Source organism: Gemmatimonadaceae bacterium (genome assembly GCA_035606695.1).
In the GTDB taxonomy this organism is placed as follows: domain Bacteria; phylum Gemmatimonadota; class Gemmatimonadetes; order Gemmatimonadales; family Gemmatimonadaceae; genus JAQBQB01.
This window is the reverse complement of the sequence record DATNEW010000015.1, coordinates 173015-230685: the sequence shown is the minus strand read 5'-3', so window position 1 is coordinate 230685 and position 57671 is coordinate 173015. Positions and strand designations below refer to the sequence as shown.

Below are 57671 nucleotides of genomic sequence, written 5' to 3'. Positions count from 1 at the left end.
TGAGGGCACTGAGCACCCGTGGGAGCGGGACGGACGACCGTATGTAGTGTTACGCCGTGTTCTGCACCGGCGTTGGTGACGCTGTATGCTCGTTGCAAACCCAGCCGCGACCGCCCATTCTCCTGCCATGCTCCTCGAACGCCTCTACGACGACGCGCTGGCCCAGGCGAGCTACCTCATCGGCTGCCAGGCGACCGGGGCGGCGATCGTGGTCGATCCCAATCGCGATATCCCCCGGTACATGGTGGCGGCCTCGCACGCGAAGCTGCGCATCGTCATGGTGACCGAAACGCACATTCACGCGGACTTCGTGTCCGGCGCGCGCGAGCTCGCGTCGCGAACGGGCGCGAAACTGCTGTTGTCGAGCGGTGGCGGCGACGAGTGGCACTATGGCTTCGCGGCAACCGACCATGCTCGGCTGCTGCGTGACGGCGACACGATCGACGTCGGCGAAGTGCGGCTCACCGTGCGCCACACGCCCGGCCACACGCCGGAACACCTCTGCTTCGTCATCACGGACACCGCGATGAGCGACCGGCCCGTCGGCATGCTGACGGGCGATTTCATTTTCGCCGGCGATGTCGGGCGGCCGGATCTGCTCGAGCGCGCGGCACATCAAACCGGAACGATGGACGTGCTCGCGCGGTCGCTCTTTCATTCGATCGCATCAACGCGCGATCTGCCCGACTACCTGCAGCTCTGGCCCGGCCACGGCGCGGGCTCGGCATGCGGTAAATCACTCGGCGCCGTTCCGTCGACGACGATGGGCTACGAGCGCCTGGCGAATTGGGCCTTTCAGACGAGCGATGAGGACGCGTTCGTCCGCGAGGTCTTGTCCGGCCAGCCCGAGGCGCCGGGTTATTTCGCGCGCATGAAGGCGGTGAATCGCGACGGACCACCGCGCGCCGCGGATGTGTCGCAGCGGCTGCCGGCGATGGATCTCGCCGGGTTGCGGCGCGCGATCGGCGAAGGCGCGTCGATCGTCGACGTGCGATCGACCGCCGACTTCGCCGCCGGCCACATTCCGGGCACGCTCAACATTCCGGTCGGGACGTCCTTTCCAACGTGGGCGGGATCACTGCTGTCGTACGATCGGGACATCGTGCTGTTGGCCGACGACGATGACCGCGTGCGGCGCGCGCGCACGATGTTGGCGCAGGTCGGGCACGATCGCGTCGTCGCCGTCGCGGGCCGAGACGTCCGCGACGCCTGGGCGAGCGAGGTCGGCCCATTGCAGCGTGTCGAACAGATCGACGTCGTTGGCCTTGCGGCGGCGCACCACCGGCTCGTCGTCGACGTTCGCGGTACGCCCGAATGGGATGCCGGACACTTGCCGCAGGCCGAGCATCATTATCTCGGCGAGCTGGCGGCGTCGCTGGACCAGGTGCCGCGCGACACGCCGATCGCGCTGCATTGCCAGGGCGGCACGCGCTCGGCGATTGCGGCGAGTGTGCTTCAGGCGAAAGGTTTTACGCAGGTCGCCAACGTGACGGGCGGCTTCCGGGCCTGGCAACGTGCCGGGCTGCCGGTCGTCGATGAGCATTCTGATATACCAACAAACTAATTAAATAATATGTATACTCGTTTCATCATCCCGCTTCTGGCCGTTCCCGCCGTGCTCGCCGCGCAGGGCCGCGGCGGCCGTCCCGCCGCGCCGGTTGGTCCGCCGACGCTGCTCGTGCCCGACCGTGTCTGGGACGCCGTCGCCGATGCGCCGCACGACGGCTGGGCGGTGCTCGTGCGCGGCGACAAGATCGAGGCCGTGGGGCCGCGCGCGCAGATCACCGTGCCGCCGGACGCCACGACGATCGCTCTGCCGGGCACCACGCTCCTGCCCGGTTTGATCGAGGGGCACGGCCATCTGCTCTTGCACCCGTACAACGAGACGTCGTGGAACGATCAGGTGCTGCACGAGCCGCTCGCGTTGCGCGTCGCGCGCGCCGTCAACCATGCGAAAGCGCAGCTCATGGCCGGCTTCACGAGCGAACGCGACCTCGGCACCGAGGGCGCCGGGTACGCCGACGTCGGCCTGCGCGACGCGATCAATCAGGGCATCGTCCCCGGTCCGCGCATGTGGGTCGTGACGCGCGCCATCGTCGTCACCGGCGAGTATGCGCCCAAAGGCTTCACGCCCGAGTACGCGGACGTCATTCCACAGGGCGCCGAGGAAGCGAATGGCGTCGAAGGCTTCACACGCGTCGTGCGCGATCAGATCAAGCACGGCGCCGATTGGATCAAGATCTACGCGGACTATCGCTGGGGGCCGAACGGCGAAGCAATGCCGGGCCCGACGCAGGAAGAGTTCGACGCCGCGGTACGCGTGGCCGAGAGCAGTGGACGACACGTCGCGTCGCACGCGACCACGGCGGAAGGAATGCGTCGCGCCATTCTCGCCGGCGCGAAGACGATCGAGCACGGCGACAACGGTACGCCGGAGGTGTTCAAGCTCATGGCGGAACACGGCGCGTGTTTCGTGCCCACGGTGTCGGTCGGCAATCGCAATACGAGCAAGCAAAAGCTCAAGTACGCCATGGATGCCGGCGTGACGATCTGCAGCGGCGCGGACTCCGGCCCGCTCGCGCACGGCGACAATGCGAAGGAAGTCGAAGGCCTCGTTGAGAACGGCCTGACGCCGCTTCAGGCGTTGCGCGCCGCCACCGTGAACGATGCCAAGATGCTCGGCATGGGCGAGCGGCTCGGCGCCGTGAAGACGGGGTATCTCGCCGATCTGATCGCGGTGCAGGGCGATCCGACGAAGGACATCATGGCGATCAGTACGGTGCCGTTCGTGATGAAGGCGGGGGTGGTGTACAAGAAGCCGTGACCAAACGGACGTCATCCCGAGCGAAGGCGCGGAGCCCCGGAGTCGAGGGACCCCCTTCTCGCCGCGCTTCGCTCGCTCGGGATGACGACGAACGAGCTCAGGATGACGACGGCCGTTGAGCCAGTCGATAGACGATCGGTCCGAGAGCCATCGCGACCGCCGTCCCAATCACCGCCGGCACGCCGTATTCGCCATCTCTAAACGAAATCGCGATCACGCCGAGGAGGACGACCATGGGCAGCGCCGCGAGCAACGCGACACCGCCGCGTCCAATCGGAATGCGAAACGCGCCGCGCAGCTCCGGTTCGGTGCGTCGCAGCCGCACGAGCGCTCCGAACTCGAGAAACAACGCGAACGAATACAGCAGCACGTCCGCCACGACGAGCTTGCCGAACGGCACGAGCACGAAGATCGAGTAGCATACCGCCGACACGAGCACCGCGTTCCGCGGCGTGCCTCGCTCGTCGACGCGCGCGAGCGGCGCGGGCAGCAAACGATCCTGCGCGAGCACGAGCGGAATACGCGAGTAGGACAACAGCAGTGCGTTGAACAACGACAGCGCGCTCACCATGCCGGCGAGTGCGAGCCATCCCGCGATGACGCGGCCAGGCATTCCGGTGACCGCGGCCCGCGCGATGTCCGGCCAGTCCCCGTCGCTCCACGTCGTCCAATCCGTCGCCGACAGCGCCGGCAGAAGCGCGACGAAATAGCCGATCGTCACGAGCGGCAGCGCGAACGCCAGCGCGCGCGGATACGCGCGTGACGCGTCCCGCACTTCGCCCTGCACCGTCGACGCGTTGTCCCAGCCGATGTAGTTCCACAACGCGATCGACAATCCTACAGCGACGCCGCCAAATCCATGCGCTTCGCCGGACGCGAACGGATGCCACGGCACATGCGTCGCGTGCGGCAGCGCGCCGAGCGCCATGGCAAGGAACCCGGCGACGATGAACACACCGGTGACGATCGACGTCCGGCCGACGCGCACGGCGCCGCGCAGATTGATTGCCGTCGCGCCCCAGATCACCGCGAGCGACACGATCCAGCGCGTCGAATCGCTCAAGCCCGGCACGAAGTACCGCAGATACTGATTGAACAGCTCCGGATAGAGCGCCATGTCGACGAGCGAATACATCCACGTGAGCCAGCCGTTCTGAAACGCCCAGAATCGGCCGAACGCGCGATCGACCCAGCGATAGTAGCCCCCCTCCTCCGGCAGCATGCTCGCGAGCTCGCCGACGATGAGCACTTCCGGCACCGACCACACGATCGGCACGAGCAGCAGAATCAAGAGGCCAAGACCCGGCCCCACGGAATGAATCAACGTCTCGGTGGTGTACGGTCCTCCCGATGTGCAGAAGAAGAGGATGAACACCAGCGAGAGCGTTCCGACGCCGCGCTGGAGCGCGGTGCGTGCCTGGAGTGCCATGGGGGGAGAAAGTAATGCGCCCGCCCTCGATCGAGGGCGGGCGCATTCACTCGTCGTGTGGAAGTCCGATCAGCACCCGGGCGCTTTGAGCGACGCGTCGGCGTTCGCGCGCTGCAGACACTCGGCTTGCGGGATCGGCAGGTTGGCGACGACGACGTGCGTCGGCGCGTCGATCGTGAGCTGATTCAACCGACCGAAGCGGCGCATGTCGATCCACCGATGGCCCTCGAACATCAGCGACCAGCGTCGGTTGTACAGCAGCTCGTCCAGGAAGTCGGACTCGCTGGTGAATGCCCCGCGCGCATCGAGGCCGCCGGACTTCGTGCGAATGAGGTTGATGTCGGCGAGCGCGCCCGTCTGATCGCCCGTGTAGTAGCGGGCTTCGGCACGGAGCAGGATCAACTCCTCGTTGCGAATGATCGCGATCGGGTCGGTTCGCTGCGCGGGCTGGGCGAAGTCGAACTTCGTCGCGACACCCGCGACGTTGGTCGGCGGCGCCTTCGCCGCGGTGAGGGTGATGATCTTCGTCGTGAATCGCGTGTCTTTGGCGCCCGCCGCGTTGACGAGCACACCGCTGTCCGACTTGGCGTGCGCGACGATCGCCGTCGTGGCCGCGTTGCTGTTGCTGTTCGCGACGTCGCCCGCCGCCGCCGAGTAGACGTTGTAGAACCCGAGGCTCATCGACGCGGCGGGATCCAGGAACGACGCCGAGAGGTTCGTGAGCACCGTCTGGTAGCACGCTGCGCTGCGCGCCGCGCCGCATCCGGACAGCCCCAACGATGCGCGATACGCGTTCACACGCGCCGCGAGGGCGCGGTTGAACTTGATCACGTCGGCCGGAACCGCCGCTTTGCCGGTGATGCTGAACCCCGAGGGCAGCGTGAACGGGAACGAGCCGCCGCCGTTCGACAACTCCGTCTGCGCCTGGTTCAACGTTCCGACGACGTACGCGAACGCCGAGTCGCGCGACACGAACGGGGCGAGCTTGTTCGGGTCGGCGTACACGTCGACGGGCGTGCCCAGCTTGTCGCGGGTGTTGATCAGGTACAACACGCTCAACGCCATCTCGGTGTGCATCAGCCCGCGCAGCGCGTTCTTCTGCGCGTCGCTGAAGACCGAGCCCGACGCCTCGATCACGCTCAGCGTGTTGAACGCATCGCGCATGGTGAAGTAGGGACCTGACCACAACGAGACGCCGCCGAAGGACGTGCCGTTGCTGACGTCGGACGTCAGCCACCCCGTCGTGTTGCGGCCTTCGGTGGGCGTGTAGTTGTACGCCTCGCGACCGAGGATGCCGACGCCGAGCACGTACCCCGGCATATTGCCGCGGTCGTCGCGCAGCACGCCGGTGGCGAGCAGCGGAATCGCCGCGACGGGATCGGCGGTGATCGATGAAACGGTCGGACTTTGAAAGTTCGGCACCGTCAGACGATCGGCGCAGGCGGCCAGTACCACAGCGCCCGCGGCGACCGCGACCATGCCAGGCTTCACGGAAGCCCTCAACATGCGGCTCATGAATTCAGTCCTCGAAAAGGTCGAAGAGGTCGAAGAAGTCGGAGAGGTTCGTTCGTGTGAGTGATTTCGCATTCTCATTCCCGGTGATCGCACTGGCTCAGTAGCCAATGTCGATGCCGAACAGGAAGCTGCGCGTCGGCGGGAACGGCGCGAGATCGACGAAACGGACGACGTTCTGGTTGCCGAAGTTGTTCACTTCCGGATCGAAGCTCCAATACTTCGTCCACGTGTAGAGATTGCGGCCGCTGAACGACAGCCGCGCGTTCTGCGAACCTGGCAGCAGTCGCTGCGTGAAGCGCGACGGGAATGGATACGACAGCGTGACCTCGCGGAGCTTGAGGTACGAACCGTCCTCGATGTACGCACCGGCGTTGCGCCCGGCGTTCCACGAGTTGTAGCGGAACGCGCCCAGCGTCTTGCCGACCGTGGTGTTGGGCGAGGCCTTGTCGTAATCCCACGAATTGCCGCCTTCGTCGAACAGGTTGTTCGTCATGTCCGACACGTAGCCGCCCTTTCTCCAGTCGAGGAGCGTGTTGATCGTCAGGCCGCGAATGTTGAAGTCGTTGCCGAATCCCATCTGGAAGTAGGGATTGGCGTCGGCGAGCACGGTGTCGATGACGGTGCCGTCCGCGTGCGTGAGGTTGCCCCAGATGAGCGTGGAGCGATACCCGCGCGCGATGCGGCCGCGGCCGTACTGCGCGCCGAAGCCCGAGCTCGGAACGACGAAGTCGGCAACCGACGTCGGCAGGGAGACGATGCGCGACTGGTTGGCGTAGTACTGCGTGCGCGACGTCCAGGTGAAGTTCTTGTTGCGGACGGGCAGCAACGTCATCGCGAGCTCGACGCCCGCCGTCTTCATCGTGCCGCCGTTGATGTAATCGTTGCTGAAGCCGCTCGACGGCGACAGCGGCGCCTGCAACAGCATGTCGCTGATGATCCGCGTGTAGTAGCTGGTCTCGAGACCGATGCGGTTCTCGAAGAACGAACCGTCGATGCCGATCTCCGACTCGCGCATCTTCTCCGGCTCGATGTTGCCGTTGCCGATGATCGACGGCTCGGCGATGGCGTTGCGGCCGTCGTAGATGCCGTTCGACACGAGCACGTTGTCGCGGAGACCGTACAGCGGCTGATTGCCCGAAATGCCGAGCGAGCCGCGGAGCTTGATCTCGTCCGCGTGCGGCAGAATGTTGACGAAGCGATACGCCGCCGACACCGCCGGCCAGTTGAACCACTTCTGGCGATCGCCGTTCACGCTCGACCGCTCGGAGCGCACGTGCGCCGACGCCGACAGGCGATCGTTGAGGCCGAGGAATTCTTCGCTCAGATAAAACGCTTCGTTGCGGATGACCGACTTGTTCTGCGCGAGCGTCGGCGTTCCCTGGTTGATCTCCTGCACGCTCGGCAGCAACCCGCGCGCCGTGACCGAGAAGCTGTTGATCGCGCGATCCTCGTACTGGAAGCCACCCGAGGTCGTGGCCGACGTCAGGCCCGGCAGCCACCGATTGTTCGTGGGCGTGTACGTGTGGACCAGGTTCAACGAACTGTTATACATGCGGACCTGGCCTTCGGCCTCGACCGCCGTACCCGGCAGACCATCGTCCGGCTCGAACTGGAGATAGTTCGGCGAATACGTCTCGCCGTTCGAGTCGTAGCGGTCGAAGCCGCCCATGGCGCTGAACTGCAGCGTCTGCGTCGTGTTCGACCACGCATTGAAGCGCGCCTGCCCGCTGCCGACCTGACGCCACACGTCTTCATCGTCCTTCACCGCGGCAATCGTCTGGAACGGATTCGAGCCCGTGCTCAGCACGTCCCGCAGCAGGATGTTGTCGATCGGTTTGCCGTTCGGACCGAGCTGGCGAAGATCGACGACGGCCGGCGTGTAGCCGAACGCGTAGATCGGGCTCGTGAACGTGTTGTCGTTGTTCGAAATGCCGCGCGCCGTCTGGCTGCGGTAGATCGCAGCCGAGGAGCTCAGCGTCCAACGGCTGCCGAGGGCCTGATCGAGATTCAGACGAACGTCCTGCCGGCGCGCGCCGGTGTTCATCATCGTGCCAGGATCCTTCTTGTCGTTGGCCGACACGAAGTACTTCGTCACGTCGGTACCGCCGCTCAGCGCCAGCGCCGTCTCGTTCGCGAGCGCGCGCTGGCCGTAGAGCTGTCCCTGATAATCGAAGTACGGGCACGGGTTGGACGGGCAGTACTTCGCCGCGTCCGCCGTTCCGACGACCGAGGCGAGGTCCGCCTGCGACTGGAACCGGCGCGAACCGAGCAGACGATCGGCCGAGTTCGTGCCCATGCGCTCGGTGAGGTGGAACTGCGTCGTGCCGCTGTGACCACGCTTGGTCGTGATGAGCACGACGCCGTTCGTCGCCATCGACCCGTAGATCGCCGACGCCGCGGCGCTCTTGAGAATTTGAATGTTCTCGATCTCGTCCGGATTCAGATCGGCCAGACGGTTGACCGCGTTGTCCTGGTTCGACGTGGCGCCCGACCCACTCGCGCGCGTCACGGCGTTGATACCAGCCGAGAACGCGTCGTTCGAGAAGATCACGCCGTCGACCACGAACAACGGCTGCCCGTTGCCAAGGATGGACGTGACGCCGCGAATCTGAATCTGGCCGCCGCCGCCCGGCGCGCCCGAGTTCATGTTGATCGTTGCGCCGACGACTTTGCCCTGCAGCGCATTCTCGAGCGATGCGGACGGCGCTTCGGCGAGCTTGTCGCCCGCGACCGTCGACACGGCCGTCGACACGTTTTGCCGTTCCTGCGTGGTCGCGGTGCCGGTGACGACGACTTCGTTCAGCTGCAGCGCTTCTTTCGTCATCTCGACGTCGAGCGTCGTGCGCGCGCCGTCCACGTCGATCTCCCGCCGCTTGTAGCCAAGTCCGCGGAAGAGAAGCTTCACGGACGACGACGGCAGCGCAATGTGATAGCGCCCGTCGGCGCCCGCCTGGGCGATCGCGGTTCCGTTGACGACGCTGACGAGCGCACCAGGAATGCCCTGTTGCGTTGCGTCATCATAGACGCGACCCGTGAGCGTTCTGCCCTGAGCGCTGGCGGCCGGCGCAATCGCGGCCACGAACAAGAGAGCGAGGGAGGATACGGTTCGACGCACGGTCGACACCTCGGGAGAGTGGTGGGGGAAGCGGTGGCGCGTTCAATCGGTGAATCACGGAGTGCCGGGCGAGTTGAGGCACGCCGCAAGTCCACACCGAGCGCTTACATCGTCGCTTACACTCGTATGCGGCTCCAACCTTGTATACAGCCTTCTCGTCACATGCAAAGGCCGATGTATCCCGCCGACACGATGATTGTCAAGAAGCATGTAAGCGAAAGACAGCGCAAAGATTGGATAAAATCGTGTCATCGTTTGACGCCGCTCCCGTCGCCCCATCACCGCCTCTTCCGTCCCTTGCGAGATTGCAGCGCATCGTGAGCAACCGAAGCGACCCCGTGAGTGCCGTACGCTCGTTCGCGCGTTCGTCGGCGCGCGCCTTCGCTCCCGGCGGCATCGGCAACCTCGGGCCGGGACTAGACATACTCGGTTGCGCCGTCACTGGACCGGGCGACTCCGTGCGCGCGTCGTTCAGCGACCAGCCCGGCGTTCTCGTCGCCGATGCGGGCCATCCCGATCTCTCGACCGACGCCACCACGCATGCGTCGGCAATCGCCGCATCAGAGGTGTTGCGTCGCGCCGGCGCGCGAGACGTCGGTCTCGTGTTACATGTGACCAAAGGGCTCCCTCTCGCCGGCGGACAAGGCGGCAGCGCCGCGTCGGCACTCGCCGGTGCGGCGGCCACCAACGCATTGCTCGACGATCCCCTTTCGCGCGACGAATTGCTGATGGCGGCGCTCGTTGCCGAAGAGCGCGTCGCCGGGCGGCATATCGACAACCTCGCGCCGTCGCTGTTCGGCGGCGTGCTGCTCATTCGTTCGATCGAGCCGCTGTCGTTCGTTTCGTTACCCGTGCCGGATGCACTGCGCGTGGTGCTCGTCCATCCACGGATGCAACTCCGCACGGCTGATGCGCGCGCCGTATTGCCCGCGACCATCGATCGCCAAACCGCGCTCGCGCAGGCGGCCGCGGTTGCGGCGATGGTCGCGGCCTTCTATTCCGGCAACATCGACGCGCTGCGCGGGACGATCGACGATCGCATCGCGGAGCCGGCGCGTGCCAGACTATTGCCCGGATTCATCGACGCGAAGCACGCCGCGCTCGACGCCGGCGCGCTCGGCTGCTCGATCTCGGGCGGCGGTCCGTCGGCGTTCGCGTTCGCCGACGGCGATGCGAGTGCGCGCCGGATCTGCGATGCAATGATCGCGGCGTATGACGCGGCCGGCATGCGCGCGACCGGCCGCGTGGCGGAGATCGATCGCGAGGGAACGAGAATCGTGGAGACGACGTAATGCCGAAGCACGCGGGATCGTTGCAGCGATGCGAACAATGCGGCGCCGAGTTGAGCGAGCACGATGCGGCCGCGTCGTGTCCGGTGTGCGACGGGCTCCTGGAGCTCGTACATCCGCCGCGCCACGACGCGTCGACGCTCAAGTCGGCGTTCGCATCTCGCCGTTCGGCGATGACGGGCGTCGATCGATCCGGCGTGTGGCGCTATCGCGAGCTGGTGCTGCCGTCGGTACGGCCTGCCGACATCGTCAGTCATCCCGAGGGGAACACACCGCTCCTCGCACGCGAGCGCATCGCCCGGTTCACGAGCGTCACCGGACTGCTGATCAAGCACGAGGGGCACAATCCCACCGGATCATTCAAGGATCGCGGAATGGCGGTGGCGATGACGCAGGCGAAGCGCACCAACGCGCGCGCCGTCGCATGCGCGTCGACCGGCAACACGTCGGCGTCGCTCGCGGCTTATGCGGCGCAAGCGGGGATTCCCGCGCTGGTGTTCGTGCCCGCGGGCAAGGTCGCGCTGGGCAAGATCGCGCAGACGATGGCGTACGGCGCGCGTACGCTCATCGTGCACGGCAACTTCGATGACTGCCTCGCGCTTGCGCGCGAATCGAGCCACGTACTCGGCATTCAACTGCTCAATTCGGTGAATCCATTCCGGCTCGAGGGACAGAAGACGATCGTGCTCGAGCTGCTGGAGCAGCTCGATTGGGTCGCGCCCGATTGGATCGCGCTGCCCGCGGGGAACCTCGGCAACACCGCGGCGTTCGGCAAAGCGCTTCGTGAGGCCCACGCGATTGGGTTGATCGATCGCGTCCCGCGCGTGCTCGCCGTGCAGGCGTCGGGCGCGGCGCCGTTCGCGGCGAGCTTTCGCGGCGACTTCCGCAAGCAGCTGCGCGTCGAGCCCGAAACGGTCGCGACCGCGATTCGCATCGGCGCGCCGGCGTCGTGGAATCGCGCGGTGCGCACCATTCGCGAAACCAACGGCGTCGTCACCGACGTGAGCGATGCGCAGATTCTCGAAGCGAAAGCCGTGATCGATGCCGCCGGAATCGGGTGCGAGCCCGCAAGCGCGGCGAGCGTCGCCGGCGTCGTCGCAATGCGGCGCGAAGGCGTGATCGGCGACGGTGCATCCGTCGTCGCGGTGTTGACCGGACACGTGCTCAAGGATCCGGAAGCGGTCGTGCGGTATCACCAACACACCGATCCGATCCCGGCGCTGGCCAATCGGCCGATCGAGATCGAGCCCGACGTGCACGCCGTCGAACGCGTGCTCGCGTCTGTCGCGAGTGGATGAGCGCACGGGTGGTTGCGGCGGCCGCGAATGGCGTGAAGAATTCTCAGGTCTCGCCGCTCCATCCTCGCCGACGTCTTCCCCGGAATTCAAAAATTCAATGCGTTCACGATTCGACATCGTTCGTGCGTCACTCGCCGCGGCGCTCACCGTGACCAGCCTTCCCGCGCTTCTCGCCGCCCAGCGCGGAGGCGGCGGGCCGGACAACCGCCCTGAAGTCACCTTCCCCGTCAACCTTCCCGCCGACGACGCGCATCTCGCGTCCATGAAGAAGGACGCCGAGCGTCTGGTCGACAGCATGGCCACCTTCACGCAGCAGATGGTGGACATGGTGTACAGCTTCGGCGAGCTCGGCATGCAGGAAGAAGAAACCACGAAATATCTCACCGGCATTCTCGAGAAGAACGGCTTCAAGGTGCAGCACGGATTCGCCGGGGTGCCGACGGCATGGGTGGCCACATGGGGCTCCGGCAAGCCGATGATCTCGCTCGGCTCCGACGTCGACGACATTCCGCAGGCGAATCAGAAGCCCGGCGTCGGCTATAAGGATCCACTCATCACCGGCGCACCGGGACACGGCGAAGGCCACAACGCCGGCGTGCCGATGAACATCACCGCCGCGATCGCGGTGAAGAAGATCATGGAGCGCGAGCACATTCCCGGCACGATTCAGCTGTGGCCGGGCATTGCCGAGGAGCAAATGGCGGCGAAAGCGTACTTCGTGCGCGCCGGCATGTTCAAGGACGTCGACGTCGTGTTGTTCGCGCACATCTCGAGCGACATGGGCGTGTCGTACGGCAACTCGGGCCAGAACGCGCTCATCAGCGCGCGCTTCAACTTTCTGGGATCGAGCGCGCACGCCGCCGGCGCCCCGTGGGCCGGCCGCAGCGCGCTCGACGCCGTGGAGCTCATGGACGTCGCGTGGAATTTCCGGCGCGAGCATCTCGCGCTCACCCAGCGCTCGCATTACGTGATCACCGACGGCGGCGATCAGCCGAACGTCGTGCCGCCGACCGCCGCGGTGTGGTATTTCTTCCGCGAAACCGATTCGCCGAAGACGGAAGCACTCTTCGCGCTCGGCGACACGATCGCTCGCGCCGCGGCGATGATGACGAGCACGCGCCTTGCGTCCGTCGACATCCTCGGCTCGGGATGGTCGGGGCACTTCAACAAGGTGATCGCCGAGGACATGCTCCAGAACATCAAGGCCGTGGGCATGCCGCAGTGGGATGACAAGGACCAGACGCTCGCGCGCGGCATTCAGCGCGAGTTGCATCAGCGCACCGTCGGGCTGCCGTCGAACGTGCAGCAATCGCTCAACGCACCGCCGCGCGAGCAGGATCTGCGCGGCGGCGGCAGCGACGACATCGGCGACGTGTCGTGGAACGTGCCGACCGTTACGCTGCGGTTTCCCGGCAACATCCCGGGTCTGCCGGGGCACAACTGGGCGAATGCGATCTCGATGGCGACGCCCATCGCGCACAAGGGCGCGACGGCCGGCGCGAAAGTACAAGCGTTGACGACGCTCGATCTGATGACCAAACCGTCCGTCGTCACGCAGGCGTGGGACTATTTCCGCAACGTGCAGACGAAGGACATCAAGTACTTTCCGCTGATGCGCGCCGAAGACAAACCGGCGATCTGGCTCAACAAATCGATCATGGACAAGTACCGCCCGGAAATGCGCAAATACTATTACGATCCGACGAAGTACAAGACCTATCTCGATCAGCTGGGGATCAAGTATCCCACGGTGCGTGATACGACGAAGGCCGTGCCGTGAGGTGAGGAAGCCAGGACCTTTTCGAGCACTGTCGATCGCAGCGAGTACCATTGTCACGTTGGGGGCGTGCCATACGGCGCCCCCAACGTCGTCTGCGCCGGTGCCGAGCACGGATTCGACACACGCGCCGCCGTCCGCCCCCGCGAGCGACGCGACGAGGACGCGCGAGGTGACGACACGGTTCTACGGCCATCGCGACTACGGTAGTGAGTCGCAGTTCAATCCGCTCTCACTTGTCGTGAACGGCGGGTTCGATCAGCTGCGCACCTCGCCGACACGGCCGATCTTTCGGCTCGCGTATGGGCCAGGATTTCATTCCCTGTGGTACTCGGTGCTGCATTACGATGCGGTCGTCCGTCACTTCGGCGTGCGCAACTGGCTGGTCGACGAGGTCTTTCCGTTGTCCGGCAAGAGCAGCGGCGGCGGGCAGTGGTATCCCAACTACCATCTGCACCTGTTCGGCGGCGGCGCCACCTACGCCGAGATGGTGGAGTGGTACGAGCAGCACGGCGTGGCGCACCCGGAGATCGCGTCCGGATTCACGATGTACGCGTGGCATTTGCTCACCGAGACCGTGGAGCACATCGGCTTCTGCTGCGAGAACGAAGACAGCCTCACGGATCTCACGATCTTCGACCTCGGCTCGATCATCCTGTTCAACCAGGATTGGGCGAAGCGGCAGTTCGGCCGGGCGCTCGAGTTCAAGACGTGGATGGGGCAGCCGACGATGATCGGGCCGAATTTAGAGAATGCTTATATGATGGCGATGGCGCGCACCGAGCTTCCGGGCACGACCAACTGGCGCGCGATCAACACGTTCGGCAACGCGTTTCTCTTCGGTCCGTCGCGCCGCGTGGGCGCTGACTATTGGGTTTCGGCGACGGCGGGCTTCGATCCCTCGGACAACCCCGTGATCGATCCCGCGACGAACAAGAAGACGGTGACGCTTCAACCGAACTTCGGCTTCTTCGTCGACCGTCAAGGGTCGCTGCTGGCGTCGCTCGTCTCGAAGGGCGGCAGCACGAACGGCGTGACGCTGAACGTCTATCCTGGTGTGCTCACGTGGCGTGGGGTGTCGCCGGGATTGTGGGTGCAGCAGGTGCGAACCGGCGGGATGCGCTACGGCATCGTGTCGCCGTGGGGACTCGGACTGGGCGTCCTGCAGCGCTGAGGGGCATCCTGAGCGCAGCGAAGGACCCCGGTCGCAGCGGAGCGCTCCGCTGCGACCGGGGTCCTTCCCTTCGCTACGCTCAAGATCAGGATGACAATTAGCTAATCCCTTCTCGCCTTGGCGCCGGCGCTTCGACATCACTCGGCACGATCTCCGGCTGCCCCGCCGCCTTGAGCGCCGCATTGAGCTTCATCAGGTCGAGCATGATGCGCTTGTAGCGCGCATCCTCGGTCTGGAACTTCGGCGCCAGCACCTTGAACACGTCGTAGGACTGCGGCGGCGGCCGACGCTCGCCTGCCGTGACGAAGCCCAGCAGCGCCGCGAGCTGATTGTTGATGCGGATCGGGAAGTTGAGTGGATCTTCCCCGCTCTGGTTGCGCGTCTGGTAGATCGAGTCCTCGACGTTCGAGAGTTGATCCTCGAACGACTTCGCCATCGCGCCGAAGCTGGGCGTGCCCGACATCTTCTGCGCGCGGTCCTCGAGCTGGCGCTTCACGTTGCGAATGACGCGAATGGCTTCGTTCGCCGCGCTCACGCTGTCACGCACCTGCAGGCCGAACCGCAATTGCTCGGCGAGATCGGCATTCGTCGCCTTGGTCTGCGGATCCTTGCGCACGACCAGCTTCTCGCTGAGCGGGGCGTTGTTTCCCACGATCACGTGCACCGTGTACGTGCCCGGCGCGGCGAACGGGCCCGACGTCGAACCCTGCCACAGAATCATGTTCTGGAACGTGGTCGCGTCGGGATACTGCAGATTCCAGGTATACCGATTGAGCCCGGTGCGCGTCGTGACGCGCTGCTGGCCGCCGAAGCCGCCCCGGCCGCCGCCCCGCCCACCCTGCGCGGCCACGGTATCCGTTGATGAGTATTTTCTAATAAGCTTGCCGGCCGGATCGAACAGCTCGATCGTCACCGGCGCGTTGTCGTGCGCGAGACGATACTGAATCGACGCGCCGGTCGCGCGGTAGGCGGGCGCGGGCGTATACAGGAAATCCTTCCCGGCGCGCTCCGCGGCCTCGGCCTCGGGCGCCTGGCGCAACAATGCCAGGTTCTCCATGACCCAGAAAGCGCGTCCGTGCGTGGCGATCGCCATGTCGTCGTCGCGCAGCGCGATGTCGTGCACGGGCACCGGCGGCAGATTCTTCTTGAGACTCTCCCAATGCGCTCCGGCGTCGCGCGACATCCACATCCCGCGCTCGGTCGCCGCGTACAGGAGGCCCGGCTTCACCAGGTCCTCACGAATCGACCGGGTGTATTCGCCGTTCGGAATGCCGTCATTGATGCGCGTCCACGTCGCGCCGTAATCCGTCGTCTTGTACAGATAGGGCGCGTAGTCGTCGAGCTGATACCGGTTCGCCGCGACCCATGCCGTGCCCGGGTTGTGCGGCGACGGATCGATGATCGAGATGCGCGTCCACGGCGCCAGTCCCTTGGGCGTCACGTTCTTCCATGTCTTGCCGCCGTCGCGCGTGATGTGAATGAGCCCGTCGTCCGAGCCCGCCCAGATCAGCCCCGCGGTGATCGGCGACTCCTGCAGCGCGAAGACCGTGGCGTAGTACTCGATCGACGTCTGGTCCTTGCTGATCGGACCGCCCGAGGGTCCCAGCGTCGCCGGATCGTGCTTCGTCAGATCGGGCGAGATGATCTGCCAGGTCTTGCCCTTGTCAGAGGACTTGAATACCACGTTCGACCCGACGTACAGCACGTTCGGATCGTGCGGCGAGTTCATGATCGGGAACGTCCACTGGAAGCGATACTTCGAGTCCTTCGCGTCGTGGCCCATCGGATTGAGCGGCCACGGATCGAGACGGCCGCGCTCGCCCGTCGCGCGGTTCTGCATGTCGATCACGCCGCTGTAGTTGCCGCCGAACGTGACGTTCGGATCGGTCGGGTCGGACGCCATGTAGCCCGACTCACCGCCCGCCGCGGGATAGAACTCCGAGTAGGGCGACGCCGGAGCGGCCGGCGCACCACCGCGTCCACCACCGCCGCCACCACCGCCGCCGCGCCCGAACCCGGCGGGCTGACGAATTGGGCCGCACTGCGACCCCGCGTCCTGCTTCGCGCCACAGACGTCGAACGGCACCTTGTTGAGCAGATGCACATGATAGAACTGGCCGGTCGGTGTATTGACGCGCGTCATGTTCGCGCCGCCGTCCGTCGTCGTCGATGCACCCTGATCGTACACGATCGCCATACGCTTCGGATCGTTCGGCGCAATCCACAAATCGTGATTGTCGCTGCCGCCGCGCACGGGCGCCTGCACGAACGTCTTGCCGCCGTCCCGCGAGATGAACGTGCCCACGTTCAGGCTGTAGACGACGTTCGTATCCTTGGGGTCCGCGAACACGCGCCCGAAATACCAGGCGCGCTGCCGAATGTCGCGGCTCTGATTCAAGAGCGTCCACGTCGTACCCGCATCATCCGAGCGATACACACCGCCGCCCGGCTCGTTCTCGATCAGCGCCCAGATGCGGTTCGGCTTCGCCGGCGAGATCGCCATTCCCACGTTGCCGATCAACCCGCTCGGCAAACCGGTGTTGTGCGTGATCTCCGTCCAGTGCTCGCCGGCATCGGTCGACTTGAAGATGCCGCCGCCGGTCCCGCCGCTGATCAAGAGCCACGGCTTGCGCCCGGCCTGCCACAGCGCCGCATAGAGCACATCGGGATTCGACGGGTCCATCTGCAGCTCGATCGCGCCAGTCGAATCGTTGCGGAACAGCACCTTCCGCCAGCTCTTGCCGCCGTCCGTCGTCTTGAAGACGCCGCGCTCGGCATTCGGTCCCCAGACGTGGCCGAGCGCCGCGACGTACGCGACGTCGGGATTTCGCGGATCGATCCGAATGCGCGAGATCTGCTGCGTTTCCTTGAGGCCGAGCGAGGCCCAGGTCTTCCCGCCGTCGGTGGTCTTCCAGACACCTTCACCGTACGAGACGTTGCCGCGAATGGGATACTCGCCGCCGCCGACCCAGACGACGTCCGGATTCTTCTGATCGACGGCGATCGCGCCGATCGTGCCGCCGAAATACTTGTCGGTTACCGGCACGGCCGACTTGCCGCCGTCGGTAGTCTTCCAGACGCCGCCGCCCGTGGTGCCGAAATAGTACTCGTTGGGCCGAGCGTCGGAGCCGGCAACGGCAACCATGCGGCCGGAGGCGTCGGGTCCGATGTTGCGCCAGGAAACGTCGCCGGAGTTGGCGGTGTCCGCGCCAGAACCTGCACCGGCACCGCGGCCGCCGCGTCGACCCTGGGCGCTCAGGAACGCGGGAATCAAGAGCGCGACGAGAGCGCCGCGCGTCAACGTTGAGAATGACATGACTCTCGAGAGGTAGGGATAGAAAAGAGGTGCCCGGCTCGTGGGCACCCATGAACGATACGCAATCACCCGCGACTTGTTGAGCGCCTGCTGTAGACTCGACTCCTGTCGCACCCTGTTACGGCCGCGCCCAGGCTCCCCGCCCATAGCCGCGGAGCAGGGTCGTCACGTTGCGCTGCACCGCGGTCGCGGCATCGCCCTCGCGGTGGATCGCCCACGATAAAAGCGCACCGGTGGCAATCGACTCGATCGCACCCGCCAACTCATCCGCCCCAACGCCCGCCAGCTCGCCGTCGTGCAGCGCCTCTTCCACGAGCTTCCGGTAGCCGGCGCGCGCTCGCGTCGCGTGCTCGACTCCGTGACTCCGAAACTCTTCGTCGTCGGGGTCCGCCTGCAAGAATGTCAGTTGACTCGCGAGCTCGCTGGGGGCGCCGACGATGTGCGCGACGGCGCTCGCGGCCGCGATCAGGGCTGCGACGGGCGAATCGAACTCCGCTCGCGCCTGTGCGAACGCGGCCTCGACTCGCTGCGCAGACGCGCCGGTGAGCGCCAACAGCAAACCGCGCTTCGACCCGAATCGCTGAACGATCGTCGCGGGCGACAACCTCGCCTCGGCGCCGACGTCGGCTAGCGTAAGGGCCGCAAACCCCGCTCGTCCGACGATGCGTTCGGCCGCCGCGATGATGTCTTCGTCAGAAACCGTGCGCGGTCTCGGACTCATAACGGATAATATAAATGCTTATTCATTTATATTGTATGTCGCGGTTCTCCAACACTATAAGAATTGAGAAGACACGTGATGTGAGATCTGAACGAACTCGAGAACGGAATGTCAACCGCGATTGATATTCCCGCCGACCGCGGAGCCAAAGTGAAAATGAAGTCATCAGCGTCCGCCCGCGACGTGCCCGCGTTGGTCGGCGTCCCTACCCCGGCCGTCCGTCGGTATCAGCCCGTTTTCCGGGGGTATAAGTCGCGATCGTTTCCGGATCCGCCGTGATCGCGGGCGATTCGTCGCGGCGAACCAACGTGAGAATCGTGTAGATCGCCACCAGTTCGTCGTGCTGGTTCTTCACCTCGAGGTCCCACGCCACCACGCCCTGCGACACCTGATCCGGTTTCTTCTCCTTCGCCGTCTTCTGCTTCACTGTCAAAGTGGCTTGGATCGTATCACCCGGATAGACCGGCTTCACGAAGCGCAGCGTGTCGAGTCCGTAGTTCGCCAGCACCGGTCCCGGCGCGGGATCCACGAACAACCCTGCCGCTGCCGACAGCACGAAGTACCCGTGCGCCACCCGCTGCTCGAAGATCGAGTCGCGCGCCGCGATGTCGTCCATGTGGGCATAGAAGAAGTCGCCGCTGACGCCGGCGAAGTTCACGATGTCCGCCTCCGTGACCGTGCGCCGAGCGGTGGTGAGGGCGTCGCCGACGTGGAGCTCCTCGAAGGTCTTCCGGAATGGATGCACGCGATCGAACCGCCGCGCGGCCCCGGCCGTGAACTCGTTCGTGACGTGCATGAGGGTCGTCGGCGAGCCCTGAACGGCCGTGCGCTGCATGTAGTGCAGCACGCCACGCACTCCGCCCATTTCCTCCCCACCACCTGCCCGGCCGGGGCCACCGTGGACCAAGTGCGGCAGCGGCGACCCGTGCCCGGTCGATTCCTTGGCGCTCTCCCGATTCACGACCAAGAGCCGCCCGTGATAAGCCGCCGTGCCCAGCACGACATCGCGCGCAATGTCGTCGTCGGCCGTGAACAGCGAGCCGACGAGACTCCCCTTCCCCTTCTTCGCGAGCTCGATGGCGTCGTCGACGCGAGTGTACGGCATCACCGTGTTCACGGGTCCGAAGGCTTCGATGTCATGCGGCTCGCTCGTTCCGAACGGATCCTTCGCGTAGAAAAGCAGCGGCGGGAAAAACGCCCCCCGCTGGCGGTCGGCGCCCACGACGTTGTAGTCATCGAGATTGCCGTAGACGAGCTCCGTGGCGCGCGCGATCGCATCGACGCTCTTGCGGACCTCGCCCACCTGGCCGCGTCCGGCCAATGGCCCCATCCGAACGCCGTCGACGCCGGGGTCACCAATCGTCACGCCGTCGAGCCGCTTCTTGAGCGCACGCATCACGTCTTCGACGAGCGGCTCCGGCACGAGCGTGCGGCGAATGGCCGTGCACTTCTGGCCCGCCTTCGTCGTCATCTCCCGGACGACTTCCTTGATGAACAGATCGAACTCGGGCGTGCTGGGCATCGCATCGGGTCCGAGCATCGAGTAGTTGAGCGAGTCCGCTTCCATGTTGAAGCGAACGTTGTTCTCGATGATCGACCGCGACGTCTTGAGCATTTTGCCCGTCGACGCCGAACCCGTGAAGGCGACGGCGCTCTGACAGTCCAGATGGTCGAGCAGGTCGCCGGTGCTGCCGCAGAGCAGCTGGATTGCCCCGGCCGGGAAAATGTTCGCGTCGATCATCGCGCGGAATACGGCTTCGGTGAGGTACGATGTTACCGTCGCCGGCTTCACGATCGCCGGCATCCCGGCGAGCAGCGTCGGCGCGAGCTTCTCGAGCATCCCCCAGACGGGGAAGTTGAACGCGTTGATGTGCACTGCGACGCCCTCGAGCGGCACGCAGATGTGACGTCCGACGAAGCTGCCGCCCTTCGACAGCGCCTCGGTCGGCCCGTCGACATAAAAGCGCTCGTTGGGCATGTCACGCCGGCCGCGCGAGGCATACGCGAAGAACGTCCCGATGCCTCCTTCGATATCCACCCACGAGTCGGACTTCGTCGCGCCTGTCGCCGCCGAGACGAGATAGAACTCATCCTTCCGCGCCATGAGATATTGCGCCATGGCCTTGAGCATGAGCGCGCGCTCGTGAAACGTCAGCGTCCGCAGCGCGGGACCGCCAACGCGCTTCGCGTAGCTCACCATCGCCGCGAAGTCGATGCCGCTCGTGGTCGCCTCGGCGATCTTCTCGCCGGTCACCGCGTGAAACAGATCGGCCGCTTTGCCGTTCCCGGTCACCCACTCGCCTTGCACGAAATTACCAAGCCGGCGCGGTTCGCTGCCGGCGTGGCCGATGGGACGAATCGTCTCGGATGTCGTCGTCATGATTGTTCCGACTCTCTCGTCTGATGCCACGTGCGATAGCTCGATTGTTGAGCCGCTCGATCCTGCGGGACCGATCGCAGCGGCTCGCACGGCCTGAGCGTGTCATAGAGCCGCGCCGGCAGCGCTTGATACAACCGCGTCCCCTCGGTCTTCCACGCGATCATGTCGTCGCTCACGTCCTTCACGACCTTCGCCGGGTTGCCGACGACGACCTTTCGTGCGGGAATCTGCATGTCGGCCGGCACGAAGGTGAGCGCGCCGACGATACACTCGGCGCCGACGACGGCGTTGTCCATGATGACGGCATTCATCCCGATGAGCGCATTCCGGCCGATGCGCGCCCCGTGCACGATGGCGCCGTGACCAACGTGCGCGCTCGCCTCGAGCACGACGGTCACGCCCGGGAACATGTGCACGGTGCAGTTCTCCTGCACGTTGCAGCCATCCTCGATCACGATGCCGCCCCAGTCGCCGCGAATGGCCGCGCCCGGGCCGACATACACATCACGCCCGATGACCACGTTGCCGGTCACCGCCGCTTGCGGGTGAATGAATGCCGATTCGTGAATGACCGGGCGAAAGCCGTCGAATTCGTAGATCATTTACGGGCGCATGGGCGTATGGACGCATGGTCGTGTGGACGTTTGCGCGACATCAGACGCGCTCGATGATCGTCGCCATGCCTTGACCGACGCCGATGCACATCGTGCACAGCGCGTATCGAGCGTTTCTCAACTCGAGCTCGCGCGCCGCCGTGAGCAGCAAGCGCGCGCCCGACATTCCGAGTGGGTGGCCAAGCGCGATCGCGCCGCCGTTCGGGTTGACGCGTGGATCGTCGTCGGCGATGCCGAGCTCGCGCAGACATGCCAGCGACTGCGCGGCGAACGCCTCGTTCAATTCGATGACGTCCATCTGGCTCATCGTCAGCTTCGCGCGATCCAGCGCTTTTCGCGACGAGGGCACCGGGCCCATCCCCATGATGCGCGGTTCCACGCCCGCGACGGCAGTCGACACGATGCGCGCCAGCGGCTTCGCATGGAGTTTCTTCAATCCTTCCTCGGATGCGATGAGCAGCGCCGCCGCGCCGTCGTTCAATCCCGACGAATTTCCCGCCGTCACCGAGCCGCCCTCCGCCTTGAACGCCGGCTTGAGCTTCCCGAGCACCTCGGCCGTCGTATCCGGACGGATGAATTCATCCTGCTCGAATTTTTTCGGCTCGCCTTTCTTCTGCGGAATCTCGATTGGCGTGATCTCGCGCGCGAAGCGTCCGCTCGCGCGCGCCTTCGCGGCCTTCTGCTGCGAGCGCACGGCGAACGCATCCTGGTCCGCTCGCGACACCTTGTAATCGCCCGCCACATTTTCGGCGGTCTGGCCCATCGAGTCAGTACCGTACTTGGCCTTGAGCTTGGGATTGATGAAGCGCCAGCCGAGGCTCGTGTCGAACAGCTCGATGTCGCGGGCGAACGGCTTGCTGCCCTTCGACATCACGTACGGCGCGCGCGTCATGCTTTCGACGCCGCCGGCGATGTAGAAGTCGGCGTCGCCGCAAATGATCGCGCGCGCGGCGATCGCGGCCGCGCTCATGCCCGAGGCGCAGAGCCGATTCACCGTTTCGCCCGGCACGGTCACCGGCAATCCGGCCAGCAGCACGGCCATGCGGGCGACATTGCGGTTGTCCTCGCCGGCCTGGTTGGCGCAGCCGAGGACCACGTCCGCGATCTCCGCGGGATCGAGCTCCGGGTGGCGCCGCATCAACTCCGCGATCACGGTCGCGGCCAGGTCGTCGGGCCGTACCTCGCTCAAGCCGCCGCCGATGTTGCCCACGGGCGAGCGGATTCCGTCCACGATATAGGCGTCACTCATTCTATAATACTCATTTAATATTAATCATTCAACATCTGGAAACAACGGTTTCTCGGTCTTGTAGACCGTTCCGCGGAACAGCGCGACGACTTCGTCGCCGCGCCGCACCGTCACGCGGTAGAAGCCCAGACGATTCGTCGCGCTCTCCTGCACCGCGGCCGCGACCAGCACGTCGCCGCCCACGACCTTTCGCGGATACGTGATCGTGTTCTCGATACTCACCGTGATCGTTCCGTGCGTGTTCGATGCGAACGCCAGCGCACTGTCGGCAAGCGAAAACGGCACGCCGCCGTGACAGACGCCGAACCCATTCAGCATGTCGTCGCGCACGGTCAGCCGCACCGTCGCCGCGTGTGGCAGCACTTCCACCACGTCGATCCCCAACCAGCGGCTGAAGGTGTCCTTCGCCATCATCGCCGACACCACACGCTCGGCCAGCGCTTGCTCCTCGCGCCCGCTCATGCCCGGCTCACGCGAAGAAGCGGCGCTCGTCACGCACCATTCGGCGCAGCAACGGACTCGGACGATATCGATCCTCGCCGTACTCCGCGTACAGTCGCTCGAGCCAGCCCAGCACGCGGGCGAGTCCGAGCTCATTCGCCCACGCGAGCAGGCCCTTCGGGTAATTTACCCCTTTGGTCATCGCGAGATCGATGTCTTCGGGCGACGCGACGCGCATGAGCACGGCGTCCACCGCCTCGTTGATCAGCATTGCCAAAATGCGCTCGAAGACGAGCAAGCCGATCGCAGCGTCCTTGTTCGCCTCGGGCCGCACGACGCCGGCGCGGTGATCGTAGTAGCCGCGGCCGCTCTTGCGTCCGAGAAAGCCCGCCTCGACCATCCGCTTCTGCGTCAATGAAGGCCGGTAGCGCGGATCGTAGAACATGCTCTCGAACACGGACCGCGTCACCGCGTAGTTCACGTCATTGCCGATGAAATCCATGAGCTCGAACGGACCCATGCGGAATTTCCCGAACTCGGTCATCGCCCAGTCGATCGTCGCGACGTCGGCGACGCCTTCCTCGAGGATGCGGATCGCTTCGCCATAGTACGGTCGCGCGATGCGATTCACGATGAAGCCCGGCGTGTCCGAGGCGAGCACGGGCGCCTTGTTCCACGCGCGCATGAGCGCGAACGACGACGACGCGACGATCGGATCGCCGCCCAGCCACGGCACGACCTCGACGAGCGGCATGACCGGCGCGGGATTAAAGAAGTGTAATCCCACGACGCGCTCGGGCGCCTGGCACATCGAGGCCAACGACGCGACCGAGAGCGACGACGTATTCGTGGCGAGAATGGCGTCACGTGCGACCGTCGACTCGAGACGACGGAACACGTCGCGCTTTGCCTCGAGATCCTCGACGATCGCCTCGATGACCAGACCGCAGCGTCCGTACATCGAGGAGTCGGCGCCGAGCGGATCCCAGACGTAGTCGATGCGTCCGATCAAGCGATCGGCTTCGTTGCGGTCGATTTTGCCTTTCTGGACCTGCTTCTCGAGCACGAGCCCGAGATTGCCGCGCGCCTTTTCGGTCGCGCCTTGCATGGCGTCGGCGAGCACGACGCGGTGCCCGGCGGCAGCCGCGACCTGCGCGATTCCCGCGCCCATGGCGCCCGCGCCGACGACGCCGATGGTGGTGTCGGGACTCAATGGCATGGGCTGCAGTCGTTTGATGATGCCACGCGGTGCGCCGAGCCTGTCATTCCGAGCGCAGCGAGGAATGCTGGCTGATCTGCTGCCGTCATTCCGAGCGCAGCGAGGAATCTTGCGTATCGGTTAGAGGGATATCTCATCATGAAGCAGTTCTACGTGTATATCCTGTCGAGCGAGAGTCGCACGACCTACGTCGGGGTTACGAACGATCTCATCCGTCGGTTGTGGCAACACCGGAACGGTCATGGATCGGCGTTCGCCCAACGCTATCGTATCACGCGACTCGTGCATTTCGAGATCTACTCCGATGCCTACAGCGCAATTTCTCGTGAAAAGGAACTCAAGGCGTGGCGCCGATCGAAAAAGATCGATCTCATCGAACAACACAATCCTGACTGGCTCGATCGCTCGGCTGACATTGGTCTTCCGACTGATGCTGGCCCTCTATCGGGACGTTAGATCCCTCACCCTCGCTTCGCTCGGGTTCGGGATGACGATCGTGGCTTCGCTCGGGTTCGGGATGACTAGCGCCCCTTGAACGCTGGCTTCCGCTTCTCGAGAAACGCGTTCACGCCTTCCACGTAGTCCTCGCTGCTTCCCGCTTCGCGCTGTAATACTTCTTCAAAGTCGAGCTGCGCATCGAGATCCACACCCAGCGACTTGTTGAAGCCGCGCTTGATGAGACCGAGCGCACGCGTCGGCTGTGTGGCGAGCTGGCGCGCCGTGCCGGTCGCGGTCTCGAGCAACGCCTCCGGCTCGACGACCATGTACACCAGCCCCCACTCGCGCGCCTGCTCGGCAGACATCTTCTCCGCCAACATCGTCATGACCGTCGCCCGATGCAGGCCCACGATCCGCGGCAAAATGAACGTGCCCCCGCTGTCCGGTATCACGCCGATCTTCGCGAACGATTGGACGAACGTCGCGCCGGCGGCCGCGAACAGGATGTCGCAGGCGAACGCCAGATTCGCCCCCGCGCCCGCGGCGACGCCGTTGACCGCGCAGATCACCGGCTTCTCGAGCGTGCGAATCGCGCGAATGACCGGGTTGTAGCTCTCGCGAACGATGTCGCCCAGGTCAGGCATCGCGCCGTCTCGCGGAATCGCCTCCGACAGGTCCTGTCCGGCGCAAAATCCTCGCCCCGCACCGGTGAGCACGACCGCGCGAAGACGTTCATCGTCTCGTACGCGACCCAGTGCTTCGACGAGCTCGCGCGCCATCGGCCGCCGGAAGCTGTTGAGCACCTCCGGCCGGTTGAGCGTGATCGTTGCCACCCCGTCCGTCGCGTTCGCCTCGAAGCGGATGTCAGTCATGCGCGGAAGATAGCCCGTTCGCCGCATTCGTTGTGAGGGTCGCCGCTGGCTTCGCCGTGCCCCTTCGGACAAATTTCAGGACGTGACCAGCCTTCCCGCATCCGGACCGACGGCGCCCTCGCGCGCGCGGAGCACCAGGACCCGCAAGGGTGCGGCGCCCGACGCCCGCTTCGACTGGCGACGCATCGCATACCACGCACTCGTCTCGCGCGCCCTCGACGACGTCGAGGAGACCACGAACAAGAACAAGGCGACCGTCCCGCGCGAGCACTTGGTGCTCTACCAGTTCTCGGCGCGCGGTCACGACGTCGCGCAGGTGATTCTCGGCTCGCTGATCGATCATCCAAGAGACGCGGCGAGCGCGTACTATCGCTCGCGTCCGCTGCTGCTGGCGCTTGGCCTCAGCATCGAAGACGCGCTGGCGAGTCCACTCGGCCGCGCCGGCGGGTTCAGCGACGGGCGTGACATCGGCGTCGTCTGCAACCTGCCGAACGAGAATGCACCGATCGTGTTGCCGATGTCAGGCGACGTCGGCTCGCAGTACACGCCGTGCGCGGGTTGGGCGCAAGCGGTGCGCTATCACGCCGACGTGCTCGGCGAAAAAGACTGGGACGGCTCGATCGGCGTGGTGCTCGGCGGCGAAGCATCGGTGGCGACGAACGGCTTCTGGTCGGCGCTCACGATGGCGACGACCCTCTCGCTGCCGATGCTGTTCTACATCGAGGACAACGGGCTCGGCATCTCGGTGCGCGGCGACATGCAGACGCCGGGCGGCGACATCGCGAAAAATCTTTCCGCGTTCGACAACCTGTTCATTCGCGAAGGCGACGGCACGAACCCCGGCGACACGGCGGCGCTTCTCGCCGAGTGTATCGATCACGTGCGCGGCGGCAGCGGGCCGGCGCTCGTGCGACTCACGGTGCCGCGCCTGTGCAGTCACTCGGGTCCGGACAATCAGAAGGGCTATCGCACCGACGCCGAGATCGCCGAGGACGCGGCGCGCGACCCGCTGCCGCGGCTCAAGTCGCACCTCGTGCCGGCGTTCATGTCGGATGCCGAGTGGACCGAGCTCGAGGCCGCCGTCGCCCGCGATGTCGACACCGCGCTGACCGCGGCCCGCGCGCGGCCCAATCCCGATCCGTCGACGGTCAAACGGTGGGTCTACGCCGACGACTCCGAAGGCTCGCCCGAAGCCCTCGGCGGACTCTCACGGGCCGAGCGCGCGGCGCTGTCGTCGAATGAGCGGCCATCGCCAAGCGGCGACGTCGTTCGTTTCGCGGAAGCGGTTCGCCGGACGCTGCGTCACGAGCTATCAGTAAACTCTAAAGTGCTCGTCTTCGGTGAAGATGTGGGGCGCAAAGGCGGCGTGCACCTCGTGACCGAAGGGTTGCAGAAGCAATTCGGCAACGAGCGCGTGTTCGACACGAGTCTGTCCGAAGAAGGAATCATCGGCCGATCGGTCGGCATGGCGATCTCGGGGCTCATGCCCGTCGCCGAGATTCAATTCCGGAAATACGCCGATCCCGCGACGGAACAGCTCAACAACTGCGGCACCATGCGTTGGCGCACGGCCAATCGATTTGCGGCGCCGATCGTGGTGCGCATGCCCGGCGGCTTTGGCAAGGACGTGGGCGACCCGTGGCACAGCCTGAGCGACGAAGTGCGGTTCGCGCACGCGTACGGCTGGCAGGTGGCAATTCCGTCGAATGCCGCCGATGCCGTCGGACTGCTTCGTTCAGCAATGCGCAGCGCGAATCCGACGATCTTCTTCGAGCATCGCTCGTTGTTGATGACGAGCGACGGCAGCGCGCGCTATCCGGGCGATGAGTTCGTGATCCCGTTCGGGAAAGCCGCGGTGTTGCAGGACGGCTCGGAACTGACGCTCGTGACGTGGAGCGCGCTCGTGCACCGCTGCGTCGAGGCGGCGAGCGCGTTCGGCGATCGCGTGGAAGTGCTCGATCTTCGCACGATCGCGCCGTGGGATCGCGACGCGGTGCTCGCGTCCGTCGAGAAGACGGGTCGCTGTCTCATCGTGCATGAAGACAATCTCACCGCGGGATTCGGCGCCGAAGTCGCGGCGACCGTCGCGCAGGACGCGTTCTGGCGCCTCGACGCGCCGGTGGAACGCGTGGCGGTGGAGGATGTGCCGATGCCGTATCACCCCGTGCTGCTCGACGCGGTGCTGCCGACGACCGAGCGAATTACGCAAGCGATCGAGCGGCTTCTCGCGACGTAACGCGACTCCCTGAGACGCTTACACAAAACGCCCGCGCATCCCTGCGCGGGCGTTTTGCATGGGGCGTCATTTCTCTCGTCGATCGTCGTAGATCATCGACACCGCGTGGTCGTGCATCGTGACGCGCTCGACGCGCGGCGGCGTCGTGGTGGGGGTGAGTCGAGCTTCGTGCCGCTCGATCAACTCGTGCAGATCGATGCGTGGCACCTGGGGCGAGCCCGATGCCGACGCCGACTGCCGCGGCTTGAATCGATGTGTCCAGGCAAACAGCAGATCGCGCAGCGAATCCAGCAGGCGCTCCGCAGCTGACACAGACTCCTCCGTTCGAGAGACGACCTACGGGTGGGTGATGGAGACGTTCGAGCGAACGCCGCACAGCGCATTCGACGGCGTGGGCCGTGTGCTGCCTTCGTTTCCTGCGTCCCGCATCCAAACGACTTACTAATCTGCTGCGTTTTGACGCAGAGAGTTTACTATCTATTGGAACGATCGTCAATAGCCGTGTTTGCTAAGGTGAAACGTCGTGGATGATTTGGATTACAAGGCGCTGGCCTTGCTGATGGAACGCGGGCGCGCCCCATGGACCGAGATCGGCCAGGTGCTCGAGCTCTCCCCGCCCGCTGCCGCCGAGCGGGTCCGCAAGCTCGAGGAGCATTCGGTGATTCTCGGCTACCGCGCCATCGCGAACCCCGAGGCGCTCGGGCTGCCGCTGCTCGCGTTCGTGCATGTGACGCTCGGCGGCGCCAAGGAGCGGCCGACGTTTCTCAAGGCGATCGCGCGCCACGAGCAGGTGGTGGAGTGCCACCACATCGCCGGCGACGACGATTATCTGTTGAAGGTGCGCTGCAAGAACACCGCGGATCTCGAGCGGTTTCTCACGGCGACGCTCAAGGATCGGCTAGGGGTGGCGCGCGCGCGGACGTCGATCGCGTTGACGACGGTCAAGGAGACGACGGCGCTGCCGACGGGCGTATAGGCGTCGGGGCGTATAGGCGTCGGGGCGTCGGGGCGTCGGGGCGTCGGGGCGGGAAAGACAACAGGCGATAAGGCGAAGGGCGGCGGAAGCATTCCGTCGCCGTTCGTAGTTTCGCCCATACGCCCCGACGCCCATACGCCTCGACGCCCCAAATGACAAACCCCTCAGGAGCAGCACGCCGCTGCCTGAGGGGCTCATCCTCGCTGGCGGGATTCGATCAATCGGTTCGACGTTACGGCGTGCGTAACCCGATCGACTTCCCTTTTCCGAATGGTATCGGTCCCACTCGGTGCTCTGGATATCTTCAAAGCGACAGTCACGTCCAGCGACCTCGTGACCGGTGAGAGCAACGTCGAACCGCCGTCTCACATTGCCCCAGCGCCGTCGCGCCAGAACTTTGTCACCTGCGGGTTAGACCGTGTCCGCAAGCGCGAGACTATTCTGTCAGCGGAGCGAAAACGGCGCAATCGAGAAAGTTTCCCGAAGGGAATAACCGATCGGATTCGCGCCGGGAAATCGTATTTGTGATTTCCGGAACCGCGGGCGTCAGATCGCCTTGAACTCCTCGAACGGCTGCCGGCACTCGCGGCAAAACCAGATCGACTTGCACGCGGTCGAACCAAATTCGCTCTTCCGTTCCGTGTTCGATGACGCGCAGAACGGGCACCGCACCGCGGGCGCGCGGCGATGGAGTTGAATCACATCGTCATGTTGCGCGGGGCCGGGCGGCGCGATGCCGTACGCCTCGAGCTTGGCGCGCGCCGCGGGACCAATCCAATCGGTCGTCCACGCCGGCGCGTAGGTCGTGCGAACATGGACCGGGCCCAATCCCCGCTCCTCGAACGCGCCGCGGATCGCCGCCTCGATCTCGTGCATCGCGGGACAGCCGGAGTAGGTCGGCGTGATCGTGATCGTCACGCCGTCCTGGGTCGCGACGGCGTCGCGCACGATGCCCAGCTCGACGACGCTGAGCACGGGCACCTCGGGATCCTTCACGTCGTCCAGGATCTCGAACAGCTCCTCGCGCGAAGGAAGGGCCGCCCCCTGTCGCGCGTCGCGCATCACCAGGACGCTCCGGGATGCGAACGCGCGACGATCTGCATCTCGCTCAGCATATGCCCCAGGTGTTCGCTGTGGCGGCCGAGCCGGCCGCCGCGCTGCATGTACCCGACGTTCGGAACCGTGAGCGTGGCGCGCGCGAGAATGTCATCAACCTGCGCGCGCCATGCCTCCTCGAGCGCACTGGGATCGACGCCCGACCCGTCCCGCGCCGCGGCGCGATCGACGTCGTCGGCCAGAAACAACTCACCCGTGTAACGCCACAGCTCGTTCACGGCGTGCTGCGCGCGCTCGCGGCTTTCGTCGGTCCCGTTGCCGAGTGTGACGACCCACTGCGCGGCGTGGCGCACGTGATAGGTCGATTCCTTGAGCGCCTTCGTCGCGACACCGGCGAGCTCGGCGTTCGCGCTCTTCCGCAGCGCGTCCATCTGCAGCGATGAGAAAACACTAAACAGGAACTGGCGCACGATGGTGACGCCGAAGTCACCCTTCGGCAGCTCGACCATGAGCACGTTCCGGAAGTCGATCGCGTCGCGGAAATAGGCCAGCGCGTCCTCGGTGCGACCGTTCCCTTCAGCCTCGCCGGCGAGCTTGTAGAACAGCGTCGCTTCGCCGATGAGATCGAGCGCGATGTTCGCCAGCGCGATGTCTTCCTCGAGAATCGGACCGTGGCCGCACCACTCGGAATTCCGGTGGCCGAGCACGAGCCGGTCGTCGGCGAGGCGGAGCAAGTACTCGAACGTGGACGTCGTCATTCCGAGCAACGCGAGGAATCCTGCGTCCTGAGAGAGAGACTAGCCAAGCCGCCGGGAGGGTAGATTCCTCGCTGCGCTCGAAATGACAGACTGAGGGCACGGAACGACATCAAAACACCCGCACGCCACGTGGCACTTTATAGAACTGTGGATGCCGGTACGGCTTGTCGTTGCCGGGATCGAAGAACGGCCCCATGTCTTCCGGTGTCGACGCGACGATCGACGCACTCGGCACCACCCACAGGCTCACGGCTTCGCCGCGGCGCGTGTACACGTCGCGCGCGTTCTGCAACGCCTGCTCGGCCGTGGCCGCGTGGACACTGCCGACGTGTTCGTGCGCCTCGCCCTTCGGGGGCTGCGCGAACACCTCCCACAACGGCCATTGGGAGTCTTCGGTCCCATGCGCTTGCTCGGTCATGCGGCCTCAGTCGCAAGCGCTTGCTTGGCGGCGTAGGCCGTCGCCGCGGCGCGCACCCATGCCCCGTCGTCGTGCGCCGCGTTGCGCGCGGCGAGCCGCTCGCGGTTGCACGGGCCGTCGCCCTTCACGACACGCCAGAATTCGTCCCAGTCGATCGGGCCGAAATCCCAGTTTTGAGTTTCCTCATTGAGCGTGAGCGCGGGGTCGGGCAGCTCGAGGCCGATCGCCTTCGCCTGCGCGACGGTGAGATTCACGAAACGCTGGCGCAGCTCGTCGTTGCTCTTTTTCTTCACACCCCAGCGCATGAGCTCTTCGGAGTTGGCCGAATCCTTGTCGCTGGGTCCGAACATCATCAACGACGGCCACCACCAGCGATTCACCGCGTCCTGCGCCATCGCCTTCTGTTCCGGCGTGCCGTTCGCGAGCGTGGCGACGATCTCGTAGCCCTGCTTCTTGTGAAAATTCTCTTCCTTGCAGATGCGCACCATCGCGCGCGCGTACGGACCGTAGCTCGCGTGCGCGAGCATGGTCTGGTTCACGATCGCCGCGCCGTCCACGAACCAGCCGATGCAGCCGATATCGGCCCACGTCAGCGTCGGATAGTTGAAGATGCTCGAATACTTCGCGGTGCCGTTGAGCAACTGCTGAATCAGCTCATGGCGATCGACGCCGAGCGTCTCGGTGCCGCAGTAGATGTAGAGGCCGTGGCCGGCTTCGTCCTGGACCTTCGCCAGGAGGGCCATCTTCCGCCGCAAGCTCGGCGCGCGCGTGATCCAGTTCCCTTCCGGCAGCATCCCGACGACCTCGGAGTGCGCGTGCTGCGACATCATCCGAACGAGCTGTTTGCGGTAGCGCTCGGGCATCCAGTCCTTGGGCTCGATGCTTTCACCGCGGGCGATGCGCGCCTCGAATTCCGCCTGACGAGCCGGGTCCTCGGGCGGGGTCGGTGTCTTGTGCACGGCGGACGGTTGTTCGGGCATGTGAGACGGCTCCAGACAACTTCCAGTCAATTCGCGTGTTAGAACATTCCTGGCTACCCTGAAATCTAGTGCCCGGCCAAGTGAACCGGGTAGATTGCGCGGGTCGCCCAACCAAGGTCGAACAGCATGCCCCTCCGGTTCTTACGGTCATACACCATCGTCGCCGCGGCGCTCGCCGGATTGCTCGCCGGATTGCTCGCGACGCCATGCATCGCGCACGCGCAATCGCCCGATCAGACGTCCGAAGGGCTCATTCCCGGCGACTACCTGCGCTTGAGCGCTGGAATCGCCGCGCCCGTCAACGCCCAGGGCAGCTTGCGCGATTGGAACAGCGGCGTCGGCGCGAATCTTTTCTGGGAGAATTGGCAGCCAGGTTCGGGTGGCATGAGTCGCGTCGGATTCGGCTTGGGCGTCGGGTATAGTCAGCTGCCGTTGAAAGAATCGCAACTCGTCGCCGACTTCTCACCGCCGACGGGCGGCCCGATCGTGAGCGCGACGGCGGACAAGGCGAGCATTCTCGAGATCACCAGCATGGTGCGCATTCGCATTCCCGCACCCTTCATCATGCCAACGGTGAACATCGCCTTTGGCTATATGAATTGGGCGCCCGGTGAAATCCACTACACGACGGCGACGACCACCGGGAACGCGAAACAGCAGCATCGCTCGGGCGCCGAGTTTTCGATTGGTGGTGGGCTCGACAAGAACATCATCGACCGCTACGCGATCTTCGGCGAAGCAATGTGGTCGTACGGGTTCACGAGCTTCGGCAACGGGTTCGCGACGCCGAACAGCACGTGCAGCTCGAACGGGTGCGACATTCTCAAGAACACGAGCATCGGCTCGGTGCGCGGCGGGCTTCGCGTGAGAGTGGGCCGGTGACATCGGCGGGAACGCTTTCGTCGCACCCATCACATCCACCACTCGCCGCGAGTGGCGACGTTTCGTCGTTCGTGATCGATGGCGTCGCCGACGTCGCGTTTGGCCATCCGAAGAGCAATTCCCTGCCCGCGTCAGTGCTCCGCGCGCTCGCTGATGAGATCACGGCGCTGGGTCAGCGCGCGGACGTGCGGGTGATCGTGTTGCGCAGCTATGGCGCGGGCGCATTCTGCGCCGGCGCGTCATTCGACGAGTTGGTGGCGATCGATTCGCCCGCGGCCGGCAAGGAATTTTTCATGGGGTTCGCGCGCGTCATTCTGGCGATGACGCGCTGCCCGCGTGCGATCGTGACGCGCGTACATGGCAAGGCGGTGGGCGGTGGTGTCGGCGTCGTCGCGGCGTCCGATTACGCGATCGCGACGGAAAAGGCATCGCTGCGTTTGAGCGAGCTGGCGGTCGGAATCGGCCCGTTCGTGGTAGGGCCGGCGATCGAGCACAAGGTCGGCGCGGGCGCGTTCGCGGCGATGGCCATCGATGCGGATTGGCGCGACGCGGCGTGGGGTGAGCGGCACGGTCTGTACGCGCGCGTGGTGCCGGATGTCGAATCGCTGGATCGCGAAGTCGATACGTTCGCAAAAAAACTGGCGGCCTCGAATCCAGAGGCGGTGGCGCGCATCAAGCGCATCACGTGGGAAGAGACGCAGCATTGGCCGCAGCTATTGGAAGAGCGTGCGGCGATGAGCGGCTCTCTGGTGTTGTCAGACTACACACGAAAAGCGATCGCCGCCTTCAAGAGCTGACGACGCCCGGCGCCCACCGCCAACCGCCCAGCGCTACGTCGTGGGCGGATTGAACCCGGCGTGCTGCGCGTCGATCCAACTCTTGTGATAATTCGGGTCTTCGATGGACAGCGCCTGCTTCGCGACCTTGAGCGGCCGGAAGCTGTCCATCATCACGGCGAGCTCATTGGTTGCCTTCGCACCAATCGACGCCTCGGCGCGACCTGGATGCGGCCCGTGTGGAATGCCGTCCGGGTGATGCGTGATGCTCCCGAACTCGATGCCCTTGCGGCTCATGAATTCGGACGAGGCGTAATAGAGCACCTCATCTGAATCGACATTGCTGTGGTTATATGGTGCGGGGACGGCGTTCGGATCGAAGTCGTACGGCCGAGGGCAGAACGAGCAGACGACGAAGCCATCGCCCTCGAACGTCTGATGCACCGGCGGCGGCTGATGGATGCGTCCGACGATGGGCTCGAAGTCGTTGATGTTGAACGCCCAGGGATAGAAGTAGCCATCCCAGCCGACGACGTCGAATGGATGGTGATCGAGAATCAGCTCGTTCAGCCCATCGTATTGTTTGACGATGAGCTTGAAGTCGCCCATCTCGTCGTGGGTATTTAGTATCAAAGGGCGACGAATATCGCGCTCGGAGTATGGCGCACCTTCTTTCAGCTGGCCGAACTCGTTGCGGTAGCGCTTGGGCCAGCGAACGTGGCCGCGGCTTTCCATGATGAGCAGCTTGGCCGGCTGCTCGAATGTGTAGCGGTGGAGAATGCCGCGATGAATCACGAGATAGTCGCCCTCGTGAAACGGCAGGTCGCCGAACACTGACTCGAGCGTGCCTTTCCCTTTCGCCACGTACACCAGCTCGTCGGCCTGTGCGTTGCGATAGAAATGCTCATCCTCGACGTCAGGCTCGACGTACGACATCGCCACGTCCTGATTGAACAGCAGCGGAATGCGATCGAGCGTCGGGCTGCCGCCCTTCTTCGCGTGCGACGTCAGAAAGTGGCGATGCTTGAGCGTCTGATCGGGATCAGCTTCGAACGTGGTCTCCTTCACGCGGCGCACCGACTTCACGGTCGTTGGCGGATGCACGTGATACAACAGCGCCGACGTACCGGTGAAGCCCTCATGTCCCATCAACTCCTCGGCGTAGATGCCGCCGTTGGGTTTGCGGAACGCCGTGTGGCGCTTCTTCGGGATTTCTCCCAGGGTGTGGTAGATGGGCATTTAGTTGTCGTCACCCTCGCGAGCGCAGCGAGTCGAGGGTCTGCTTGTGGGAACGGCGTTGTAAGAAGCAGATCCTCGACTCGCCGCTTCGCGGCTCGCGAGGATGACGGGGGACTCGTCGCTCGCGAGGATGACGGCGCTCACAGGTTCCCCCGCAGTTCCTGCTCCCGCTCGATCGCCTCGAACAACGCCTTGAAGTTGCCCTTGCCGAAGCCGCGCGCACCCTTGCGCTGAATGATCTCGAAGAACACCGTCGGCCGATCCTGCACGTTGCGCGTGAAGATCTGCAGCAGGTAGCCGTCGGGATCGCGATCAACGAGAATGCCGAGCGATTCGAGCTCGTGAATGTCCTCGTCGATCTTGCCGACTCGTTCCTGCAAATCCTGGTAATACGTGGTCGGCGCCTTCATGAACTCGACACCGCGATCGCGCAGCGTCTTGACCGTGTGCACGATGTCGTCCGTCTCGAGCGCGAGATGCTGCACGCCCGGGCCGCCGTAATAGTCCAGGTATTCCTCGATCTGCGACTTCTTCTTCCCGACCGCGGGCTCGTTGATCGGAAACTTGATGCGTTCGTTGCCGTTGGACATCACCTTCGACATCAGCGAGCTGTACTCGGTGTTGATGTCGTTGTCGTCGAACGTGATCAGATTGCGGAAGCCCATCACGCGCGAATAGAACTCGACCCACGAGTTCATCTTTCCGAGCTCGACGTTGCCGACGATGTGGTCGACCCACTTGAGACCCACGGGCTCTGATTGGTGGTGCGTCTCGCGTTTGACGAAGCCGGGCAGGAAGAAGCCGTGATAGTTCCGGCGTTCGACGAGCGAATGGATCGTGTCGCCATACGTCTTGATCGCGGCAATCACGATCTCGCCGTTGTCGTCGCGCAATACCTTGGGCTCGTGCACCGATTCGGCGCCGCGCTCGACGGCTTTCGCGTAGGCGTCGCGCGCGTCGTCCACCCACATGGCGATGTCGCGCACGCCGTCACCATGCTTCGCCACATGCTCGGCGACGACCCCCTGCGGGGCCAACGCCGTCGTGACGACCAGACGGATCTTGTTCTGCACCAGCACGTAGCTCGCGCGATCGCGAGAGCCGGTTTCCGGTCCACGATAGCCGACGAGTTGAAAGCCGAAGGCGCTCTGGTAGAAGTGGGCCGCCTGTTTCGCGTTGCCCACCCAGAACTCCACGTAATCGGTGCCGTTGATCGGAAAGACGTCGTGCGCTTCCGCGTTAACGGGCATGGTCTGCGTGGCCATCGTGCACTCCCGGCTGATAACGCTGATAGGCGGTGATTCCCTCTCGAAATGGTAGGGACGGAGCAAGGTCAGGTGAAGGGGCTCCGCGAAGGCCGTCGGGAGGATAATGTATACTGCGTGAGTTCATCGCTTCCCGCCGAACAGACCGCGGAGTTTCGCCGCTTCGCGACGACGCTCGCCGGCCAATACGAGCTCGAGTGTGAGATCGGGCGCGGCGGCATGGGCATCGTGTATCTCGCGCGCGACTTGCGGCTCGATCGGCGCGTCGCGATCAAAACGCTGCCGATGCATCTCGCCAGCGACTCGGTGGTGCGCGAGCGTTTTCTTCGCGAGGCGCGCACCGCGGCGTCGCTCTCGCATCCGAACATCGTTCCCATCCATCGCGCGGACGAGATCGACGGCCAGGTCTTCTTCGTGATGGGCTACGTCGAAGGTGAATCGCTCGCGCAGCGCGTGCGCGATCGCGGTCCGCTCGATCCACGCGACGCGGTGCGCACATTGCGCGACGTCGCCGATGCGCTGTCGTACGCGCACGAGCACAGCGTGATCCATCGCGACGTGAAGGCCGAGAACATTCTGATCGATCGCGTGAGCGGGCGCGCACTCGTGACGGATTTCGGCATCGCACGGCTGGCCGAGGCGGCGCCGCTCACCGCGACCGGCCAGATCCTCGGCACCGTCTACTACTTGAGCCCCGAGCAAGTCTCGGGCGACGCGATCGACGCGCGAAGCGACATCTATTCGCTCGGCGTCGTCGGCTTCTTCGCGTTGACGGGGCGCTTTCCATTCGAGGCACCGCTGGCGTCGGCCGTCCTGATCGCGCACGTCAACAAATCGGCGCCGCCTGTCCACGTGGTCGCGCCACGAACGCCGCGTGCGCTCGCCGACATCGTCGATCAATGTCTCGCGAAAGATCCAGCGTGGCGCTTTCAGACCTGCGCCGAGCTCAGCGCCGCACTCACGGGCGCGAACGCCGAAGTGCAGCGCGTCATGAGCGAAGTCGACGCGTCGGCGCCGGCGACTGCCACGCCACTGCTGTCGGACACGCAGGCGCACGACATTCTCGCGCGCGCCGCCGATCTTCAGGCAGTGACGGGCATGGTGCCGCGCGAGTCGACGCCCATCCGAATGCGTTCCTCAGAGCTCGATCTGTCGCGCACGTCGGGCCACAAGCCGGCGGACCTTCGCGACGCGGCGGTAGAAGCGGGCATTCCGGCGAAGTACGTCGATCGAGCGTTGCTCGAGCATGGGATTGGCGCCGCCGCTCCTGGCACGGCCGGAAAACTCGTCGACAATTCACCGCCCGCCGGCGCGTTCCTCGGGTCGCCGACGCGTATCGACATCGAGATGGTCGTCGAGGGCGAAGTGCCGATCGACGATTTCGACTTGCTGGTCGAGATCGTGCGCAGTGCCGCGGGCGAAGCTGGTGAATTGACGATCGTCGGGCGGTCGTTGTCGTGGCAAAGCAACCCGCGAAAAGGCACGACGAACGTTTCCGTTGTCCCGCGCAACGGGAAGACACGCATTCGGATTAGCGAAAGTCTCGTCGCTGCAGCGAGCGGCATTTTCGGCGGTGTGGCGGGCGGCGTCGGGGGCGCGTCGATGCCGGTGTGGATTGGAGTCGCCGCGCACAACGGCACACCGCTGTTCGTCTTCGGGTGGGCAGCCACGGCCCTCACCGGCTATGTCGGCAGCCGGCTCATCTTTCGCTCACACAAAGGGAATCGCGAAGAGAAGCTCCGACGGCTTGCCGAGCGACTCGCCGAACAGGTGCGCGAATCGATCGACGTCGCGCGCCCGAAGCAGTTCCCGCGAATCTGATCCGAGTCGTCAGGTTGCCAGCTCGGGAAGATTCCGAAACAATTCCAACGCCTGAGGATTCGCGAGCGCGTCGGCGTTCTTCACCGATCGCCCATGCACGACGTCGCGCACCGCGAGCTCCGTGATCTTCCCGCTGATCGTGCGCGGGATGTCGGCGACCTGGATGATCTTCTTCGGTACGTGATGCGGGCTCGCGTTCGCGCGAATGCGCACACGAATGCGTTCCTTGAGCGCGTCGTCGAGCACGGCGCCATCGACGAGTCGCACGAACAACACGATGCGAACGTCAGTGCCGCTCGCGCCGGCGACATCCTGTCCGATCACGAGACTCTCGACGATCTCGGGCAGTTGCTCGACCTGCCGATAGATCTCGGCGGTCCCGATGCGCACGCCGCCCGGATTGAGCGTCGCGTCGCTGCGACCGTAGATGATCATCCCGCCGCGCGCGGTCACCTCTGCCCAGTCGCCGTGACGCCACGTATTCGGATATTGTTCGAAGTACGCGGCGCGATACTTGGCGCCATCCGGATCGTTCCAGAACGCGATCGGCATACTGGGAAACGGCGCCGTGCAAACGAGCTCGCCTTGCCGGCCAACGACTGAATTTCCACGTTCGTCGAACACTTCGACCTTCATGCCGAGTCCGCGCGTCTGCAATTCGCCGCGATATACCGGCGCGATCGGATTGCCGAGTGCGAAGCACGAGACGATGTCGGTGCCGCCGCTGATGCTGCTCAGCCGCACGTCCGGTTTCACGTGCTCGTACACGTAATCAAAGCTGTGCGCGGCGAGCGGGCTGCCCGTCGACAGGATCGCTTTCAACGCGCTCAAGTCATGCGACTCGACAGGGCGCAAGCCTTCCTTCTCGGCCAGGGCAATCCACTTGGCGCTCGTTCCGAAGACGGTGATGCGTTCCGCTTCCGCCATGTCCCACAGAATGGGCCTGTGCCGAAGCAGCGGAGCGCCGTCGTACAGGATCACCGCCGCGCCGACAGCGAGGCTCGACACGAGCCAGTTCCACATCATCCAACCGCACGTCGTGAAGTAGAAAATGCGATCGTCGCGCGTGAGATCCGTGTGCAGCACGAGCTCTTTGAGATGTTGCAACAGCGTACCGCCGGCGCCGTGGACCATGCACTTCGGAAGCCCCGTCGTGCCGGACGAGTACATGATGTAGATCGGGTGGTTGAACGGGAGGTGTTCGAAGCGCTGGGCGATGGGCGTGTCGCGCTGGGCGATGGGCGTTGGGCGATGGGCGATTGGTGCGAAATCATTCCAGGACTGCGCGGCGCGAATCGGCGAGACCCCGGGCGATGGATTCATGTACGGAACGACGACGACGCGCTCGATCTCGGGGATTCGCTCGGCGATCTCACGCACGCGCGAAAGACAGTCGATCTCACGGCCGCCGTAGAGATATCCGTCGGCGCAGAACAGCACGCGCGGTTGGATCTGACCGAAGCGGTCCAACACGCCGCTGACGCCGAAATCCGGCGAGCATGACGACCAGATGGCGCCGATGCTGGTCGTCGCGAGCATCGCGATGACCGTCTCGGGAAGATTGGGCATGAAGCCCGCAACGCGATCGCCGACGGTGACGCCCATCGCGCGAAGCGCCGCGGCGACACGCTCTACTTCGCCGCGCAACTCGCGATACGTCAGGCGTCGCTGCGCTCCACGCTCGTTCCAGAATACGATCGCTTCGCGGTCGTCATCGAAGCGAAGGAGGTTCTCGGCGAAGTTGAGACGTGATCCCACGAACCAAGTGGGGCCGAGCACCGGGTCCGGCGGCGCGACGCGATCGCGGCCGATGAGCACGCGCTCGCACGCGACGCCCGGGTCAGCTGGTCCTTGCACGACCCCACAGAAGCGGCGCACCTCGGACCAGAACAATTCGAGATCCCTGATCGACCACTCGTAGAGCGCGTCGTAGTCTGCGATGTGCGCCGTGCGCTCGCCGCCGCGCGCGCGAACGTGCGCGATGAAGCGCGTGAGGTTCGCGCGCTCGATCTGCGCGGCGGTCGGTTGCCAGAGCGCGGTCGTTACGGTATCTGCTCCAGCCTCACGTCGAACACGAGCGTGGAGTTGGGCGGGATGCGTGAAACCTGCGTGCTGCCGTATCCAAGGTCCGACGGAATCACGATCAACCGCTCACCGCCCTCTTTCATACCGAGCATGCCCGTTTGAAAGCCCGGGACGGAACCGGCAAGCGGAATCGCGACGCCTTGCGCGCCGTCGAAGAGGGCGCCGTTCGTCAGGTAGCCGGCGTAGGTGATCACGACGGTCACCGGAGAGGACAGCAACGTGCCAGTGCCCACCGCCAAATCCTTGTAGTACACGAACTCACTGCCGACCGCCACCTTCGTCATCTGCGAGATGTTCACGCCCAATGCGGGCGCGAACGACTCCGTCGTCGGATCGCTCGGCGTGCCGTTCACACCGGTGGTGTCGCCGCCGAGGCAGCCGGCGAGGGAAACACACCCGAGCAGAAGCAGGAATTTTCTCATGACCTATGGCAAGGATGGTGAATGGCGCGGTTGAATTTACGACACCCAACCGTCCGCGGCCACCTACTTGGTACGCACGACCGCCAGCCTGACGCCTGCCGCTAACGGCTGGCCGTTGGACGACGTCACCGTGAACAATGCGTCCTGCCCATTGGGCACGGAGAAGCGCAGGTACGTAACGCCGTCGCCGTCCAGGGTCATCGTTCCCGTGACGCCGTCGCTGAGCGTGCGCGTCACGAGCGGATACGCAAGACCACCAGCCGAGATGATGCTTCGTGAATTCCAACTGGGCTGCGTGAAGCGCGGATCGACGCCCGGCGCATTGTCGTCCATCAAGACGGAGATCGCCCAGTCGCGAATCATCGAATTGGGCGCCGTGCCGAGTGCGGCGGCTAGATTCGCCATCCCGGCGGTGCGCGAATTCGCGAGCGCGTTCCACAACGTGTTCTCCGACGCCCCGAACTTCTGATCGGCGAGGTAGCGCAGCAGGCTCCAGATCGCGCCACGCGTCTGCAGGTCGTCGTCGTTCGCGTCGCTACCGAGCGGCGCCTGCGTGGCCGTGTTCGCGAGATACCTCGCGTAGCGCAGCATGTTGTTGTTCGCGTACGTGCCGTACGCGTCGGAGATGTGAGGATCGTTGAACAGGCTCACGTCCGCGTTCGTGCGCGGCTTCATCCCCGAGGCGGCCCAGAAGTTCAGGTCTTCGGCGATGTGCGCCAGCCCTTCATCGAGCCACTTCTCCTCGAAGACGCCGTTCGGGTTCGGACCATACATGCGGCCCGCGGCGTTGATGAGATGCTGATACTCGTGCGCGACCGTGCCGTTCGTCCACACGACGACCTGCTGTTTCGTGCGGCGATTCCCGTTGATCAGGGCGCCGGTATCCGGCACGATGAGATAGAACATCTCAGCCTGGTTGCTGCCGGGGCAGTCGCCATCGGCCGATCCGGTCCTGGGATACAGATCGCGGCGATAGTAGAAACCCAGGAACACACCGCTCGGCGAGCCTTGCGGCGTGAGCTCGTTCACGGCGCGTGTGAAGAACAGAATCACGTGGCCGTTGTTGTCGATGTCGGTCACGTTGCCGAACGCCGCACTATCGATTGGATTGATCTGCGAATCGAACGTGGCGCCGATCGACTTGAACTCATCGACCGTGAAGCCACCGGGCGGATTCGCCGTGTCCGCGACGATGATCGCCTTGTTGGTCACGGCCATCACGCGACCGATCCGGAAGTCGGGATTGGTGCAGAAATCGACCGCGTTCGCGTTGAGCTTCATGATGTCGCCGACCGCGGGCACCGTGGTCGGCGCCGAAGCGCCAACGAGGTTCCGATTCGCGGACATCGCGCGTCGTGCGACGAACGGCCGCTTGGCTGATTCAACACGCTCGCGCTCGCGAAGAGCCGCCTCGAACTGTTCGTCCGGCTGCGGCCAGTCGGATGTCGCGCTTGGCGCGACGGGGCGACGCAGCGCCGCCGCGCTCACGGGCAGCGGCGCAATTCCAAATGGATGCACTTCGACCGTGGTCACGCTGCTCGGCTGCGCGGCATCGAAGAACGGCACCAACGCATACTCGGCGTTCGGACTATCTGCGTGAACGCAGACGCCGCTGGGCGAGACGTCGGTCAGCACCTGGCCAACGGCCATGGAAACGGGCGTGGCGGCCGCGGTACACGCCGACTGTCCCGGCGCGAGCACGGTCACGAGCGTGCTGTCCGATTTGTTGCCCGCCGTCGCGACGATGTAGGTACCCGAGCCGCGCTTGAGCGCGTGCACCAGACCACCCGCATCGATCGACACGAGCGACACGTCGCGCACGGTGAACGTCGGCGCAGGCGACGTGACGTTGCCGAATGCATCGAGCGCTTTCGCGGACAGCCGAAGCGTGTCGACATTCGCGAGCAAGCGAGCGTTCTGAGTCGACAACGAGATCGTGGTCACGGGTCCGGCGGTGCCGGTCGCCGTGAACTTGATTGGCGAGGCAACCCCTGTAACGGACGCAGTCACTTCGTTCGCGCCGACGATTGTGCCGAGTGTCCAGCTGGCAGTCGCCTGGCCGTGTACGTCGGTCGTCGCGATGCGCGGGCTCGTCGAGCCGTTCCCCGCCGTTACGGCGAACGCGACGGCGACGCCCTGCACCGCACGCCCCGATGAATCCGTCACCGTAACGACAATCGCGTTGGGAATCACCGTGCCGACGGCCGCGGTGCGGCTCAGATCGGTAACAGCGTTCAAGCGCGCGGGCGGCGCATTCGACGGCGCAACAGGCTCAGTACCGCCGCACGCGGCAAGCGCGAGCGTGGTGAGCACCAGCGCATACTGGCGAAGGGTCAAGCGAGGAGACATCGGCGGGGTTTGGAGCGGAGGAAGGACCAATGCCTTACCCCGAAAACTAGGTGTGTTCCGTAGTAATTATCGACACCTGAAGGACGTTCCCGCCCCGATCGGGCAACGATAATAATGTCATGGGTTTGATTCCAATTCGCGCGAGGCCGTCCGCGCGCATTCCGCGAGCACCGCGGCCCCCACGCCGATGCTCTCCTCGGCCGCATAGAAGCGCGGCGAATGCGCCGCGATCACGTCGCCGCCGGGCTCGCGTGCGCCGACCCGCAGAAAGCAGCCCGGAATGCGCTCCATGTAATGCGCGAAGTCCTCGGCGGCCATGTTGAGGAATCCAAGCGGGACCACGTTCGCGCTGCCGACGACAGCGGACGCGGCGGCACGGGCCCATCGCGTTGTCTCGGCCGGATTGACGATCGGCGGCGTCCCTTCGTCGATCGTGACGCGCGCCTCGACACCAAACCCGGATGCAACCGACATCGTGAGGCGACGCAGCTCGTCGAGCATCAACGAACGCGACTGCCGATCGACGGCGCGGACGGTTCCGGCCATCACGGCACGATCCGGAATCACGTTGTTCGCCGTGCCGGCGTGGATCGTAGCTACAGTGACCACACCGGGTGTCGCGGGATTCAGCCGCCGTGCGACGATCGACTGCAGCGCGGTGATGACGGCCGCGGCGGCCACGATCGGATCTCGCGCTTCGTGCGGCCGCGCGGCGTGTGCGCCGGCGCCGACAATCTCGATCTCGAACATGTCGGCTGACGCGGCCAGCGGGCCTTCGTCGGCAACGACCTGGCCGACAGGAAATCGCCGATCGACGTGCGCGCCGAAGATGGCTCGCACACCATCGAGCGCGCCACTCTCGATGATCGAGAGCGCACCCTTTCCCGTCTCTTCCGCCGGCTGAAGCACCACGAGCACGTCACCGGCCGCCGGCTGCTCGACCAACAGGGCGGCGGCGCCGACCGCCCACGCGGCGTGCACGTCGTGTCCGCAAGCGTGCATCACACCGGCCACGCGCGAGGCAAACGGCAAGCCGGTGGCTTCCTGAATTGGAAGCGCGTCGATGTCGCCGCGCACGGCGACGAGCGGGGCGCTCGAGCGTCGCCCGCGCACGCGCGCGACGATTCCGGTCTTTCCAATTCTCTGAATGTCCGAGATGCCGAGGTCGCGGAGCGTTCGCTCCAGCGTCTCGGCGGTCTTCACTTCCTCGAGCGCGAGCTCCGGATGCTCGTGAAGGGCGCGGCGCAGCGACACGAGCGTCCGGGACAGTGCCTCGGCGATCACTGGCGACGCTCGAGGACTTCACGCCGCACCGTGATGTCATCGACGCGGTCGAGGTTCACCGTGACGCCGATACCAGGCCGGTCGAGTGGGACGTGCACCATCCCGTCGGCGTCCATGGTCCACTCGGGCGTCACGATGTCGCGCGCCCAATAGCGCGAGCTCGGCGAAAGGTCGCCGGGCAGGCTGAAGTTCGGCAGCGAGGCCAGCGCCACGTTGTGCGCGCGACCAATGCCGCTCTCGAGCATGCCGCCGCACCAGACCGGAACGGCGCTACGCTGACAGACGTCGTGAATGCCCTTGGACACCGCGAAGCCACCGACTCGCCCGGGCTTGATGTTCACGATGCGCCCTGCCTGCAACGCAATCATGTCCTCGGCGCGATCGACGTCGGTGATCGATTCATCAAGACAGATGGGCGTCGCCAACCGCCGTTGCAACTGCGCGTGCCGCACGAGATCGTCGCGGCCCAGCGGCTGCTCGAGCATGATGAGATTGAATTCGTCGAGCCGTGCGAGATGATCGGCGTCGGCGAGTGTGTAAGCCGAGTTCGCGTCGGCCATCATGTGCACGTCGTCGCCGAGCGCGGCGCGGACCGCGCGAACGAACTCAATGTCCGCGCCCGGTTCGATCTTGACCTTGATCTTGCGATAGCCGCTCGCGAACGCGGCCCGCGCACGTTCGGCCAGCGCGGCGGGATTGGCCTGAATGCCGATCGAGATGCCAGTGGCGACTCGATCACGCGTGCCCCCGAGCAGGCGAGACAACGAGACGTTGGCCTGGCGCGCGGCGACGTCCCAGCAGCCCATCTCGAGCGCTGCCTTGGCCATGTTGTGACCGCGGACGTTGCGATCGAGCAGCGCAAAGACCCGCGCTGGGTGCTCGACCGACTGTGACAAGAGGCGCGGCGCAAGCCATTCTCGCATCGCGTGCCACGCGGTGTCGATCGTCTCGGCGCTGTAGTTGGGTTGTTCGCCGGCGACGCACTCCGACCAGCCGATCGTGCCGTCGGCGTCGTGCAGCTCGAGGAGACAAATCCGCCGTTCGGCGACGACCCCGGACGAGATGCGAAACGGTTCCTTCAGCGCGAGGTGAATTTCGCGAAGTATAATACTGGTTATTTGAATCATGTAGCGATCGTCATGAGGTAGTAGCCGCGCCCGTTGCCTGCGTCGAGCGAAAAGGCGCTCATCTCGTACCCGGAATGCAGCGCCCATTGGAGCGCGCGCCGCACGCGCCTGCGCCATTCGGCCGCGACCTTGGGCGTCGCGGCAATCAAGCCTTCGATGTCGGCCGGCACTTCGACGCGGACGCAGGGCGGCAACGCGGCCATCTCGTGCGCGCCTTCCATCCACTCGTCAGTGATCAGCGGGGCGGCGCGGCAATCAGCGGAAGCCAAGGCGCGCTCCGATCGCGAAAGACACTCCGCCATCTCGCCGTCGTCGGTCGGCCACGCCACCACCAGTCGATCGGTTGGCAGGCCGCCATGCAAAATGCTGTCGGTCACCCCGTACATGTTCTCGACATACTCGGCCAACCGCACGCCGAGCCGATTAAAGTTGAGGTGAGCGTTGCGCGCGACGAGTGGATCGTACGTCCAATAGACCACCTTGCCGCCAAGTGCGCGTACGGTGCGGCGCTGATGCTCCTTGAGCAGTCGTCCCACGCCGAGATTTCGCGCGCCGGGTCGCACGGCGAGCATGTCGGACCAATGCACGATCGCACCACGCTCGACGCCCGTGATGCCGAACACGAAGCCGACGAGCGCGTCCTCTGCGTCGAACGCGCCGGCCGAGACGCCGCCGACGCGCTGTGAGACTTTCAGAATGCTCGCTGGAACGACGTCGCTGAAGTCGCGGCCCCACGTCTCATGCTGCAAATCGACGCACGCCTGGAGCTCGGCGGGCGTCGCCAGGTTGCGCACCTCGATTGTCGATCGATCCATGCAGCGAAAATGGAAGGAACGCCGGTCCGCCGCTACCAGGCGCTCGTCGCCGCGCTGAGTCCGACGTACCACGTCCGGCCGGGCGCCGGCTCGTAGAACTTCGTCGCCGCAACGGTGGCTCCCGCGGCGTTCACCGCAACAGACCCGATGTAGTGTTTGTCGAAGAGATTCTGGACGCCGACCACCGGCGAGAGCCACGGCCGGCCGAATACGGCGGTCGCGCCGCCGCGCAGATTCAGAATGCCGAACGACGGCGCTGACGCGGCGTTCGCGTCGTTCACGAAGACCTGGCTCTTCGATATGCCCTCTGCGACCACGAACCCGCGGCCGATATGATATGTCGCCGCGGCCTGCAGCTGGTGCTCGGGAATTCCCGGAATATGATTCCCCGCGAACTGTGCGGCGCCATTCACGAAATCGCGAAAACGGAAATTCGAGAAAGCGTACGACGTCGTGAACGTCACGGACCCGACGTCTGTCCCGCCTTCGAGCTCGAAACCTTGGCGCCGCGTGCGGCCGGCGTTGCGATAGTACGTGCGTCCCGCGCCGCCGGGCACCTCGAACGGAATGAGCTCGTCGCGCACCTCCGTGTCGAACACGGCGACATCATACTGAACGCGCGACAACACGATGCCTTTGCCGCCAACTTCGTACGTCGTCGAATACTGCGGCTTGAGATCGCGATTGAGGCCGGCACTGCCGTCCGCCTGGTTGCCAAGCTCGGTCGTCGTCGGCGTTTCGAATGCCGAGCCTATGTTGGCGTAGAGCGAATGAAACGGCGACAGCCGCGACGCAACACCGATCATCGGGCTGACGGCGTGCAGCGTGCGCTCGCCGGAGTCATCGCGGCCGTCGGCGAGGAAGTGATCCTTCACCTCGAACTTCACCTGGTCGGCGCGCAAGCCCGCGCTCGCGCGCACGCGACCGACGTCGAACTCATCGCGCACGTACGGCCCGACGCTCGACACGAGCTCGCGTTGGTCGAGCGTGAGCGATCCCTTGTCAATGTTCACGACCGGACACGTTGCGCTCGTCTTCGCGACGCCGTTGCAGTTCGTCCAGTTCTTGCGCGCGTCATTCAGCCACTGCGCGTCGGCGCCGAAGCTCAATCGATTGGCGAAATCCGCGAGGTGCCAGGGCAGCGTGAGTCGCGCCGCGGCACCGCTTTGATGCCGATCGACGCCGACGACCGCGAAGGTCAGCGGATTGTAGAGCGAGCGCGTGCCGCCGTAGACCTGCGCGCTCAACTCGCCGCCGTTCGCCACGTCGTGTCGCGCCGACAGTCCGATTTGCACCTGATGCACGGCTTTGCGCGCCCGCTTCTGCACCGACGGCAGATCGGCCTGGGCCGGCGCGCTATCCGCCTGCGCGAGCGTGAGCGCTCCCGGATTCTCGGCGACCGGCATGTCGAGCCCCATGCCGAGCAGCGCGAAGTCAGTGCCCGCGAGCGTCGACGTCACGCGCGCGAACGCGTTCGTCAACCGCTGATGCGCATACGCTCGAAAACCGTCGTTCTGCGTGCGGCCAATGTTGCCCGTGTAGGCGAACGGCCCCGCCGTGCCACCCAACAGGCCAACGTAGCGTTTGAGATTCTGGCTTCCCGCCCATGAGCGCGCCTGCACGGACAGCGGCACATCCGGCGGATCGACGGAACGCAGATCGATGACGCCGCCTGACGCGTTGCCGTAGAGCGCCGAGGCCGGACCGCGAATGACTTCGACGCGGCCCACGGACTCGAGATCGAGATAGTCGATCGGCGTTTGGCCGTCGGGCAGGGTGAGCGGCATGCCGTCGCGCAGAATGCGAATGCTGCGCGCGCCGAACTGCGAGCGCGCGCCGAACCCTCGCACCGAGATGCGCGTGTCCTGCGACGGATTGGTGCGATTAGCCACCGTGACGCCGGGCAGAAATGACAACGTCTGTTCGACGAACGTGTGCGTCTGTCCGGGATTGATGCTGTCGGGCCGCAAGCTCGTGATGGCGTACGGCAAGTCGAGCGGGGACCGACCGACGTCGCGCGTCACCGTCACGACGGGCGGTAAGCGCTTCACCGTGGTGTCCTGCGCGCGAAGCGTGCGCGCGAGCAGCGGAGCAAGCGCGAGGACTGCCAGAAAGCGAGAGGAAGGAAGCACGGGAGAGCAGTCCAAAGGAGTGAGCCAATTCAATGTACGCGCGGGCACTCTAGGTTTCGAGGATGAATCCCGCTAAGGAACCCGTCGTTCTGAGCTGGAGCGGCGGTAAAGACAGCTCGCTGACGCTTGCGGCGCTGCGCGCTGAGCCCAACGTCGAAGTCGTTGCCCTGCTCACGACCGTCACGCCGGCGTACGATCGCATCAGCATCCACGGGGTGCGCCGGGCGCTGCTCGCCGAGCAGTCGCGGGCGCTCGGGCTGCCGGTGCACGAGATCGTGCTCGAGGCGCAATCATCGAACGAAGCCTATGACGCGGCCGTCGCGCGCACGATGCACGACGTGCGCGTACGGTATCCCGGCGTGCGACGCGTCGCGTTCGGCGATTTGTTCCTGCACGACGTGCGCGCCTATCGCGAGGAGCGCATCGCCGCCCTCGGGTTCGAGTGCCTGTTTCCGATCTGGGGCCGGCCGACGGACGCCCTCGCGCGCGAGTTCATTGACGCCGGATTTGAGGCGCGACTCGTGTGCGTCGACACGACGCAGCTCGATGCCAGCTTCGCGGGTCGTGCATTCGACGCTGAGCTGCTGCGCGACTTGCCATCGAGTGTCGATCCGTGCGGCGAGCGCGGCGAGTTCCACACGTTCGTCGCCGCGGGCCCGATCTTCTCTCAACCGGTGCAATACTCGGTGGGTGAGGTGGTCCTGCGCGACAATCGCTTCGCGTACTGCGATCTGATCCCGGCCTGACGGATCTGCCGGCCGCGACCCCTTATTGACATAGGTATGGCCGGATTGTATACCTATGTGAACAAGGTATCCACTCCGAGGCCCGCATGGCTGGCTCAGATCTTTTTACCGGCACACTCGACCTGCTGATCCTCAAAGCCGTGAGCTGGGGACCGCGCCACGGCTACGCGATCGGCCGTTGGATTCGCGAAACGACGTCCGATGGCGTCGTCGTGCAGGAAGGCGCGCTCTACCCCGCGCTGCATCGCCTGGAGCGGCGCGGATGGCTCGCCGAGGAATGGGGCGTCACCGACACCGGTCGTGAAGCGAAGTACTACTCGCTCACCACCGACGGCCGCGCGCATCTGCGCGCCGAGACGAAGCGGTGGTCACAGTTCTCGTCCGCCGTCAGTCACGCGCTCACCAGCGCGCCGGCATAGGAGGCGACGCATGCGACGTGTCCTTCGCGCCTCCGCGCTGCGCGGCGATTCCCGGCAAGACGTCGGCGACGAGCTGCGCTTTCACATCGATATGCGCACGCAGGAATTCATCGAGCAAGGCATGTCCCCTGAGGACGCTCGCCGTGCCGCGACGCGCGCGTTCGGCGACATGAACGCGATCGGCGCCGAGCTGCGCGTCGGCCGTGCGACCATGCAGCGCGAGCGTGGGCGGCGCGACCGGCTTCAGGATCTCGCGATGGACCTCCGCTTCGCCCTGCGCACGCTGCGCAAGAACGCCGGCTTCACGCTGGCGACGCTCGCGACGCTCGCACTCGGAATTGGCGCGGCGACAGCCGTATTTACCGTCGTCAACGGTGTGCTGCTTCGTCCACTGCCCTATCCCGATCCCTCGCGGCTCGTGATGATCTGGATGACGTCGAAGCAGTATGGCGACGAGCTCCCGGTGTCAGCCGGATTTTACAACGACATCGCGAATCCGGGGGGCGAAGTGCAACCGCTCGCGAAGACCGCCGCGTTCCGCGCGTGGGGCTACAGCATCACGTCCGGCGGCGAGCCGGAACAGATCACCGGCGCGCGAGTGACGCCGTCGTTCTTCGCGGTCGTCGGCACGCGGCCGATGATGGGCCGCTGGTTCACCGATGCCGACGCGGAGCAAGGGGCGGCGCACACTGTCATTCTCAGCTACGAGCTGTGGCGGCGCAGCTTCGGCGCGGACCAGAACGTGATCGGCAAAACGATCGACCTGAGCGGTGAGCGATTCACCGTCGTCGGCATCATGCCAAAAGGCTTCGCGTTTCCACGCGGCGCCGAGTTGCCGGCCGGCTTGCAGTTCGGTTCGCACTCCGCGCTCTGGACGCCGATGGGCTTCACCGAGAAGGAGCGAAAGAATTACGGCACGCAGAATATGGCCGCGGTTGCGCGCCTGAATCCGGGTGTACCGACTCAGCGGCTGTACGCGGCACTCGATGCGCAGATCAATCGGTGGGTCAAGGCGTTCGCCCCGAAGCTGGATCTGCATTACAAAATCTCGGACCTCAAGCAGCAGGCCGGCGAACACGTACGCCGGCCGCTCTACCTGCTGCTTGGCGCGGTCGCCCTGCTGCTCTGCATCGCGTGCGCGAACGTGACCAATCTTCTCGTCGGCCGGACGGCGCGGCGCCAACGGGAGTTCGCTGTGCGCGCGGCACTCGGCGCGGGGCGTGGCCGCATCGCGCGACAACTCGTCACTGAGAACGTGCTGCTCGCGGCGGGAGGCTCGCTCATCGGGCTCGCGCTCTCCGTCTACGCCACGCGCGTGATGCTCGCGATGATCCCCGGCTCCATGCCGCGCGCCGACGACGTCGGCGTCGACTGGCGCGTGGCGTTGGCGGTGACGGTCATCGCGCTCATCGCCGGCAGCATCTTCGGCCTGGCCGCGGCGACGCAGACACGTGCGGGAACGTTGGCAACGACGCTGCGGGAAGACGGCTCGCGCAGTGGAACGGGAAAGCAACACGCATTGGGACGCCGCACGCTCGTCGTCGCCGAAGTATCGCTTTCGCTGATGCTGCTGATCGGTGCCGCGCTGCTCACGACGAGCTTCGTGCGATTGCAACACACTGAACCCGGCTTCGATCCATCGCACGTGCTCTCCGGTAACGTCACGTTGCCGCTGCCGGGTGCGTTCAATCCTGTGGCCGACGGTCCGCACTGGGCGCAATTTCTTCGCGAGCTGCAGAATCGTGTCGCGGTGATGCCGGGCGTCGAAGCCGCCGGCGCGATCAGCGTGCTGCCACTCGGAGACGCGGCGGAAACCGGCAGCACGGCGACCGTGGGCGAGCCGCCGCCGATTCCCGGCAAGGCGCATCCGACGGAGTACTACGTCGTCGAAGGCGATTATTTCAAGGCGATGCGCATCAAGCTGCTCCAGGGCCGCACGTTCAATCCGTCCGATGACGCGAACGCCCCGCACGTCGTCGTCGTCAACCGTGAGTATGCGCGACGCTACCTCGGCGGCCAGGCGATGGGCAAGCAGCTTCGAACGTTCTTCGATTTCTCGCGCAATCAGGACGCGCGCACCATCGTCGGCGTCGTCGAGAACGTGCAGTCGGGATCGCTCGACAGTCCGCCGGCCGCGCAGACGTATGTCCCCGAACAGCAGATGTCGTATCCGGGACTCAACTTCGTCATTCGCACGCGCGGCGAACCGGCAGCGCTGTTGCCGGCGTTCAAGCGTGAAGTGAAGGCACTCGATCCAACGCTGGCGGTCTCGCGCGCGCGGCCGATGCAGGCGGTGTTCGACGAATCGCTCGCGCAGCGGCGGTTCAGCATGACGCTGATCGCGTTCTTTGCCGCGGCGGCGCTCGTGCTCGCGATGGTCGGATTGTACGGAGTGATCGCGCTGAGCGTCAGCGACCGGCGGCGCGAGATCGGCGTCCGCATGGCGCTTGGGGCGACGGCGCGCGACGTCGTGCGACTCGTGCTGAACGAAGGGCTCACGATCGCGGTGCTCGGCGTCGTCATCGGTGTCGCCGGTGCGTTCGCGGCGAGCCGACTGGTGGCGTCGCTGCTCTACGGCGTCAGCGCAACGAGCACCGCGATCTACGCCGGCGCGGCGGTAGTCACGGTGCTCGTTACGGTGCTGGCGACGCTCGTCCCCGCGCGCCGGGCGATGCTGGTCGACCCGACGGTGGTGTTGCGCGGGGACTAGTCGTCATCCGGGCAGCTACTTATCCTGCCCGTTCCCGGACAACTGGTTCTGCCACCACCAGAGCTTCGCCACTTGCCGCTGGCGCGGCCACACTTCGCTCATGGTGTTGGCGTCGTACATCCGCCCGTTCTTCATCACGTAGCGAATGGTGTTCGTGTTCTTGATGTCGTCGAGCGGATTCTTGTCCAGCACCTGAAGGTCCGCGAGCTTCCCGGCCTCGAGCGAGCCCAGGTCCTTCTCGTGGCCGATCGAGTAGGCGCCGTAGATCGTCGCGACCTTGAGGACGTCATGCCGAGGCATGCCGCCGGACGCGATGTTCCAGATCTCCCATTGCGCGCCAAGCCCCTGCAACTGGCCGTGGCTGCCCATGCCGACGCGACCACCCGCCGCGATCACCTTGGCGGCCTGCTCGGCGAACAGTTGGAACGACCACTGTGACGGCGCCCACCAGCCCGGGCGGCGCAGCGCCTTGCGCTCGACCACGTCGCGCGGCGTGAAGCGGTTGAGCTTCGGATCATCCACGACGTCCGAATGCTCGTACCAGTAGTTCTCCGCCCACGGGCCGCCGTACTGCACGATCAGCGTTGGCGTCCACGTCGTACCGGACTGGGCGAGCATGGTCAGCACGTCCTTGTACAGCGGCGCGATCGGCAGCGTGTGCTCGATGCCGGCGTAGCCGTCCATGGCCTCGGTCATGTTTTTCTTGAAGTCGAGGCCGCCCTCGAGCGTCGGCAGCAGATGCTGTTCGTGCGCCGCCATCATGATGAGCTGCCGCGTGCGGCGGTCGCCCGACATGTACTGCTTGATAGTTTCGGTATTGTAGAATTCTGAATACTTGCGCAGGACGTCGCGCGCCTCGTCGAGCGTGCGAATGTTCGTCGCCTGGAAGACGCCCGGTCCCGTGGCGAGAATGCGCGGGCCGATGAACTCGCCCGCCTCGACCATGTCGGAGTACGACAGCACGTCGGTCGTCGACGTCTGCGGATCGCGCGTCGTCGTGACACCGTACGCGAGGTTGATCAGATACTCGAACGGCTGCGAGCGGTGCACGTTGAACGCCGGCCAGATGTGCGCGTGCACGTCGACGTAGCCGGGCAGGATCGTCTTGCCCGTCACGTCAATGGTCTTCGCGCCCGACGGAATGTTCACCTTGCCCTGCGGCCCCACCGCGATAATACGATTGTCTCGCACGACGATGTCGCCCTTCGCGATCACCTCGTCGCCTTTCATCGTGATGATCCGCGCCCCGCGCAGCGCTACCACACCGCTGGGGCGATCCTTCGGCACGGTGATCACCACATCGTGCCGCGACGCCTCGTAGATCGGCTTCGCCGGCGCACCACCGCGACCGCCGCCGGCGCCACGTCCACCGCCGCCGGCACCAGCCGAATCGGCGCGCGCCGCGACCGCCGTGATCGAGTCGTGCACCGCGCGATCCGCCGCATCGAGATCGTACGTGAACAGGGAGTGACCCAGCCCGTAAAAGATGTGCCGGCTGTCGTTGCCCCACGATGAAAACTCGCCGCCGATCGTCGTGATCTGACGTACCGGTACCTCGGACTGCGCGGGACTCGTCACGTTGATCGTGGCGCCGTTGGGCATTTCCGGCACCTCTTCCACGACGTAGGCGCGCGGGCCGGCCTGATCGTTCACCTGCACGAGAATCTTGCTGCCGTCCGGCGACATCATCATTTCGCCACCACCACCGCCGCCGCCGCGTCCACCACCGCCGCCGCCGGCGCGCAGAATCGTCTTCTGATCCGTGCCGTCCCATCGCATCGAGACGAGCGCGCTGCCCTCGGCGAAGTAGACGCGCGTCGAATCACCATGCACGAAGTGCGGCCGGCCAAAATTCGCGATCGGTGAGATGACCGTCTCCGCTCCGCCGTTCGACGGCAGCCACACCAATTCCACACCGACCGCCGCCTGCGGCGGACGCTCGAGCTCCTCGAGATCGACACGCATGTTGCGCGGACCGCGACCGACGACAATGCGCCGACCGTCATTCGAGAATGCCGGCTTCTCGTAGTACGCCGGTTTGGCGCTCAGCTTCTCCGGCCGGCCCGAGCCATCGGCGCGCATGCGCGTGACGGTTCCGCCGTCGATGTCATTCCACGTGACATACGCGATGTACTGCCCGTCCGGCGACCACGCCGGCTGGAACTCACCAACGTTCTCGCTCGGCGCCAGGCGCTTGGGCGTTCCCGCGGGAAGGTCCATTGTCCACACGCGATCGAGCGCGACGAACGCCAGCCGCTTGCCGTCGGGTGACGCCTTCACGTCGCGAATCTGCCGCACGGTCATCGACGAATCGTTGAACGTGAACGATTCGTGCGTCGGCCCGGCGATCATTTGATCGACGTCCGCCGAGAACGGGATCATCGTCTCCTTGCTGGTGGCGACGTCGGCGCTCCAGAAATGGCCGTGATGCGCGATGATGATCGACCGCGAATCGGGCGTGAACGCGTAGGTGGGCAAGAGATCGCGATTGGCGCGGGACTCCTGATCGTCGCGTTGAATCTTTGGAATGAGCATATGCTCATCGCCGGTCGACAAGTCGCGCAGGATCAACGACTCGTCGGCGTTGTTGCGCGTGCCGTAGGCCAGCCACTTGCCGTCCGGACTGAGCTCGGGACGCATCGCGCTGCCGACGGCGTTCGTCTTCGTGAAGAGATGTCCCGTCTCGCGATCGAGCACACCGATCTGCCAGCCGAGCGACGTCTGGTTATAGCCGCCGCCGGTGCTGTTGCGCATGGCGGTGTAGACGTAGCGACCGTCCTTTCCGATCGCGGGACCAAGGAAGACGTTCGGCGCCGCGCCGCCCCCGCGCCCACCACCGGCCGCGGCGCCACGCCCGCCCGCCGCGGAGTCACCGGTCAGACGGAGGCCGTTTTCCGGACCGCCGTTCGCGTAATACATGTACAGGTCGTTGCCCTTCGACGCGATGACGTACTTGCCGTCGGGCGTGAACGTCGGCGACTGGAAATGCTGATTCGTCGCATCGCGCGTGAGCGCGCGCGGATGCGAACCATCCGCCTCGGCGATCCAGATATTGTCCGACTGCGAGCGATCGCTCACGAACACGATCGATTTTCCGTCGGGCGAATAGTGCGGCATCGCGTCGTACGCCTGGCCGCTCGTAATGCGCGTCGCTTTGCCGCCCGTGACGGGCAGCGTGTAGAGGTCGCCGAGCATCTCGAAGACGATTGTGCGTCCGTCGGGCGAGAGGTCGAGCGAGAGCCAGGTGCCCTCGTCGGTGGTGAACTTGAGGGGGTGCGTGGGCGTGAGCGGCAGGCCTGCGCCGCGTCCGCCGGTGGAGTCGTTGCCGCGGCCGCCGCGTTGCGCGGCGAGCGGAGTCGCGAGTATCGAAAGACTGATGAGCGTCGCAGCGGCGAATCGCGGCGCGACGGACTGCAGGAGACGGGGGCGCATACATCGCCTCGGCGAATGGAAGAATCGAGATGCTCGTCGTGGACGAGCCTGTTGATACTGTTCGCCGTGCGCGCGCCCGGCAACCCTTCCGCGAGATAGATTTCGGGATGCGGTCGATTCAGAGGCGACTTCGTGAGCTCGCGGCGCTGCTCATGGTGTGCGGTGCCACGGCGTGCGGGTCGGCGATGACGGAGCAGGTCGGGGTTCGGGCGAGCGGTCCGCTGCCCCGCTGGGCGGACGTGGGGCGTGCTTGCTCCGACGACTCGCCGGCGTCGTCGCTGCCGGCATCTGAGAATCAGACTTATGTTCGCGGTGAGCCCGACGATACGTGGGCGCGGCTCGCGCGAACAATCCCCGGTGGATTCGCGGGGCTGTTCGTCGACAATGGACAGTTCACATACTTGCTGGTCGATCCCGGCAAGCGCTCGGTTGCCGAGCCGCAGCTTCGCGCGGCGGGCTTGCCCGTCAGCTCGAGCTCCGTCGTCCGCCAAGCCCGCTGGGATTTCGCGCAGCTGCACGACTGGATGGGGTTCATCGAGCGGAACCTGCGCACGCCGTCGATCTCATTTGACGACATCGACGAAGTCAACAATCGCCTGAGTTTCGGCGTGCCCGATACGGTCGCGTTGCGAGCGTTCGAAACGAATCTCCAGCAGTTGAATCTGCCGTGCAATCTGGTGTGGGTGATTCAGCAGGGATTTGCGACGTTCGAGAAGCGGCCGTGAAGCGAACGTGGATTGGCGCGTGTGTACTTCTCGCGGCGTGCCGTCTCTCGCATGGTACGACTGCGCCGTCCGCGCCACCGGCCAACGATGGTGGACACTGGGCGAACGTCGGCCACGCGTGCTCGGCGGATTCGCCGGCCCTTTCGCTCGCGACCGATAAGGTGAGGCCGTATCACCGCGGACTGCCTGACGATCGGTGGGCGGACATTTCGCGCACGACGCCGGGCGGCTTCGCGGGGCTGGTTCCGGCGCAGAATACCAATGTGTATCGCGTGTCGTGGTATTCGTATTGGCTCGTCGACACGACGCAACGCGCCGCGGCGGAGCCGTTGCTGCGCGCTGCCGGCATACCGGTCGATTCGTTGTCCACCGTTCGCAAAGCGCGTTGGAGTTGGGCGCAGCTGTTCGACTGGATGGGCTATCTCCAGGCAAATGTCACCGGCGCGACGATGAACGACATCGACGAGGCGACGAATCGCCTTCACTTCGGTACCGCCGACGCCGAGCATGAGCGACACATGGAGCAGCAACTCGCGCGGTTGGGTGTGCCGTGCAACCTCGTCTGGCTTTCGCGGTTTTCTGGCGTCACTCTGCTCGAGTCGAGTCCCAGCCGGCCACACAAGCCATAGTTGAACAAGAGTTAGACAGCAGTTGAACAATACCTAGACAATAGTTCGACAACGCAGGTTCACTCCGACCTTCATTTTTCGTCCATGCATCGTCGTCTCGCCCTTCTGATCGCGCTTGCGATCTTCCCCGCTCAGATCGTATCGGCGCAGCAAAAACAGCGGCTCGCCTCGCTCAACGACGCACTGCAGACGAGCGGCATTCTCGCCGGCCGAGGCGCGCCGCTCAACGTGCAATGGCTCGACGGCGGCAAACGGTTCTCCTTCATCACGAACGATCCCGCGACGCATCGCCAGTTGATCCGCTCTTACGATCCCGCCACGGGGCGCGATTCCCTGCTCTTCTCCGGTGAGAATCTCAACTTCCCCGGAACGACGAACCCGTTCCTGTACGAGGGGTTTCAGTGGGCGCGCGACTTCAAGAACATTATCTTCCAGACGAACTTTCAGCAGCTCTATCGCCGGTCAGGGACCTCCGACTTCTACATCTACTCATTGGCGTCACATTCCCTGCAGCTCGGCGGTCGCGGGGCGCGGACCGCCGAGCTGTCGCCTGACGGCACGATGCTCGGCGAGGAGCGCGGCGGGAACATGTACGTGGTCGATCTCCCGACGCAGCATGAGAAGCAGCTGACGTCCGACGCCACGGAGCACGTGTTCAACGGCCACTTTGATTGGGTGTACGAAGAAGAATTCGGGCTGGCACAGGCGTGGAACTGGT

Annotated in this window: 44 protein-coding genes (1 of these 44 cut by a window edge); 18 read left to right on the top strand and 26 right to left on the bottom strand. The window is 65.2% G+C overall.

The annotated features are described in order from the left end of the window. The first annotated feature begins 127 nt into the window (after window positions 1-127). The gene (locus VN706_05930; GenBank protein ID HXT15148.1) at window positions 128-1564 is read left to right on the top strand and encodes a rhodanese-like domain-containing protein; all 1437 of its coding nucleotides are present in this window, start codon (window positions 128-130) and stop codon (window positions 1562-1564) included. Window positions 1565-1573: 9 nt separating this feature from the next. After that, a complete protein-coding gene (locus VN706_05925) occupies window positions 1574-2824 on the top strand; it encodes an amidohydrolase family protein (GenBank protein HXT15147.1) in 1251 nt (416 codons plus the stop codon). Window positions 2825-2921: 97 nt separating this feature from the next. On the opposite strand, the gene VN706_05920 is transcribed toward VN706_05925, so the two are convergent. The 3 genes from VN706_05920 to VN706_05910 form a co-directional block, all read right to left on the bottom strand. Then, window positions 2922-4253, bottom strand: coding sequence for an APC family permease (locus tag VN706_05920; GenBank protein ID HXT15146.1), 1332 nt, complete (start codon window positions 4251-4253; stop codon window positions 2922-2924). A gap of 69 nt (window positions 4254-4322) precedes the next feature. Further along, window positions 4323-5768 (bottom strand): RagB/SusD family nutrient uptake outer membrane protein, encoded by a 1446-nt coding sequence (locus tag VN706_05915; protein HXT15145.1) that lies wholly within the window; start codon window positions 5766-5768, stop codon window positions 4323-4325. 97 nt (window positions 5769-5865) lie between these two features. Then, complete coding sequence (locus VN706_05910; protein HXT15144.1) at window positions 5866-8883, bottom strand: SusC/RagA family TonB-linked outer membrane protein; 3018 nt, start codon at window positions 8881-8883, stop codon at window positions 5866-5868. 338 nt (window positions 8884-9221) lie between these two features. On the opposite strand from VN706_05910, the gene VN706_05905 reads away from it, so the two are divergent. The 4 genes from VN706_05905 to VN706_05890 all read left to right on the top strand — a co-directional run bounded on the left by VN706_05905 (window position 9222) and on the right by VN706_05890 (window position 14421). Beyond that, complete coding sequence (locus tag VN706_05905; protein ID HXT15143.1) at window positions 9222-10175, top strand: homoserine kinase; 954 nt, start codon at window positions 9222-9224, stop codon at window positions 10173-10175. After that, complete coding sequence (thrC, locus tag VN706_05900; protein ID HXT15142.1) at window positions 10175-11470, top strand: threonine synthase; 1296 nt, start codon at window positions 10175-10177, stop codon at window positions 11468-11470. Before VN706_05905 ends, thrC begins: the two co-directional genes overlap by 1 nt. Before the next feature lie 97 nt (window positions 11471-11567). Beyond that, window positions 11568-13250 (top strand): peptidase dimerization domain-containing protein, encoded by a 1683-nt coding sequence (locus tag VN706_05895; GenBank protein ID HXT15141.1) that lies wholly within the window; start codon window positions 11568-11570, stop codon window positions 13248-13250. Window positions 13251-13419: 169 nt separating this feature from the next. Further along, window positions 13420-14421: a hypothetical protein gene (locus tag VN706_05890; GenBank protein HXT15140.1), complete on the top strand. Its 1002-nt coding sequence runs from the start codon at window positions 13420-13422 to the stop codon at window positions 14419-14421. A gap of 97 nt (window positions 14422-14518) precedes the next feature. Here the strand turns inward: VN706_05890 and VN706_05885 are convergent, their stop codons facing one another. From VN706_05885 to VN706_05855, 7 genes are all read right to left on the bottom strand, one after another. Next, window positions 14519-17737, bottom strand: a complete 3219-nt coding sequence (locus tag VN706_05885) for a glycosyl hydrolase (protein HXT15139.1) — start codon at window positions 17735-17737, stop codon at window positions 14519-14521. A gap of 118 nt (window positions 17738-17855) precedes the next feature. Then, complete coding sequence (locus VN706_05880) at window positions 17856-18458, bottom strand: helix-turn-helix domain-containing protein (protein ID HXT15138.1); 603 nt, start codon at window positions 18456-18458, stop codon at window positions 17856-17858. A 205-nt stretch (window positions 18459-18663) separates the two neighbouring features. Then, on the bottom strand, window positions 18664-20838 hold the full coding sequence (gene paaZ / locus VN706_05875) for a phenylacetic acid degradation bifunctional protein PaaZ (GenBank protein ID HXT15137.1): 2175 nt from the start codon (window positions 20836-20838) through the stop codon (window positions 18664-18666). After that, a complete protein-coding gene (locus VN706_05870) occupies window positions 20835-21440 on the bottom strand; it encodes a transferase hexapeptide repeat family protein (GenBank protein ID HXT15136.1) in 606 nt (201 codons plus the stop codon). Before VN706_05870 ends, paaZ begins: the two co-directional genes overlap by 4 nt. Before the next feature lie 52 nt (window positions 21441-21492). Then, window positions 21493-22701: a 3-oxoadipyl-CoA thiolase gene (gene pcaF / locus VN706_05865; GenBank protein HXT15135.1), complete on the bottom strand. Its 1209-nt coding sequence runs from the start codon at window positions 22699-22701 to the stop codon at window positions 21493-21495. Window positions 22702-22725: 24 nt separating this feature from the next. Beyond that, the gene (gene paaI, locus VN706_05860) at window positions 22726-23163 is read right to left on the bottom strand and encodes a hydroxyphenylacetyl-CoA thioesterase PaaI (GenBank protein HXT15134.1); all 438 of its coding nucleotides are present in this window, start codon (window positions 23161-23163) and stop codon (window positions 22726-22728) included. Window positions 23164-23170: 7 nt separating this feature from the next. Continuing rightward, window positions 23171-24361 carry a 3-hydroxyacyl-CoA dehydrogenase NAD-binding domain-containing protein gene (locus VN706_05855; protein HXT15133.1) on the bottom strand — a complete coding sequence of 397 codons (1191 nt, stop codon included), beginning with the start codon at window positions 24359-24361 and terminating at the stop codon, window positions 23171-23173. 138 nt (window positions 24362-24499) lie between these two features. Between VN706_05855 and VN706_05850 the strand changes: the two genes are divergently transcribed. Next, window positions 24500-24817 carry a GIY-YIG nuclease family protein gene (locus VN706_05850; GenBank protein ID HXT15132.1) on the top strand — a complete coding sequence of 106 codons (318 nt, stop codon included), beginning with the start codon at window positions 24500-24502 and terminating at the stop codon, window positions 24815-24817. Window positions 24818-24882: 65 nt separating this feature from the next. On the opposite strand, the gene paaG is transcribed toward VN706_05850, so the two are convergent. Next, the gene (gene paaG / locus VN706_05845) at window positions 24883-25671 is read right to left on the bottom strand and encodes a 2-(1,2-epoxy-1,2-dihydrophenyl)acetyl-CoA isomerase PaaG (protein ID HXT15131.1); all 789 of its coding nucleotides are present in this window, start codon (window positions 25669-25671) and stop codon (window positions 24883-24885) included. A gap of 82 nt (window positions 25672-25753) precedes the next feature. On the opposite strand from paaG, the gene VN706_05840 reads away from it, so the two are divergent. Further along, complete coding sequence (locus tag VN706_05840; GenBank protein HXT15130.1) at window positions 25754-27907, top strand: transketolase C-terminal domain-containing protein; 2154 nt, start codon at window positions 25754-25756, stop codon at window positions 27905-27907. 66 nt (window positions 27908-27973) lie between these two features. Here the strand turns inward: VN706_05840 and VN706_05835 are convergent, their stop codons facing one another. Next, entirely contained in the window at window positions 27974-28219 is a 246-nt protein-coding gene (locus tag VN706_05835) for a hypothetical protein (protein HXT15129.1), read from the bottom strand. Window positions 28220-28430: 211 nt separating this feature from the next. On the opposite strand from VN706_05835, the gene VN706_05830 reads away from it, so the two are divergent. Further along, window positions 28431-28883: an Lrp/AsnC family transcriptional regulator gene (locus VN706_05830; protein HXT15128.1), complete on the top strand. Its 453-nt coding sequence runs from the start codon at window positions 28431-28433 to the stop codon at window positions 28881-28883. Window positions 28884-29429: 546 nt separating this feature from the next. Here the strand turns inward: VN706_05830 and paaD are convergent. The 4 genes from paaD to paaA all read right to left on the bottom strand — a co-directional run bounded on the left by paaD (window position 29430) and on the right by paaA (window position 32095). Then, on the bottom strand, window positions 29430-29945 hold the full coding sequence (paaD, locus tag VN706_05825; protein ID HXT15127.1) for a 1,2-phenylacetyl-CoA epoxidase subunit PaaD: 516 nt from the start codon (window positions 29943-29945) through the stop codon (window positions 29430-29432). Continuing rightward, window positions 29945-30697, bottom strand: a complete 753-nt coding sequence (paaC, locus tag VN706_05820) for a 1,2-phenylacetyl-CoA epoxidase subunit PaaC (protein HXT15126.1) — start codon at window positions 30695-30697, stop codon at window positions 29945-29947. Before paaC ends, paaD begins: the two co-directional genes overlap by 1 nt. A 109-nt stretch (window positions 30698-30806) precedes the next feature. Further along, window positions 30807-31115 carry a 1,2-phenylacetyl-CoA epoxidase subunit PaaB gene (gene paaB, locus VN706_05815; GenBank protein ID HXT15125.1) on the bottom strand — a complete coding sequence of 103 codons (309 nt, stop codon included), beginning with the start codon at window positions 31113-31115 and terminating at the stop codon, window positions 30807-30809. After that, window positions 31112-32095, bottom strand: a complete 984-nt coding sequence (gene paaA, locus VN706_05810) for a 1,2-phenylacetyl-CoA epoxidase subunit PaaA (GenBank protein ID HXT15124.1) — start codon at window positions 32093-32095, stop codon at window positions 31112-31114. Before paaA ends, paaB begins: the two co-directional genes overlap by 4 nt. Before the next feature lie 126 nt (window positions 32096-32221). Here paaA and VN706_05805 point away from each other — a divergent pair, with 126 nt between their 5' ends. Next, on the top strand, window positions 32222-32977 hold the full coding sequence (locus tag VN706_05805) for a hypothetical protein (protein HXT15123.1): 756 nt from the start codon (window positions 32222-32224) through the stop codon (window positions 32975-32977). Beyond that, window positions 32974-33774 (top strand): enoyl-CoA hydratase/isomerase family protein, encoded by an 801-nt coding sequence (locus VN706_05800; protein ID HXT15122.1) that lies wholly within the window; start codon window positions 32974-32976, stop codon window positions 33772-33774. Before VN706_05805 ends, VN706_05800 begins: the two co-directional genes overlap by 4 nt. A 33-nt stretch (window positions 33775-33807) precedes the next feature. On the opposite strand, the gene VN706_05795 is transcribed toward VN706_05800, so the two are convergent. Both VN706_05795 and hppD read right to left on the bottom strand, forming a co-directional pair. Continuing rightward, the gene (locus VN706_05795) at window positions 33808-34992 is read right to left on the bottom strand and encodes a homogentisate 1,2-dioxygenase (GenBank protein ID HXT15121.1); all 1185 of its coding nucleotides are present in this window, start codon (window positions 34990-34992) and stop codon (window positions 33808-33810) included. 140 nt (window positions 34993-35132) lie between these two features. Continuing rightward, entirely contained in the window at window positions 35133-36257 is a 1125-nt protein-coding gene (hppD, locus tag VN706_05790) for a 4-hydroxyphenylpyruvate dioxygenase (protein HXT15120.1), read from the bottom strand. A gap of 117 nt (window positions 36258-36374) precedes the next feature. Between hppD and VN706_05785 the strand changes: the two genes are divergently transcribed. Further along, window positions 36375-38078 carry a serine/threonine-protein kinase gene (locus VN706_05785; GenBank protein ID HXT15119.1) on the top strand — a complete coding sequence of 568 codons (1704 nt, stop codon included), beginning with the start codon at window positions 36375-36377 and terminating at the stop codon, window positions 38076-38078. A gap of 9 nt (window positions 38079-38087) precedes the next feature. Here VN706_05785 and VN706_05780 read toward each other — a convergent pair whose 3' ends face one another. The 7 genes from VN706_05780 to VN706_05750 form a co-directional block, all read right to left on the bottom strand. Beyond that, complete coding sequence (locus tag VN706_05780; protein HXT15118.1) at window positions 38088-40199, bottom strand: acetoacetate--CoA ligase; 2112 nt, start codon at window positions 40197-40199, stop codon at window positions 38088-38090. Beyond that, the gene (locus VN706_05775) at window positions 40121-40585 is read right to left on the bottom strand and encodes an FKBP-type peptidyl-prolyl cis-trans isomerase (GenBank protein ID HXT15117.1); all 465 of its coding nucleotides are present in this window, start codon (window positions 40583-40585) and stop codon (window positions 40121-40123) included. The genes VN706_05780 and VN706_05775 overlap by 79 nt, the downstream gene beginning before the upstream one ends. 63 nt (window positions 40586-40648) lie before the next feature. Further along, window positions 40649-42934 (bottom strand): hypothetical protein, encoded by a 2286-nt coding sequence (locus tag VN706_05770; GenBank protein ID HXT15116.1) that lies wholly within the window; start codon window positions 42932-42934, stop codon window positions 40649-40651. 117 nt (window positions 42935-43051) lie between these two features. After that, on the bottom strand, window positions 43052-44218 hold the full coding sequence (locus VN706_05765; protein HXT15115.1) for a M20 family metallopeptidase: 1167 nt from the start codon (window positions 44216-44218) through the stop codon (window positions 43052-43054). After that, window positions 44215-45345, bottom strand: coding sequence for an o-succinylbenzoate synthase (menC, locus tag VN706_05760; GenBank protein HXT15114.1), 1131 nt, complete (start codon window positions 45343-45345; stop codon window positions 44215-44217). The genes VN706_05765 and menC overlap by 4 nt, the downstream gene beginning before the upstream one ends. Next, a complete protein-coding gene (locus VN706_05755; protein ID HXT15113.1) occupies window positions 45342-46160 on the bottom strand; it encodes a hypothetical protein in 819 nt (272 codons plus the stop codon). The genes menC and VN706_05755 overlap by 4 nt, the downstream gene beginning before the upstream one ends. A gap of 32 nt (window positions 46161-46192) precedes the next feature. Then, a complete protein-coding gene (locus VN706_05750; GenBank protein HXT15112.1) occupies window positions 46193-48292 on the bottom strand; it encodes a TonB-dependent receptor in 2100 nt (699 codons plus the stop codon). A gap of 62 nt (window positions 48293-48354) precedes the next feature. On the opposite strand from VN706_05750, the gene VN706_05745 reads away from it, so the two are divergent. From VN706_05745 to VN706_05735, 3 genes are all read left to right on the top strand, one after another. Then, complete coding sequence (locus tag VN706_05745; GenBank protein HXT15111.1) at window positions 48355-49038, top strand: hypothetical protein; 684 nt, start codon at window positions 48355-48357, stop codon at window positions 49036-49038. Between the two features lie 86 nt (window positions 49039-49124). Next, window positions 49125-49457: a PadR family transcriptional regulator gene (locus VN706_05740; protein HXT15110.1), complete on the top strand. Its 333-nt coding sequence runs from the start codon at window positions 49125-49127 to the stop codon at window positions 49455-49457. 10 nt (window positions 49458-49467) lie between these two features. Then, the gene (locus VN706_05735; GenBank protein HXT15109.1) at window positions 49468-52167 is read left to right on the top strand and encodes an ABC transporter permease; all 2700 of its coding nucleotides are present in this window, start codon (window positions 49468-49470) and stop codon (window positions 52165-52167) included. 15 nt (window positions 52168-52182) lie between these two features. Here VN706_05735 and VN706_05730 read toward each other — a convergent pair whose 3' ends face one another. Continuing rightward, window positions 52183-55599: an amidohydrolase family protein gene (locus VN706_05730; protein HXT15108.1), complete on the bottom strand. Its 3417-nt coding sequence runs from the start codon at window positions 55597-55599 to the stop codon at window positions 52183-52185. Window positions 55600-55706: 107 nt separating this feature from the next. On the opposite strand from VN706_05730, the gene VN706_05725 reads away from it, so the two are divergent. The 3 genes from VN706_05725 to VN706_05715 form a co-directional block, all read left to right on the top strand. Continuing rightward, on the top strand, window positions 55707-56324 hold the full coding sequence (locus VN706_05725; GenBank protein ID HXT15107.1) for a hypothetical protein: 618 nt from the start codon (window positions 55707-55709) through the stop codon (window positions 56322-56324). After that, window positions 56321-56953 carry a hypothetical protein gene (locus VN706_05720; GenBank protein HXT15106.1) on the top strand — a complete coding sequence of 211 codons (633 nt, stop codon included), beginning with the start codon at window positions 56321-56323 and terminating at the stop codon, window positions 56951-56953. Before VN706_05725 ends, VN706_05720 begins: the two co-directional genes overlap by 4 nt. Window positions 56954-57037: 84 nt before the next feature. Then, window positions 57038-57671 carry the 5' end (the start) of a S9 family peptidase gene (locus VN706_05715; GenBank protein HXT15105.1) on the top strand. The gene runs 1616 nt beyond the window's last position, so only the first 634 of its 2250 coding nucleotides appear in the window; its start codon is at window positions 57038-57040; the stop codon falls past the right edge of the window.

Bases quoted from the DNA above. Each gene is read 5' to 3' on its own strand.
- VN706_05735 (HXT15109.1), top strand. From the start codon at position 49,468: ATGCGACGTGTCCTTCGCGCCTCCGCGCTGCGCGGCGATTCCCGGCAA.
- VN706_05740 (HXT15110.1), top strand. From the start codon at position 49,125: ATGGCTGGCTCAGATCTTTTTACCGGCACACTCGACCTGCTGATCCTC.
- VN706_05755 (HXT15113.1), bottom strand. From the start codon at position 46,160: ATGGATCGATCGACAATCGAGGTGCGCAACCTGGCGACGCCCGCCGAG.
- VN706_05925 (HXT15147.1), top strand. From the start codon at position 1,574: ATGTATACTCGTTTCATCATCCCGCTTCTGGCCGTTCCCGCCGTGCTC.
- hppD (HXT15120.1), bottom strand. From the start codon at position 36,257: ATGGCCACGCAGACCATGCCCGTTAACGCGGAAGCGCACGACGTCTTT.
- paaA (HXT15124.1), bottom strand. From the start codon at position 32,095: ATGCCCGAACAACCGTCCGCCGTGCACAAGACACCGACCCCGCCCGAG.
- paaB (HXT15125.1), bottom strand. From the start codon at position 31,115: ATGACCGAGCAAGCGCATGGGACCGAAGACTCCCAATGGCCGTTGTGG.
- paaZ (HXT15137.1), bottom strand. From the start codon at position 20,838: ATGACGACGACATCCGAGACGATTCGTCCCATCGGCCACGCCGGCAGC.
- paaC (HXT15126.1), bottom strand. From the start codon at position 30,697: ATGACGACGTCCACGTTCGAGTACTTGCTCCGCCTCGCCGACGACCGG.
- paaG (HXT15131.1), bottom strand. From the start codon at position 25,671: ATGACTGACATCCGCTTCGAGGCGAACGCGACGGACGGGGTGGCAACG.
- VN706_05920 (HXT15146.1), bottom strand. From the start codon at position 4,253: ATGGCACTCCAGGCACGCACCGCGCTCCAGCGCGGCGTCGGAACGCTC.
- VN706_05915 (HXT15145.1), bottom strand. From the start codon at position 5,768: ATGAGCCGCATGTTGAGGGCTTCCGTGAAGCCTGGCATGGTCGCGGTC.
- VN706_05730 (HXT15108.1), bottom strand. From the start codon at position 55,599: ATGCGCCCCCGTCTCCTGCAGTCCGTCGCGCCGCGATTCGCCGCTGCG.
- VN706_05855 (HXT15133.1), bottom strand. From the start codon at position 24,361: ATGCCATTGAGTCCCGACACCACCATCGGCGTCGTCGGCGCGGGCGCC.
- menC (HXT15114.1), bottom strand. From the start codon at position 45,345: ATGATTCAAATAACCAGTATTATACTTCGCGAAATTCACCTCGCGCTG.
- VN706_05795 (HXT15121.1), bottom strand. From the start codon at position 34,992: ATGCCCATCTACCACACCCTGGGAGAAATCCCGAAGAAGCGCCACACG.
- VN706_05805 (HXT15123.1), top strand. From the start codon at position 32,222: ATGCCCCTCCGGTTCTTACGGTCATACACCATCGTCGCCGCGGCGCTC.
- paaI (HXT15134.1), bottom strand. From the start codon at position 23,163: ATGAGCGGGCGCGAGGAGCAAGCGCTGGCCGAGCGTGTGGTGTCGGCG.
- VN706_05725 (HXT15107.1), top strand. From the start codon at position 55,707: ATGCGGTCGATTCAGAGGCGACTTCGTGAGCTCGCGGCGCTGCTCATG.
- VN706_05885 (HXT15139.1), bottom strand. From the start codon at position 17,737: ATGTCATTCTCAACGTTGACGCGCGGCGCTCTCGTCGCGCTCTTGATT.
- VN706_05880 (HXT15138.1), bottom strand. From the start codon at position 18,458: ATGAGTCCGAGACCGCGCACGGTTTCTGACGAAGACATCATCGCGGCG.
- VN706_05930 (HXT15148.1), top strand. From the start codon at position 128: ATGCTCCTCGAACGCCTCTACGACGACGCGCTGGCCCAGGCGAGCTAC.
- paaD (HXT15127.1), bottom strand. From the start codon at position 29,945: ATGCGCGACGCGCGACAGGGGGCGGCCCTTCCTTCGCGCGAGGAGCTG.
- VN706_05745 (HXT15111.1), top strand. From the start codon at position 48,355: ATGAATCCCGCTAAGGAACCCGTCGTTCTGAGCTGGAGCGGCGGTAAA.
- VN706_05775 (HXT15117.1), bottom strand. From the start codon at position 40,585: ATGAGAAAATTCCTGCTTCTGCTCGGGTGTGTTTCCCTCGCCGGCTGC.
- pcaF (HXT15135.1), bottom strand. From the start codon at position 22,701: ATGAGTGACGCCTATATCGTGGACGGAATCCGCTCGCCCGTGGGCAAC.
- VN706_05770 (HXT15116.1), bottom strand. From the start codon at position 42,934: ATGTCTCCTCGCTTGACCCTTCGCCAGTATGCGCTGGTGCTCACCACG.
- thrC (HXT15142.1), top strand. From the start codon at position 10,175: ATGCCGAAGCACGCGGGATCGTTGCAGCGATGCGAACAATGCGGCGCC.
- VN706_05895 (HXT15141.1), top strand. From the start codon at position 11,568: ATGCGTTCACGATTCGACATCGTTCGTGCGTCACTCGCCGCGGCGCTC.
- VN706_05870 (HXT15136.1), bottom strand. From the start codon at position 21,440: ATGATCTACGAATTCGACGGCTTTCGCCCGGTCATTCACGAATCGGCA.
- VN706_05850 (HXT15132.1), top strand. From the start codon at position 24,500: ATGAAGCAGTTCTACGTGTATATCCTGTCGAGCGAGAGTCGCACGACC.